The sequence below is a fragment of the Microvirgula sp. AG722 genome (assembly GCF_003269145.1).
GTDB classification, from domain to species: domain Bacteria; phylum Pseudomonadota; class Gammaproteobacteria; order Burkholderiales; family Aquaspirillaceae; genus Microvirgula; species Microvirgula aerodenitrificans.
In genome coordinates this window covers 1-55877 of record NZ_QLTJ01000015.1, presented here as the reverse complement: position 1 = coordinate 55877, position 55877 = coordinate 1, and the positions used below count along the sequence as shown (strand labels likewise).

At 66.2% G+C, this 55877-nt stretch carries 55 protein-coding genes, 2 other RNA genes and 1 riboswitch (1 of these 58 running past the window's edge); of the genes, 26 read left to right on the top strand and 31 right to left on the bottom strand.

Annotation, left to right across the window (positions count from 1 at the left end; translation table 11 throughout):
• From pssA to DFO50_RS15560, 4 genes are all read left to right on the top strand, one after another.
• On the top strand, positions 1-236 hold the 3' portion of the coding sequence (pssA, locus tag DFO50_RS15575; protein ID WP_169735647.1) for a CDP-diacylglycerol--serine O-phosphatidyltransferase. The gene continues 553 nt to the left of window position 1, outside the view; only the last 236 of its 789 coding nucleotides appear in the window; its start codon lies beyond the left edge, outside the window; the stop codon is at positions 234-236.
• Between the two features lie 174 nt (positions 237-410).
• Positions 411-1202: a dioxygenase gene (locus DFO50_RS15570; protein WP_112692839.1), complete on the top strand. Its 792-nt coding sequence runs from the start codon at positions 411-413 to the stop codon at positions 1200-1202.
• A 153-nt stretch (positions 1203-1355) separates the two neighbouring features.
• On the top strand, positions 1356-3146 hold the full coding sequence (locus DFO50_RS15565; RefSeq protein WP_028499458.1) for a 2-isopropylmalate synthase: 1791 nt from the start codon (positions 1356-1358) through the stop codon (positions 3144-3146).
• 607 nt (positions 3147-3753) lie between these two features.
• Positions 3754-4809, top strand: a complete 1056-nt coding sequence (locus DFO50_RS15560) for a sodium:calcium antiporter (RefSeq protein ID WP_233495287.1) — start codon at positions 3754-3756, stop codon at positions 4807-4809.
• Here the strand turns inward: DFO50_RS15560 and DFO50_RS15555 are convergent.
• Positions 4806-5327, bottom strand: coding sequence for a hemerythrin domain-containing protein (locus tag DFO50_RS15555; protein WP_107889062.1), 522 nt, complete (start codon positions 5325-5327; stop codon positions 4806-4808). The two genes, DFO50_RS15560 and DFO50_RS15555, sit on opposite strands and share 4 nt — an antisense overlap.
• 79 nt (positions 5328-5406) lie before the next feature.
• Between DFO50_RS15555 and ampD the strand changes: the two genes are divergently transcribed.
• A complete protein-coding gene (ampD, locus tag DFO50_RS15550; protein ID WP_107889061.1) occupies positions 5407-5964 on the top strand; it encodes a 1,6-anhydro-N-acetylmuramyl-L-alanine amidase AmpD in 558 nt (185 codons plus the stop codon).
• Here the strand turns inward: ampD and DFO50_RS15545 are convergent, their stop codons facing one another.
• Positions 5965-7833, bottom strand: coding sequence for a potassium transporter Kup (locus DFO50_RS15545; protein ID WP_107889060.1), 1869 nt, complete (start codon positions 7831-7833; stop codon positions 5965-5967).
• Positions 7834-8030: 197 nt separating this feature from the next.
• Between DFO50_RS15545 and DFO50_RS15540 the strand changes: the two genes are divergently transcribed.
• Complete coding sequence (locus DFO50_RS15540) at positions 8031-9737, top strand: proline--tRNA ligase (protein ID WP_028499462.1); 1707 nt, start codon at positions 8031-8033, stop codon at positions 9735-9737.
• A gap of 69 nt (positions 9738-9806) precedes the next feature.
• On the opposite strand, the gene DFO50_RS15535 is transcribed toward DFO50_RS15540, so the two are convergent.
• From DFO50_RS15535 to DFO50_RS15505, 7 genes are all read right to left on the bottom strand, one after another.
• Positions 9807-10745: a patatin family protein gene (locus DFO50_RS15535; protein WP_028499463.1), complete on the bottom strand. Its 939-nt coding sequence runs from the start codon at positions 10743-10745 to the stop codon at positions 9807-9809.
• A 115-nt stretch (positions 10746-10860) separates the two neighbouring features.
• Positions 10861-11868 carry a DNA polymerase III subunit delta gene (gene holA / locus DFO50_RS15530; protein ID WP_028499464.1) on the bottom strand — a complete coding sequence of 336 codons (1008 nt, stop codon included), beginning with the start codon at positions 11866-11868 and terminating at the stop codon, positions 10861-10863.
• Positions 11868-12398: an LPS assembly lipoprotein LptE gene (lptE, locus tag DFO50_RS15525; RefSeq protein WP_158537486.1), complete on the bottom strand. Its 531-nt coding sequence runs from the start codon at positions 12396-12398 to the stop codon at positions 11868-11870. Before lptE ends, holA begins: the two co-directional genes overlap by 1 nt.
• Before the next feature lie 67 nt (positions 12399-12465).
• Positions 12466-15078 (bottom strand): leucine--tRNA ligase, encoded by a 2613-nt coding sequence (gene leuS, locus DFO50_RS15520; RefSeq protein WP_028499465.1) that lies wholly within the window; start codon positions 15076-15078, stop codon positions 12466-12468.
• Between the two features lie 253 nt (positions 15079-15331).
• A complete protein-coding gene (ruvC, locus tag DFO50_RS15515; protein ID WP_028499466.1) occupies positions 15332-15868 on the bottom strand; it encodes a crossover junction endodeoxyribonuclease RuvC in 537 nt (178 codons plus the stop codon).
• A 14-nt stretch (positions 15869-15882) separates the two neighbouring features.
• Positions 15883-16566, bottom strand: a complete 684-nt coding sequence (gene murU / locus DFO50_RS15510; protein WP_028499467.1) for an N-acetylmuramate alpha-1-phosphate uridylyltransferase MurU — start codon at positions 16564-16566, stop codon at positions 15883-15885.
• 17 nt (positions 16567-16583) lie between these two features.
• Positions 16584-17573 carry an aminoglycoside phosphotransferase family protein gene (locus DFO50_RS15505; protein ID WP_028499468.1) on the bottom strand — a complete coding sequence of 330 codons (990 nt, stop codon included), beginning with the start codon at positions 17571-17573 and terminating at the stop codon, positions 16584-16586.
• Between the two features lie 167 nt (positions 17574-17740).
• Between DFO50_RS15505 and DFO50_RS15500 the strand changes: the two genes are divergently transcribed.
• From DFO50_RS15500 to DFO50_RS15485, 4 genes are all read left to right on the top strand, one after another.
• Positions 17741-19954: an LPS-assembly protein LptD gene (locus DFO50_RS15500; RefSeq protein ID WP_158537485.1), complete on the top strand. Its 2214-nt coding sequence runs from the start codon at positions 17741-17743 to the stop codon at positions 19952-19954.
• A complete protein-coding gene (locus tag DFO50_RS15495; protein WP_028499470.1) occupies positions 19951-21252 on the top strand; it encodes a peptidylprolyl isomerase in 1302 nt (433 codons plus the stop codon). Before DFO50_RS15500 ends, DFO50_RS15495 begins: the two co-directional genes overlap by 4 nt.
• A gap of 15 nt (positions 21253-21267) precedes the next feature.
• Positions 21268-21606, top strand: coding sequence for an MliC family protein (locus DFO50_RS15490; protein ID WP_028499471.1), 339 nt, complete (start codon positions 21268-21270; stop codon positions 21604-21606).
• A gap of 113 nt (positions 21607-21719) precedes the next feature.
• Positions 21720-22463 (top strand): pseudouridine synthase, encoded by a 744-nt coding sequence (locus DFO50_RS15485; RefSeq protein ID WP_036386099.1) that lies wholly within the window; start codon positions 21720-21722, stop codon positions 22461-22463.
• 9 nt (positions 22464-22472) lie between these two features.
• On the opposite strand, the gene DFO50_RS19240 is transcribed toward DFO50_RS15485, so the two are convergent.
• The 4 genes from DFO50_RS19240 to DFO50_RS15470 all read right to left on the bottom strand — a co-directional run bounded on the left by DFO50_RS19240 (position 22473) and on the right by DFO50_RS15470 (position 26730).
• Positions 22473-22628, bottom strand: coding sequence for a hypothetical protein (locus DFO50_RS19240; protein WP_158537484.1), 156 nt, complete (start codon positions 22626-22628; stop codon positions 22473-22475).
• Complete coding sequence (locus tag DFO50_RS15480) at positions 22625-24037, bottom strand: DUF2252 domain-containing protein (RefSeq protein WP_112692837.1); 1413 nt, start codon at positions 24035-24037, stop codon at positions 22625-22627. Before DFO50_RS15480 ends, DFO50_RS19240 begins: the two co-directional genes overlap by 4 nt.
• A 79-nt stretch (positions 24038-24116) precedes the next feature.
• Positions 24117-25379, bottom strand: a complete 1263-nt coding sequence (locus tag DFO50_RS15475) for a glutamate-5-semialdehyde dehydrogenase (protein ID WP_028499473.1) — start codon at positions 25377-25379, stop codon at positions 24117-24119.
• A 64-nt stretch (positions 25380-25443) separates the two neighbouring features.
• Positions 25444-26730, bottom strand: coding sequence for a DUF3422 family protein (locus tag DFO50_RS15470; RefSeq protein WP_028499474.1), 1287 nt, complete (start codon positions 26728-26730; stop codon positions 25444-25446).
• Positions 26731-26898: 168 nt separating this feature from the next.
• Here DFO50_RS15470 and DFO50_RS15465 point away from each other — a divergent pair, with 168 nt between their 5' ends.
• Both DFO50_RS15465 and rnpB read left to right on the top strand, forming a co-directional pair.
• Positions 26899-27891 carry a sulfate ABC transporter substrate-binding protein gene (locus DFO50_RS15465; protein ID WP_112692836.1) on the top strand — a complete coding sequence of 331 codons (993 nt, stop codon included), beginning with the start codon at positions 26899-26901 and terminating at the stop codon, positions 27889-27891.
• Between the two features lie 90 nt (positions 27892-27981).
• Positions 27982-28382, top strand: an RNA gene (gene rnpB, locus DFO50_RS15460) — RNase P RNA component class A.
• Positions 28383-28450: 68 nt separating this feature from the next.
• On the opposite strand, the gene DFO50_RS15455 is transcribed toward rnpB, so the two are convergent.
• The 3 genes from DFO50_RS15455 to DFO50_RS15445 are packed head-to-tail and all read right to left on the bottom strand — an operon-like array spanning position 28451 to position 29912.
• On the bottom strand, positions 28451-28951 hold the full coding sequence (locus DFO50_RS15455; RefSeq protein WP_028499476.1) for a GNAT family N-acetyltransferase: 501 nt from the start codon (positions 28949-28951) through the stop codon (positions 28451-28453).
• Positions 28914-29324 (bottom strand): DUF1778 domain-containing protein, encoded by a 411-nt coding sequence (locus tag DFO50_RS15450; protein WP_199489858.1) that lies wholly within the window; start codon positions 29322-29324, stop codon positions 28914-28916. Before DFO50_RS15450 ends, DFO50_RS15455 begins: the two co-directional genes overlap by 38 nt.
• Before the next feature lie 54 nt (positions 29325-29378).
• A complete protein-coding gene (locus DFO50_RS15445; RefSeq protein WP_028499478.1) occupies positions 29379-29912 on the bottom strand; it encodes a hypothetical protein in 534 nt (177 codons plus the stop codon).
• 220 nt (positions 29913-30132) lie between these two features.
• On the opposite strand from DFO50_RS15445, the gene dusB reads away from it, so the two are divergent.
• The 5 genes from dusB (at position 30133) to purD (ending at position 35312) form a co-directional block, all read left to right on the top strand.
• Positions 30133-31128, top strand: a complete 996-nt coding sequence (gene dusB, locus DFO50_RS15440) for a tRNA dihydrouridine synthase DusB (RefSeq protein ID WP_107889056.1) — start codon at positions 30133-30135, stop codon at positions 31126-31128.
• 51 nt (positions 31129-31179) lie between these two features.
• Positions 31180-31419 carry a helix-turn-helix domain-containing protein gene (locus DFO50_RS15435; RefSeq protein ID WP_028499480.1) on the top strand — a complete coding sequence of 80 codons (240 nt, stop codon included), beginning with the start codon at positions 31180-31182 and terminating at the stop codon, positions 31417-31419.
• A gap of 95 nt (positions 31420-31514) precedes the next feature.
• Entirely contained in the window at positions 31515-33092 is a 1578-nt protein-coding gene (gene purH, locus DFO50_RS15430; protein WP_112692835.1) for a bifunctional phosphoribosylaminoimidazolecarboxamide formyltransferase/IMP cyclohydrolase, read from the top strand.
• A gap of 4 nt (positions 33093-33096) precedes the next feature.
• Positions 33097-33963, top strand: coding sequence for a hypothetical protein (locus tag DFO50_RS15425; protein WP_107889054.1), 867 nt, complete (start codon positions 33097-33099; stop codon positions 33961-33963).
• 68 nt (positions 33964-34031) lie between these two features.
• Positions 34032-35312 carry a phosphoribosylamine--glycine ligase gene (purD, locus tag DFO50_RS15420; protein WP_028499483.1) on the top strand — a complete coding sequence of 427 codons (1281 nt, stop codon included), beginning with the start codon at positions 34032-34034 and terminating at the stop codon, positions 35310-35312.
• Between the two features lie 52 nt (positions 35313-35364).
• Here the strand turns inward: purD and DFO50_RS15415 are convergent, their stop codons facing one another.
• From DFO50_RS15415 to pyrE, 4 genes are all read right to left on the bottom strand, one after another.
• The gene (locus DFO50_RS15415; protein ID WP_233495286.1) at positions 35365-35826 is read right to left on the bottom strand and encodes a TPM domain-containing protein; all 462 of its coding nucleotides are present in this window, start codon (positions 35824-35826) and stop codon (positions 35365-35367) included.
• Positions 35827-35861: 35 nt separating this feature from the next.
• A complete protein-coding gene (locus tag DFO50_RS15410; RefSeq protein WP_028499485.1) occupies positions 35862-36713 on the bottom strand; it encodes a YgcG family protein in 852 nt (283 codons plus the stop codon).
• Positions 36710-37342, bottom strand: coding sequence for a LemA family protein (locus tag DFO50_RS15405; RefSeq protein WP_112692834.1), 633 nt, complete (start codon positions 37340-37342; stop codon positions 36710-36712). The genes DFO50_RS15410 and DFO50_RS15405 overlap by 4 nt, the downstream gene beginning before the upstream one ends.
• Positions 37343-37462: 120 nt before the next feature.
• Positions 37463-38110 (bottom strand): orotate phosphoribosyltransferase, encoded by a 648-nt coding sequence (gene pyrE, locus DFO50_RS15400; protein WP_028499487.1) that lies wholly within the window; start codon positions 38108-38110, stop codon positions 37463-37465.
• A gap of 124 nt (positions 38111-38234) precedes the next feature.
• On the opposite strand from pyrE, the gene DFO50_RS15395 reads away from it, so the two are divergent.
• Positions 38235-39005 (top strand): exodeoxyribonuclease III, encoded by a 771-nt coding sequence (locus tag DFO50_RS15395; protein WP_028499488.1) that lies wholly within the window; start codon positions 38235-38237, stop codon positions 39003-39005.
• Here DFO50_RS15395 and DFO50_RS15390 read toward each other — a convergent pair.
• The gene (locus DFO50_RS15390; RefSeq protein WP_028499489.1) at positions 39002-39874 is read right to left on the bottom strand and encodes a helix-turn-helix domain-containing protein; all 873 of its coding nucleotides are present in this window, start codon (positions 39872-39874) and stop codon (positions 39002-39004) included. The two genes, DFO50_RS15395 and DFO50_RS15390, sit on opposite strands and share 4 nt — an antisense overlap.
• Positions 39875-39999: 125 nt before the next feature.
• On the opposite strand from DFO50_RS15390, the gene DFO50_RS15385 reads away from it, so the two are divergent.
• Positions 40000-40911 carry a DMT family transporter gene (locus tag DFO50_RS15385; protein ID WP_028499490.1) on the top strand — a complete coding sequence of 304 codons (912 nt, stop codon included), beginning with the start codon at positions 40000-40002 and terminating at the stop codon, positions 40909-40911.
• On the opposite strand, the gene DFO50_RS15380 is transcribed toward DFO50_RS15385, so the two are convergent.
• The 9 genes from DFO50_RS15380 to DFO50_RS15340 form a co-directional block, all read right to left on the bottom strand.
• Positions 40908-41711 carry a sulfite exporter TauE/SafE family protein gene (locus DFO50_RS15380; RefSeq protein ID WP_199489857.1) on the bottom strand — a complete coding sequence of 268 codons (804 nt, stop codon included), beginning with the start codon at positions 41709-41711 and terminating at the stop codon, positions 40908-40910. The two genes, DFO50_RS15385 and DFO50_RS15380, sit on opposite strands and share 4 nt — an antisense overlap.
• Entirely contained in the window at positions 41711-42163 is a 453-nt protein-coding gene (locus DFO50_RS15375) for an EVE domain-containing protein (protein WP_028499492.1), read from the bottom strand. The genes DFO50_RS15380 and DFO50_RS15375 overlap by 1 nt, the downstream gene beginning before the upstream one ends.
• Before the next feature lie 63 nt (positions 42164-42226).
• The gene (locus tag DFO50_RS15370; RefSeq protein ID WP_028499493.1) at positions 42227-42805 is read right to left on the bottom strand and encodes a 5-formyltetrahydrofolate cyclo-ligase; all 579 of its coding nucleotides are present in this window, start codon (positions 42803-42805) and stop codon (positions 42227-42229) included.
• 16 nt (positions 42806-42821) lie between these two features.
• Positions 42822-43000, bottom strand: a non-coding RNA gene (gene ssrS, locus DFO50_RS15365) — 6S RNA.
• Positions 43001-43014: 14 nt separating this feature from the next.
• Positions 43015-43323 carry a cell division protein ZapA gene (locus tag DFO50_RS15360; RefSeq protein WP_028499494.1) on the bottom strand — a complete coding sequence of 103 codons (309 nt, stop codon included), beginning with the start codon at positions 43321-43323 and terminating at the stop codon, positions 43015-43017.
• Positions 43320-43625, bottom strand: coding sequence for a carbohydrate porin (locus DFO50_RS15355; protein ID WP_036386101.1), 306 nt, complete (start codon positions 43623-43625; stop codon positions 43320-43322). The genes DFO50_RS15360 and DFO50_RS15355 overlap by 4 nt, the downstream gene beginning before the upstream one ends.
• 49 nt (positions 43626-43674) lie before the next feature.
• Positions 43675-44553 (bottom strand): cobalamin-binding protein, encoded by an 879-nt coding sequence (locus DFO50_RS15350; RefSeq protein ID WP_233495285.1) that lies wholly within the window; start codon positions 44551-44553, stop codon positions 43675-43677.
• Positions 44550-45074, bottom strand: coding sequence for a bifunctional adenosylcobinamide kinase/adenosylcobinamide-phosphate guanylyltransferase (gene cobU / locus DFO50_RS15345; protein WP_112692833.1), 525 nt, complete (start codon positions 45072-45074; stop codon positions 44550-44552). The genes DFO50_RS15350 and cobU overlap by 4 nt, the downstream gene beginning before the upstream one ends.
• Before the next feature lie 34 nt (positions 45075-45108).
• A complete protein-coding gene (locus DFO50_RS15340; protein ID WP_158537483.1) occupies positions 45109-46968 on the bottom strand; it encodes a TonB-dependent receptor domain-containing protein in 1860 nt (619 codons plus the stop codon).
• Between the two features lie 130 nt (positions 46969-47098).
• A riboswitch (cobalamin riboswitch) is annotated at positions 47099-47289 on the bottom strand.
• A 154-nt stretch (positions 47290-47443) separates the two neighbouring features.
• On the opposite strand from DFO50_RS15340, the gene cobT reads away from it, so the two are divergent.
• The 5 genes from cobT to DFO50_RS15315 all read left to right on the top strand — a co-directional run bounded on the left by cobT (position 47444) and on the right by DFO50_RS15315 (position 51935).
• A complete protein-coding gene (gene cobT, locus DFO50_RS15335) occupies positions 47444-48472 on the top strand; it encodes a nicotinate-nucleotide--dimethylbenzimidazole phosphoribosyltransferase (RefSeq protein WP_028499497.1) in 1029 nt (342 codons plus the stop codon).
• A complete protein-coding gene (locus DFO50_RS15330; RefSeq protein ID WP_036386102.1) occupies positions 48469-49059 on the top strand; it encodes a histidine phosphatase family protein in 591 nt (196 codons plus the stop codon). The genes cobT and DFO50_RS15330 overlap by 4 nt, the downstream gene beginning before the upstream one ends.
• Before the next feature lie 122 nt (positions 49060-49181).
• The gene (gene cbiB, locus DFO50_RS15325) at positions 49182-50141 is read left to right on the top strand and encodes an adenosylcobinamide-phosphate synthase CbiB (RefSeq protein WP_107889051.1); all 960 of its coding nucleotides are present in this window, start codon (positions 49182-49184) and stop codon (positions 50139-50141) included.
• On the top strand, positions 50138-51184 hold the full coding sequence (cobD, locus tag DFO50_RS15320) for a threonine-phosphate decarboxylase CobD (protein ID WP_112692832.1): 1047 nt from the start codon (positions 50138-50140) through the stop codon (positions 51182-51184). The genes cbiB and cobD overlap by 4 nt, the downstream gene beginning before the upstream one ends.
• 7 nt (positions 51185-51191) lie before the next feature.
• Complete coding sequence (locus tag DFO50_RS15315; RefSeq protein ID WP_028499499.1) at positions 51192-51935, top strand: adenosylcobinamide-GDP ribazoletransferase; 744 nt, start codon at positions 51192-51194, stop codon at positions 51933-51935.
• Between the two features lie 16 nt (positions 51936-51951).
• Here the strand turns inward: DFO50_RS15315 and speB are convergent, their stop codons facing one another.
• Entirely contained in the window at positions 51952-52914 is a 963-nt protein-coding gene (gene speB, locus DFO50_RS15310; protein ID WP_028499500.1) for an agmatinase, read from the bottom strand.
• 430 nt (positions 52915-53344) lie between these two features.
• Between speB and DFO50_RS15305 the strand changes: the two genes are divergently transcribed.
• Together DFO50_RS15305 and DFO50_RS15300 are read left to right on the top strand one after the other, a co-directional pair.
• Positions 53345-54553: a cation:proton antiporter gene (locus DFO50_RS15305; protein ID WP_028499501.1), complete on the top strand. Its 1209-nt coding sequence runs from the start codon at positions 53345-53347 to the stop codon at positions 54551-54553.
• A complete protein-coding gene (locus DFO50_RS15300; RefSeq protein ID WP_028499502.1) occupies positions 54550-55659 on the top strand; it encodes a YbdK family carboxylate-amine ligase in 1110 nt (369 codons plus the stop codon). Before DFO50_RS15305 ends, DFO50_RS15300 begins: the two co-directional genes overlap by 4 nt.
• The last annotated feature ends 218 nt before the right edge of the window (positions 55660-55877 follow it).

Here is a 55877-nt window from a genome sequence, read left to right as displayed (position 1 = left end):
ATCCGCGCGCCAAGGTGCCGTTCGTCGCCATGCTGGTGGTGCTGGTGGTCATCCTGCTGACGGCCTCGACGCCGGCGCTGGTGCTGTTCGGCTTCTTTGTCGTCTATGCGCTGTCCGGCTATGTGCTGGCACTGCTGCGCATGGGACGCCGCAAGCCCGCGGTCGAACCGGTACCGCGTGCCGAGCTCGACATCAGCCCGGCAGACAAGGCAGACGACAGCCCGCGCCAGGACTGACGTTCGCGATCGGCAAGGCCAGCAAAAAGGGAACCCGCGGGTTCCTTTTTTGCTGGCCTGTTGCCACGCGATTGTTCCGGTTTTCGCTACAAACCGTACCGAACCAGCCGGTTTATCTCCCGGGCTGGCAGTGCGACACTGGGCCATCGACACATCCGCCGCGAAGGAGCCCTCATGTCCACCCTGCCCACCCTGTTCGTCTCCCATGGTTCGCCAATGCTGGCACTGGATACCGGCGAGATCGGTCATGCCTGGCGCACGCTGGCTGCCAGCCTGCCGCGCCCGCGTGCCATTCTCGCCGTGTCGGCACACTGGAACACGCCGGCGCCGGTACTGTCGACCGCCGCGCAGCCGGCCACCATCCACGATTTCTACGGCTTCCCCGCCCCGCTGTACCAGCTGCAATACCCGGCCCCCGGCGCGCCGGCGCTGGCGCGGGAAATTGTCGATCTGCTGGCCGGCGCCGGCATCGAGGCCACGACAGATCCCGACTACGGTCTCGATCACGGCGCCTGGACGCCGCTGCGCGAACTGTATCCCCAGGCCGATATTCCGGTGCTGCAGCTGTCGGTCCAGCCACGCCGCGATCCGGCCTGGCATTACCGGGTCGGCCAGGCCCTGTCGGCGCTGCCGGCCGACGGCGTGCTGGTACTGGCTTCCGGCAGCCTGACCCACAATCTGCGCGATGCGATGTCCGGTCTGCCGGCCCAGCCCTATGTCGAGGCGTTCGCCGACTGGATGTACCGGACGCTGACGGCCGGCGAGGTGGACAGCGCGCTCGACTATCGCCACCAGGCACCGGGCGCCACGCGTGCCCACCCGACCGACGAGCACCTGCTGCCGCTGTTCGTCGCGCTGGGTGCCGCCGGGGCCGGGGCCCGGGCCACACGTTTCTATCACGGCGAGGACAGTGCGCTGTCGATGGACAGTTATCGCTTCGATCCGGTGCCGTCCGCCACAGCCTGATGCGCCTTTTTTCAACAACAATATCGGACAATATGTCCGATATTGTTGTTTGGACATGGGAAAAATGAAGTTTTTTACGCTTGATTACGATTTTTGTTTGACCGGTTGTCCGATATTGGGTAAGTTTCCTACAGCACTTCAGGAAAGACACCCATGTCATTGGACATTGCAAAACTGATCGACGACTTTGGCGGCCCCGCCACCCTGGCCGATGCGCTGACGCGCGCCTGGCCCGAGGAGCCGATCAGCCGCGCAGCGGTGTACAAATGGCGCGCACGCGGCGGCCTGCCGCAGGCGCAGCTGAACAAGCTGGCACAACTTGCGGCACAGCAAGGCCGGCGTTTCGATCTGAACACCTATCTGCTCACTGCGAGCGCGCCTGACCCCCGGAGAAATAGTGAAATGAGCGACCGCCTCTATATTTTCGACACCACCTTGCGCGACGGCGAACAAAGCCCGGGCGCGGCGATGACCAAGGAAGAGAAAATCCGCATCGCCCGCCAGCTGGAACGTCTGGGGGTGGACATCATCGAGGCCGGTTTCGCTGCCGCCAGCCCGGGTGACGCGGAAGCCATCCACGCCATTGCCGGCATCATCAAGGACAGCACGGTCTGTTCGCTGGCCCGCGCCAACGAACGCGACGTGCGGGCCGCCGGTGAAGCCATCCAGCCGGCCGCGAAGGGCCGCATCCACATCTTCATCGCCACCAGCCCGATCCATATGGAGAAGAAGCTGCGCATGACGCCGGACGAGGTGGTGGCCGCCGCGGTCAGTGCCATCGCCGTCGGCCGCGAATACACCGATGACATCGAGTTCTCGGCCGAGGATGCAGTCCGCTCCGACATCGACTTCCTGATCCGCATCTTCGAGGCGGTGATCAAGGCCGGCGCCCGCACCATCAATGTCCCGGACACGGTCGGCTACAGCATTCCGTCAGTCTGGCAGGAACACATGCGCACGCTGATCGCCCGCGTACCCGGCGCCGACCAGGTGATCTGGTCGACCCACTGCCACAACGACCTCGGCATGGCGGTCGCCAATTCGCTGGCCGCGATCCAGGGCGGCGCACGCCAGGTCGAGTGCACGATCAATGGCCTTGGCGAGCGCGCCGGCAATGCGTCGCTGGAAGAAATCGTCATGGCGATCAAGACCCGCAAGGACGTGTTCGGGCTGGAAACCCGCATTGATGCCACCCAGATCGTGCCGACGTCCAAGCTGGTGTCGACCATCACCGGCTATCCGGTACAACCGAACAAGGCCATCGTCGGCGCCAATGCGTTCTCGCATGAATCCGGCATCCACCAGGACGGTGTGCTCAAGCACCGCGAAACCTACGAAATCATGTCGGCCGAAAGTGTCGGCTGGTCGACCAACCGCCTGACCCTCGGCAAGTTGTCCGGTCGCAACGCGTTCCGCACCAAGCTGACCGAGCTCGGCATCGAGATCGCCAGCGAGGTGGCACTGAATGCAGCCTTCGCCCGCTTCAAGGAGCTGGCCGACCGCAAGCGCGAAATTTTCGACGAAGACTTGCTGGCGCTGGCCAATGAAGAGCTGAGCGCCCATGAGCCGGAAGCGTTCAGGTTCGTGTCGCTGAAGCTGGCGACCGAAACCGGCGAGTCGCCGCGTGCCGAGATCGTGTTCAACCAGCAGGGGCAGGAATGCCGTGCCGAATCCAGCGGGTCCGGCCTGGTCGACGCCACGTTCAAGGCGATCGAAAGCGTCGCCAGCAGCGGCAGCGAGCTCGAACTGTACTCGGTCAATGCCATTACCCAGGGTACCGACAGCCAGGGCGAAGTCACCGTGCGTCTCGCCCGCGACGGCCGCGTCGTCAATGGTCAGGGTGCCGACACGGACATCATCGTCGCCAGTGCCAAGGCCTATCTGTCGGCGCTGAACAAGCTTTCCCAATCCGAACGGCTGCACGCTCAGCACAGCAGCGTCTGAACCGCTCCAGATCCCGTCGGCAGATGTCATCCATCTGTTAACCGACCCGTCATCGCCAACGCGGCGCGATCCGCCGCCGAGGTCAGGAAATACCGTCCGGCCGTGTGATCCACGCCGTCGACGCCGGGCCGCCCTTACCAAGGGCGGCCTCGACTGCTTGCAGGGGTGGGCGCCAGCGGCAGCAGTGGCGCCGGTACACGCCCGGCTGACAGCAACTGTCGTGAGCACGGCAGTCGCCTGATTCAATCCTGCCCCTTCCGTCCCCGCCGCCGCGGGGAAACCTCGCTTCGCTCGTCCGTTCTTCGCTCTCTTGCAGGGTGGGCACCAGCGGCAGCAGTGGCGCCGGTACACGCCCGGCTGACAGCAACTGTCGTGAGCACGGCAGTCGCCTGATTCAATCCTGCCCCTTCCGTCCCCGCTGAACGCCCCCCCCAAAAGTTGGATACCCGACCTACGCTTGGGGGAGGTTCATGGCGAAGTACGATTTGAGTTTCAAGCTCAGCGTGGTTGAGCAGCATCTGTCCGGTCACACCGGGTCGCGGACCGTCGCTAATCAATACGGATGAGATGCCTGCAGCCGCAGCGCAGCCGCCGCCACAGGCATACAATGACGGCCCGCCATTTTGACCCGGCCATCGTCATGCCGCTGCTGTTCGCCGAACTGTTCTTCTTCCTGCTGGTCATTCTTGTCGCCGCCGAAATCTTCACCAATGCGCTGGAGCATCTGGGCGAGAAGCTGCATATTTCCGAGGGTGTCACCGGTTCGCTGTTCGCGGCAGTCGGCACCGCGCTGCCGGAAACGCTGGTGCCGATTCTGGCCATTATCGGCGGCACCGCCGACCAGGCGGTCAACCACGAGATCGGTGTCGGCGCCATTCTGGGCGCGCCGCTGATGCTCGGCACCCTGACCTGTTGCATGATGGCCATCGCCGCGCTGCGCCAGCGCGGACTGCACGGTCATATCCGGCCGGAACCGACCGGTCTCAAGCGCGACCTGAGCTTCTTCCTGGCCGGCTACGCCATTGCGACGCTGGCCATGTTCGTCCCGCACCAGTATGACAGCCTGCACCTGCGCGGCATGCTGTCGTTCGTGCTGGTGCTGCTGTACTTCGTCTATATGCTGGTAACGCTGAAGGCATCCAGCGCGCTGGTCGAGGCCGGGCACGGCACCGAAGCGGAAAACACCATGTATCTGGCGCGGCTGCGGCTGCCGGTCAATCTGTTCACCATCGTCCTTCAGCTCGGTCTCGGGCTGACGCTGCTGGTCTGGGGCGCCGAGGGCTTTATCGACGGCGTGGCCGGCGCCTCGTCCTTCCTGCACATCTCGCCGCTGCTGCTGTCGCTGCTGATCATTCCGATCGCCACCGAACTGCCGGAGAAGATCAATTCCATCCTGTGGATCCGCCGTGACAAGGACACCCTGGCCTTCGGCAACATCACCGGCGCCATGGTGTTCCAGGGCACCCTGCTGCCGGCCATCGGCATTGCGCTGACACCGTGGGTGCCGCGTCCGGAAGTATTCCTCGGTCTGGTGATCACGCTGGTCGCCGCCTGCTGGCTGCGGCATCTGGCCCGTCATCCGGGCGGTATCCGCATCCGCCACCTGATGCTGAACGGCGTGCTGTACGCGTCGTATCTGGTGCTGGCGATCACGCTCAGTTAGGCGCGACGCCGCGCCTGCATCGGCTCGCCAATGGCCGCCAGTTCAGCGGCGGACAGCAGCACGGCGGCTTGCGCGAAAACCCCGCCTTCCTCACGTGCCGCATGCTCGCGGTAGCGCCCGGCAAAGGCGTGGGCGAGCGCGGCATCCAGCGTGGCGCTCTGGCGCGCCGCCACGGCTTCCAGTTGCGGCTTCAGCTGCGCCCACAGCCCGGCAAATGCGCGGTGCTCGGCCTTCAGTGCGGCGATTTCATCGGCCAGCGACGGGTCGCGGGCCAGCAGCAGCGGAAACAGGTCGCGTTCCTCGTCATCGTGATGCAGCGGGCCGGCAATATCGAAATAGCGCAAGATGCCCTGCGCCGCGCTGACGGCGCCGTCATTGCAGCCGTGCTGTTCCAGCCAGGCCGGCAGGGCATCCAGCCAGCCGGCAAAGCGGCGCACCTTGTCGTGACAGGCATGCAGCATGTCCAGCGGCGCGGCGAAGCTCGGCGCGGGTGCGGCAAACGGTTCTTCTGGCTGCATCGGGCGGACTCCAGGCGGATTCGGGGGCGGGCGGCATCTGCTACAGTGATCGCCATTGTAGACGCAGGCCCACGCTCCGATGATTATCGACGCTCAAGGAATTTGCAGCCCGGCACGGCAGTGCCGTTCGCCAAACCACGATGCCCGCAGCATGGACATCGAGCTGGTGGTGATCCACCACATCAGCCTGCCGCCGGACTGTTATGACGGCGACGCCGTGCTGCGGCTGTTCACCAATACGCTGGAAGCAGATGCCGACCCGTACTACGCGGAAGTGGCGCGGCTGCGGGTGTCGAGCCACTTTTTCATTCGTCGCGACGGCACGCTGTGGCAGTGCGTGCCGACCGTGGCGCGGGCCTGGCATGCCGGCGTGTCGAACTGGCGCGGACGCGAGCGCTGCAATGACTTCTCGCTCGGCATCGAGCTGGAAGGCAATCTGACCGATCCGTTCACCGATGCCCAGTACCTGACGCTGATCCCGCTGCTGAAGGCGCTGAAGGCACGCCACCCGGGCGTGCGCGAGCTGGCCGGCCACGAGCATGTCGCCCCCGGCCGCAAGCGCGATCCCGGCCCGACCTTCGACTGGGAGCGCACCACGCGCGGCAGCGGGCTGCCGCTGTGGCGCAGCGAGGGCTGACTACAGTTCGACCATGGTCCCCATTTCCACTACCCGGTTGGCCGGGATGTGGAAGAAGTCGGTCGCCCGGGTCGCATTCTTCGACATCAGCACGAACAGTCGCTCGCGCCAGCGTGCCATGCCCGGCCGCGACGACGAGATCAGCGATTCGCGCGACAGGAAGAACGAGGTATCCATTTCTTCCAGCACCAGGTCCTGCTCGGCGCACAGCGCCAGCACGTCGGGCACGCTCGGGCTTTCCTTGAAGCCGTAGCGCGCGATCACCTGCCAGAATGCCGGCGACAGCCGCCGGACCACGACCCGGGTGTCGTCCTGCATGAATGGTTCGTCGACGTTCTTGATCGTCATCAGCACCACCCGCTCGTGCAGCACCTTGTTGTGCTTCAGGTTGTGCAGCAGCGCATGCGGAATCCCCTGGGTCGACCCGGTCATGAACACCGCCGTGCCGGTCACCCGTGCCGGCGGATAGGATTCCAGGTTGCGGATAAAGTCGTCGAGCGGCAGTTCGTCGGCGAACAGGCGCTGGTACAGCAGCTCGCGCCCGCGCTTCCAGGTGGTCAGCAGGGTGAAGATCACCAGGCCCAGCAGCAGCGGCAGCCAGCCGCCGTCCACCACCTTCAGCACGTTGGCGCTGAAGAAGGCGAGATCAATGCTCAGGAAGAAGGCGGTCACGGCCAGCGCGGCCGGCAGCGGCCAGCGCCAGCGATAGCGCGACACGATGAAAGCCAGAATCGTGGTCAGCACCATGGTACCGGTCACGGCGATGCCATAGGCGGCGGCCAGTGCCGACGAGCTGCGGAACACCAGCACCACGATCAGCACCGAAGCCAGCAGTGCCCAGTTGACCACCGGAATGTAGATCTGGCCGATTTCGTTTTCCGACGTGTGCCGGATGTCGACCCGCGGGCAGTAGCCGAGCTGCACCGCCTGACGGGTCAGCGAATAGGCGCCGGAGATCACCGCCTGCGCCGCGATCACCGTGGCCAGTGTCGCCAGTACCACCAGCGGCAGCACCAGCCAGTCCGGCGCCAGGTTGAAGAACGGATTGGTGACGGCGGACGGTTCCTTGATGATGCGCGCCCCCTGGCCGAAGTAGTTCAGCGTCAGCGACGGCAGCACCAGGCCGAACCAGGCCCAGCGGATCGGCCGGCGGCCGAAGTGGCCCATGTCGGCATACAGTGCCTCGCCACCGGTCAGCGCCAGCACCACGGCACCCAGCGCCAGATAGGCGGCAAAGCGGTGTGTCTCGACGAACAGGAAGGCGTGATACGGATTCAGGGCTGCCAGGACTTCCGGCACCTGCATGATGTTGTAAAGCCCCAGCGCAGCCAGGGAGGCAAACCACAGCACCATGACCGGGCCGAACCAGGTGCCCATTTTCGCCGTGCCGTAACGCTGGACGAAGAACAGGGCCACCAGCACGCAGATCGCCAGCGGCAGCACATACGGCGTGAGCTCCGGCGTCACCACTTCCAGCCCTTCCGCAGCGGACAGCACCGACACGGCGGGAGTAATCACGGCATCGCCGTAGAACAGCGACGCACCGGCGACACCGACGATCATCAGGCCGAGGCTCCAGCTGCGCTTGGCGCGCAGCGCCAGCGCCATCAGCGCCATGACCCCGCCTTCGCCGTTATTGTCGGCCCGCAACACGTAGGCAACATATTTCAGTGACACCACCAGCATGATCGCCCAGAAAATCAGCGACAGGATGCCCAGCACGTTGTCTGCCGTCGGCGCGAGCCCGTGCGCTGGAGAAAAGCATTCCTTCAGCGTGTACAGCGGGCTGGTGCCGATGTCGCCGAAGACCACGCCGAGGGCGGCGATGACAACGGGAGGCAACGGTTTGGACGTAGTGGCAGTCTGCATGAAAGCGAAACCGCCGGGACTAGCCGGCGGTGCAACGGAAACGGTCGAATTGTAGTCTGTGCAACGCGCCGGGAGTAATACATCTTCATGATCCGTTTGATCCCAGTGGCGGAAACGCCGCACCTCCCTGTTCGCCCGTGCCCGCCGCACGCTACAATCAGGACAATTTTGCCAGTATTCCAACGGATATCGTCACCATGCGCGCCAGCCAATTTTTCCTGTCCACGCTCAAGGAAGCACCGAGCGAAGCCGAACTTCCCAGTCACAAACTGATGCTGCGCGCCGGTCTGATCAAGCGCCTGGCCAGCGGTCTGTACACCTGGATGCCGATCGGCTTTCGCGTGCTGAAGAAGGTCGAACGCATCGTGCGTGAGGAAATGGAACGCGCCGGCAGCGTCGAGCTGATCATGCCGGCCATCCAGCCGGCCGAACTGTGGCAGGAATCCGGCCGCTGGGAGTTCTATGGCAAGGAGCTGCTGCGCCTGAAGGACCGTCACGACCGCGACTTCTGCGTCGGCCCGACCCACGAGGAAGTCATCACTGACGTCGTGCGCAAGGAAGTGAAAAGCTACAAGCAGCTGCCGCTGAACTTTTTCCAGGTGCAGACCAAGTTCCGCGATGAGGTCCGCCCGCGCTTCGGCGTGATGCGCGCGCGTGAATTCGTCATGAAGGATGCGTACTCGTTCCACACCGACTTCGACAGTCTGAAGGCCACCTATCAGACCATGTACGACGCCTATTGCCGCATCTTCGACCGTCTGGGCCTCGAGTACCGCCCGGTCGCGGCCGATACCGGCTCGATCGGCGGCACCGGCTCGCACGAGTTCCAGGTGCTGGCCGACTCCGGCGAGGACGTGATCGCCTACTGCCCGACCTCCGGCTATGCCGCCAACGTCGAGCTGGCCGAGGCCGTCGCCCCGGCCACGCCGCGTCCGGCAGCGAGCGCACCGATGTGCAAGGTGCACACGCCGAAGGTCAAGACCATCGCCGACCTGGTGTCCTTCCTGAATGTCGACATCAAGGCCACCGTCAAGGCGGTGGTAGTCAACGGCAGCGACGGCCCGGTGCTGCTGCTGGTTCGTGGCGACCACACCCTGAACGAGCTGAAGGCGGAAAAGATCGACGGTATCGACTCGCCGCTGACCTTCGCCGCGCCGGCCGACATCGAGGCTGCCTTCGGTGCCCGCCCCGGCTCGCTGGGTCCGGTCGGGTTCAAGGGCCGTGTCATTGCCGACCGCACCGTCGCCGCCATGGCCGACATGATTACCGGCGCCAATGAGGACGACCAGCACTACACCGGCGTCAACTGGGGCCGCGATGTCGCCGAACCGGAAGTCGCCGATCTGCGCAATGTGCTGCCCGGCGACCCGAGTCCGGACGGCCAGGGCGAACTGGCGCTGTGCCGCGGCATTGAGGTCGGCCACGTATTCCAGTTGCGCACCAAGTATTCGGAAGCACTGTCGGCCACCTTCCTCGACCGCGACGGCAAGTCACAGGTCATGGAAATGGGCTGCTACGGCATTGGCGTCAGCCGCATTGTCGCCGCAGCGATCGAGCAGAACTTCGACGAGCGCGGCATTGTCTTTACCGATGCAATGGCCCCGTTCACCGTCGGCATCGTGCCGATGGGCTATCACCGCTCAGAGACGGTCAAGGCAGCCGCCGACGCGCTGTACGCCGAACTGAAGGCAGCCGGCATCGATGTGCTGCTGGACGATCGTGACGAGCGCCCGGGCGTGCTGCTGGCCGACGGCGAGCTGATCGGCCTGCCGCACCGCGTGGTCATCGGCGACCGGGGGCTGAAGGAAGGCAACGTCGAATACCAGCAACGCCGCGACAGTGCCGCGACCAGTGTGCCGCTGGCCGACGTGGCCGCGCTGATCCGGAACAAACTCGCAAGCTGATCTGCTCCGCCACGACAAAGCCGCCCGGCTGCTGCCCGGCGGCTTTTTTTGCCGGACGCCAGACCGGTTTCAGCGCGGGTCCACCTGCTGCAGGTACGGGGCAACCTTGTTCAGGAAATGCCGGGCGCACAGTGTGCCGCGCCGGTAATCGCTGTCCAGTTCCCCCGCCGAGCTGCCGACGATGCGGCTGCGCAGCGGCCGGCGCGGCGCGATTTCGACGATGCGCAGGTTGCCGGGCGGGTTTTCGATGAATTTCTGCGTATCGACATAGCTCTGCTCGTGCGACTCGAACAGGGCGACCCAGTCGCGGAAGCGGCTTTTCGCCAGTGCGCCCTGCATGCGCAGGCGCCAGGGCGGCGGTTCCATGACGCCGGCCGGCGTGGTGCGGATGACCACGATCAGGTCGGCGCCACGCTGCCAGGCCTCGCGCACCGGGATGGCGTCGCGCACGCCGCCATCGAGATAGGTCACGCCGTTCAGTACCGCGCCGCGCCGGTAGAACAGTGGAACGGCACTCGATGCCTTGATCGCACCGAGCCAGTCATCCTGCTGCACGCGAAAGTACACCGGGCGGAAATCATCGCTGCGGCAGGCGCACAGCAGCAGCTCACGCCCTTCCAGCCGGCGGCGCGCCTGTTCAAGATCAAGCGGACAGGACTGGGCAGTGGTGTCCAGCAGCCAGTCCAGGTCGATCAGGTGCCCGCCACGGATAAAGCGCATCGGGTTGAAGAATTCGCGGCTGGTGGTCAGCCGGGTAATGACGTCGCGTGCATAGCCATGCTGGCCGCACGCATAGGCCGAGACGTTCTGGGCGCCGGCCGAGGTGCCGATCATCAGCTGGAACGGGAAAAAATCCTGCTTCAGGAAGGTGTCGAGAATGCCGGCAGTGAAAATGCCGCGCTGGCCGCCGCCTTCGCAGACCAGCGCGATCTTGCGATACGGCAGCGCATCCAGCGGCCCGCCCTGGCCGTGCATGCCGAGGGTGTTGATGCCGAGTTTGTATCCCATACTGCGTCCCGGGGCCGTCGCAAGGGCGCCAGTCCTTATCAAGTAAACGCTTTCAGTCTACCGCCCACCGGACGGGCCCGCGACGCGGAACGGACGAGCGTTCGCCCGCAGCAGATCAGGGCGTGCGGCTCAGGGCCAGCAGCAGGTGTTCCAGCTTGTCCCACGGGTCGCCGTCACCGGCGCCCTTGATCGCACGGTCGATGTCGGCACACTGGCCGAGCGCGGTCTGCAGCCTGGCCTGCGACAGCCGGCGCAGCGCCGGTTCGACCAGTCGCTGGCGCTCGCCCCAGATCCGGTTTTCCTTCATCAGCGCCGCCAGCGGCTTGCCGTCCTTGAGACCGACACGGAGACGGATCAGGCCGCGCAGTTCCTCGGCCACCGACCACAGTGCCAGCACCGGCGCCTCGCCTTCGGCCTTCAGACCGGCCAGCATGCGCGTGACCCGGGCCACATCGCCGGCCAGCCAGGACTCGGACAGCTTGAACACATCGAAGCGGGCGACATTGGCCACCGCGGCCCGCAGTGCGTCCAGATCCAGTTCGCCAGGCGGGTGCAGCAGCGCCAGCTTGTCGATCTCCTGCCGCGCCGCCAGCAGATTGCCTTCGACCCGGTCAGCCATGAACGCCAGTGCGTCCGGCGTCAGCCTCTGCTGCTGCCGTTCCAGCCGGCGGGCGATCCAGGCCGGCAGCTCGCGCCGTTCGACCGGCTGCGCGGCCAGCACGATGCCGGCGGCGTCCAGCGCCGAAAACCACTTGCCGCTCATCTGCGCGCGTTCGAGCTTCGGCAGTTGCACCAGCGTCACCGTGTCTTCGGGCAGCCGGGCGGCAAAGGCTGCCAGCACCGCCCCGCCCTCGGTACCGGGCTTGCCGGACGGGATGCGGATTTCCAGCAACTTGCGGTCGGCGAACAGCGACACGCTGCTGGCCGCCGCGGTCAGCGACGACCAGTCGAAGCCGCTTTCCACGGTCAGGACTTCACGCTCCTGGTACCCGTCCTGGCGCGCGCGGGCACGGATCGCGTCCGCCGCTTCCAGCGCCAGCAGGGTTTCATCACCATGCACGACATACAGCGGTGCGAGCCCGCCGGCCAGCAGCCGGTCGAGCTCGTCGATACGCTTCTGCATCAGCGTTTGGCCGGCGGTGTTGCCACCGGCGCCAGCGGGTCGACCGGCTTCAGAGCAGCGATGCGGTACAGCAGCAGCGTGGCGGCATCGTCACGCAGCGACTTCCAGACCGTCTGTTCTTCCTCGGCCTTGCCCAGCACCGAGTTGTCGCTGTACGGGAAGGTCCGGTGCACGCGCACGGTGACCGGTTCGCCATACATGACCTTGTTGCGTTCGAGCGTGACCGTGACCGAGTAGATCAGCCGGTATTCGGCAACCTGACCGGCACGGGTCAGCGCGGAGGTTTCCTTCTCCTGGTGTTCGCCGGCCACGCGCAGCACGGCCTCGGCGGCCTTGATGTCGTTCACCCGTACCACGTCGGGGCGGAAGGCCAGCTGACGCACGATGGACGGGTAAATCTGGCTGCCCGGCGCCACATAGACCGACTTGAACGGCATTTTCATCATTGCCGTGTCTTCCGGACTGCCGCGCAGGTGGAAGCCGCAGGCAGTCAGGGCCAGCGCGACAAGCGCGACGAATACGGTACGCATGGAAAACATCGGGGCTCCCGGTGAATGGGCGCCCCCGTCACTGGCGGCGGGGGCGCGGGGGTCAATCTCAGACGACGATGTTCACCAGCCGGCCCGGCACGACGATGACTTTCTTCGCCGGACGACCTTCCATGAACTTCACCACATTGTCGTTCGCCAGCGCGGCGGCCTCGATCGCGTCGCGACCGGCATCCTTCGATACCGTGACATTGCCGCGCAGCTTGCCGTTGACCTGTACCACCAGCTCGATTTCGTCCTGCACCAGCGCGGCGGCATCGACCAGCGGCCACGCCTGGTCGAGCAGGGCGCTGTCCGGACGCAGGGCGCTCCACAGCGCTTCGGCGATATGCGGCACGATCGGCGACAGCAGCAGCACGGCGGTTTCCAGCACTTCCTGGCCGACCGCGCGGCCGGTGGCATCGCCACGACCGGTCTTGTCATAGGTGTTCAGCAATTCCATCACCGCCGCGATGGCAGTATTGAACTGCTGGCGCACGCCAAAGTCGTCGCTGACCTTCTGGATGGTGCTGTGCAGCTTGAAGCGCAGCGCCTTCTGTCCGGCATCCAGCTCGCCGCCGGCATAGGCCGTCACCACGCCATCGGCCACGAATTCGTGCACGGTCTTCCACAGCCGCTTGAGGAAGCGGAATGCGCCCTCGACGCCAGCGTCCGACCACTCCAGCGACTGGCTCGGCGGGGCGGCGAACATCATGAACAGGCGGGCGGTATCGGCGCCATGCGATTCGATCAGCGCTTGCGGATCGACGCCGTTGTTCTTCGACTTCGACATCTTCTCGATGCCGCCGACCACGACCGGCAGGCCGTCGATGCGATGGGTGGCGGCAACGATCTTGCCCTTGCCGTCACGTTCGATGACGACGTCGGCCGGGGCAATCCATTCCTTGCCGCCATTGTCGAGGTCGCGATAGAAGGTTTCGCACACCACCATGCCCTGGGTCAGCAGGCGCTGGAACGGCTCGTCGTTGTTCAGCAGGCCTTCATCACGCATCAGCTTGTTGAAGAAGCGGGCGTACAGCAGGTGCAGGATGGCGTGTTCGATGCCGCCGATGTACTGGTCGACATTCATCCAGTAGCCGGCACGCGCATCGACCATGCCGTTGGCGCAGTCCGGCGACGCATAGCGGGCGAAGTACCAGCTCGACTCGACGAAGGTGTCCATGGTGTCGGTTTCGCGCCGGGCCGGCTTGCCGCAGGTCGGGCAGGTGGTCTGGTAGAACGACGGCAGTCTGGCCAGCGGATTGCCGGAACCGTCCGGCACCACGTCTTCCGGCAGCACCACCGGCAACTGGTCGGCCGGGACCGGCACGTCGCCGCAGCTGTCGCAATGGATGATCGGGATCGGGCAGCCCCAGTAGCGCTGGCGCGAGATGCCCCAGTCGCGCAGGCGATACTGGGTGCGCTTTGCACCATGCTGCTGCGCGGCCAGGTCGTCGACGATGGCGGTGAAGGCCGCCTGCGGCGTAAGGCCGTCGTACTTGCCGGAGTTCACCGTCAGCACGCTGTCGTCCTTGGCGCCATACCATTCCTGCCACTGGCCGGCATCGTAATCATTGTCGCCGTCGCGGCGGGCGATCACCTGCCTGATCGGCAGCGCATACAGATTGGCGAAGGCGAAGTCGCGTTCGTCATGCGCCGGCACGGCCATCACCGCCCCCTCGCCGTACCCCATCAGCACGTAGTTGGCGACCCAGACCGGCAGCTTTTCACCGGTCAGCGGATGGACGACGAACAGGCCGGTCGCCATGCCCTTCTTTTCCTGGGTGGCGAGGTCGGCCTCGGACACGCCACCGCGCTTGCACTCGGCGATGAAGGCAGCCAGTGCCGGGTTGCCGGCGGCGGCCTGGGTGGCCAGCGCGTGCTCGGCAGCGACGGCGACATAGGTCGCGCCCATCAGCGTGTCCGGACGGGTGGTGTACACCTTCAGCTCGCCGGCATGACCGATCGAATCCACGTCATACGGGAACACGATGTCGGCACCGAAGCTCTTGCCGATCCAGTTCTTCTGCATGGTGACCACTTGCGGCGGCCAGTCCAGCTTGTCCAGATCGGCCAGCAGCTCGTCGGCGTAGGCAGTGATCTTGAAGTAGTACATCGGGATTTCGCGCTTTTCGACCAGCGCGCCCGAACGCCAGCCGCGCCCGTCGATCACCTGCTCGTTGGCCAGCACGGTCTGGTCGACCGGGTCCCAGTTCACCACCCCGTTCTTGCGGTAGATGATGCCCTTGTTGAACAGCTGGGTGAACAACCACTGTTCCCAGCGATAGTAGTCGGGCTTGCAGGTCGCGACTTCCCGTTCCCAGTCGATGGCGAAGCCGAGCCGCTTCAGCTGGGCGCGCATGTAGTCGATGTTCGAATAGGTCCACGCCGCCGGTGCGACCTGGTTCTTCAGCGCGGCGTTTTCCGCCGGCATGCCGAACGCGTCCCAGCCCATCGGCTGCAGGACATTGAAACCGCGCATGCGCATGTAGCGCGACAGCACGTCGCCGATGGTGTAGTTGCGGACGTGGCCCATGTGCAGCTTGCCCGACGGATACGGGAACATCGACAGGCAGTAGAACTTCGGCTTGGCGGTGTCTTCGACGGCGCGGAACGCGGCGGTGGTGTCCCAGTGTTGTTGCGCGGCGGTTTCGATCTCGCGCGGGCTGTAGTGTTCTTGCATGTCGGGCAATCGCAAATCTGTCGGTAAGTAGGAAATCGGGGGGCTTGAAAACGTATCGCGCGCCCCTGGTGAAGGTCGCGCGACTGAAAACAGCGTCCGTATTGCAGCAGAGTATATCCGCCGTCAGGAGGTCGATAAACCTCGGCGCAGAGAACGGGCGGCGGCGGACTGAGGCTGTGCCACACGACCATACCACCTGCGGCGCACGACCGACACCGTGTCGGGTGCAGGGATCGGACCCGGGGCGGACGATTCAGGCCAGCCGGCCGCCGCGTATCCGCAGCCCGTCGCGGGCAAAGCCGGCAATGGCAGCATGACTGTGATTGGCATGGCACAGCGCCACCGCCAGCGCATCGGCCGCATCGGCCTGCGGCGTGCCGGACAGTTTCAGCAGCCGCACCACCATGTGCTGGACCTGGGTCTTGTCGGCCTTGCCGTGACCGACTACCGACTGCTTGACCTGCAGCGCGGTGTATTCGGAAATCGGCAGACCGGCCAGCACCAGCGCGGACAGGATGGCGCCACGCGCCTGGCCCAGCATCAGCGTCGCCTTCGGATTCACGTTGACGAATACCTGCTCGACCGCCGCCTCGGCCGGCAGATAGGCCGCGGCCACTTCGGACAGTCCGTCGAGCAGGGTGCGGATGCGATCGGTCAGCGGCGCCCCCGGCTGGGTGCGGATGCAGCCGGAGGCCACATAGACCCGCTGCTGGCCGATGATGTCGATCACGCCGAAGCCGGTCACCCGCGAGCCGGGATCGATGCCCAGCAGGCGACGGGGAACTGCCAGACCCGGCGTGGTGCTCACGACCATGCCGCCGCGATCTGCCGTGCCGCGTCCAGTCGCTCGACCGTGCCGACATCCAGCCACAGCCCGTCGTGCAGCACGCCGCTGACCTGGCGCCGCGCCATGGCCTCGCGCAGCAGCGGCGCCAGCTTCGCCGGCTGACCGGCGGCCAGCCCGACGAACAGCGCCGGGTGATAGACGCCAATGCCGCTGAAGGTATGCCGCGGCGCGTCGACGACCCGCCCGTCGGCATCGAGGTCGAAGTCCCCGTGCGGGTGATGCGCCGGATTGGCGACCAGCACCAGGTGCGCAAGCCGGGTCACGCCGTCCAGCATCGCGCCGGCGCGGGCCAGGGCGGCAAAGTCGATATCGGTCAGCACATCACCATTGACGACCATGAACGGCCGCTCGCCCAGCCACGGCAGCGCGGTCGCGATGCCGCCGGCGGTTTCCAGCGCCGTGCCCTCTCGCGAATAGTGCAGCCGCGCGCCGTAACCGGCGCCATCGCCCAGCACCTGTTCAATGCGTTCCCCCAGCCAGGCGGTATTGATGACGATATCGTTCAGCCCGGCCCGGACCAGATGGCGCAGGTGCCAGCCGATCAGCGGTTCCGCCCCGACCTGCAGCAACGGCTTGGGCGTGGTATCGGTCAGCGGCCGCATGCGCTCGCCGCGACCGGCTGCCAGCACCATGGCTTTCATGTCCGTCATCGTCATGCTCAGAAGGTGAAACCGGTCGCGGTCACTTCGCCGGACAGGTCGCGGATCAGCTCACCCAGCGGGCGCAGTTCCACATAGCGGTTGCACACCCGCTTCAGATAGGTGAGCACGCGCGGGATATCGTTCAGATAGCCGTCCTTGCCGTCACGGTGACTGAGCCGGGCGAAAATGCCGGCGACTTTCAGGTGGCGCTGCACGCCCATCCACTCGTAGTCGCGATACAGCTGGTCGATCGACGGGTCGACCGGCAGGCCGGCCTTGCGCGCCTTTTCCCAGTAGCGGATGACCAGGTCGAGACAGAACTCTTCATCCCACTCGACATAGGCATCTTTCAGCAGCGACACCAGGTCATAGGTGATCGGCCCGTACACCGCATCCTGAAAATCGATGACGCCGGGATTGTCACCCGCGGACAGCATCAGATTGCGGCTGTGGTAGTCGCGGTGGACGAACACCTTCGGCTGGGCCAGGACATTGGCGACAATCCGTTCGACCGCTTCGTCCCAGACCTTGCGCTGGGCCAGCGTGAATGGTTTTTTCAGATGGGTACCGGCGAACCAGTCCGGAAACAGCGACATTTCCCGCGTCAGCAGCGCGGCATCGTAATCCGGCAGCACACCGGGGCGGCTGGCGAGCTGGATGCGCACCAGCGCGTCGATGGCATCCAGATACAGTGCGCGGGCGTTGTCGGCATCGAGCACGTCCAGATAGGTGGTCGAGCCGAGGTCTTCCAGCAGCAGGAAGCCCTGATCGAGGTCACTGGCATGGATTTTCGGCACATGCACATCGGCAAACAGTCCGGCGACGTGGATGAACGGCCGGCAGTCCTCGTGCTCGGGCGGCGCATCCATCACCACGACGCTGCGGTCGGGCAGCACCGCGCGGAAGTAGCGGCGGAAGCTCGCATCGCTCGAGGCGGGCGTCAGTTCGAGGTTCGGTACGGCGCACTGGTCACTGACCCAGTTCTGCAGGGTGGAAAGTCGTGTCATCGGGTGTCCGGAATTGCGGCAAATGGCAAACTGTGCGATTTTACGCAAGATTTTCCACTGTCAGCCGGCATAATTCGTCGCAGTCCGACGCCAGGTTGCAGATAATGCTCCCATCGCCGGTTTTTCCACCGCAATCCAGTCCGCCCCCGCCCATGCGCATTTTTCGCGTGACCCCGCTTGTTGCCGCCTTGCTATCCGCATTCGCCGCAGCCGCCGAGCCCGCTCCAGCCACACCGACGACGCCCGCGCAAGCGACCGCCGCCGAACCGGAAACCACCGTCACCGCCGACCAGATCGACGGGATCGTCAATGATCGCCTGCATGCCGAAGGCAATGTCGTCGTCGTTCGCGGCGACCAGACCATCGAGTCAGACTGGCTCGATTACTACCAGGCCAGGGGCCGCGCACTGGCCGGCGACCGGGTCAAGCTGAGCCGCCCGACCGACACCGTCATCGGCCGCGACCTCGACTACGCGATGGACGAAAGCCGCGGCGTGCTGTTCGATGCCGACCTGACCCGCACCGACAGCAAGCTGCGCGGCAAGGGCGAGCGCGTCGACATGACCGGCAAGGACACCTACAACATTTTCCGTGGCCGCTTCACCACCTGTGACCCCGGCCGCGACGACTGGTACATCAACGCCCGCGATATCGACCTCGACTACACCACCAATGTCGGTACCGCCCGCAACGGTTACTTCGAGTTCCAGGGCGTGCCCATCCTGTGGACGCCGTATCTCGACTTCCCGCTCAGCAATGAGCGCAAGTCCGGCCTGCTGATGCCGACCTTCCGCTACGATTCCGGCAACGGCCTCGATTTCACGCTGCCGTACTACTGGAATATCGCACCGAACATGGATGCGACGCTGACGCCGCGCCTGATCGCCAATCGCGGCCTGCAGCTGGGCGGTGAATTCCGCTACCTGCAGCCGGGCTACAGCGGCAGCATTGCGGCTGAAGTGCTCGACGACCGGAAGGAAGGTCAGACGCGCGACTATCTGTCCATCCGCCACAACCAGCAGCTGACACCGGAACTGAATCTGGCGATCAACTACAACCACGCCAGCGACAGCAACTACTTCCGCGACCTCGGCAGCGGCCGTTTTGCCGTGGCCGACAACATCAACCTGCTGCAGGACGTGTCGCTGTACTGGAATCCGGGCTGGGGCAGCTGGACCCTGCGTGCACAGAAATACCAGACGCTGCAGGACCCGGCCGCCCCGGTCGATCCGCCGTACCAGCGCATGCCGCAACTGCTGTTCACCACCGGCACGGACGCGAATATCGGCCTCGGTACCCCGCTGAACCTGAAATTCGATTCGGAATTCGTCAGCTTTGCCCACCCGACCAAGCAGGAAGGCGAGCGCTTCATCGCCTACCCGTCGGTATCGCTGCCGCTGACCAGCAGCTGGGGTTACGTCACACCGAAGTTCGGTGTGCACTACACCGACTACAGCCTGAACAGCCGCTCCGGCACCGACCAGGAACAGGGCAACGAATCGCGCACGCTGCCGATCGTCAGCCTGGATTCGGGCATGTATTTCGAACGGCCATTGAATCTGTTCGGCCGCGACATGGTGCAGACCCTCGAGCCGCGGCTGTACTACGTGAACATCCCGTATCGCGACCAGTCGAAACTGCCGGTGTTCGACACCACGGAAAACACGTTCGACTTCGCGCAGATCTTTACCGAAAACCGCTTTACCGGCGGCGACCGCATCAACGATGCCAACCAGGTCACCTTCGGTGCGACCACGCGCTTTCTCGATCCCGAAAATGGCATCGAGCGCCTGCGCTTCGGCCTGGCCGGCCGCTACTCGTTCATCGACCAGCGCGTGACGCTGCCCGGTGGCACCGCGCCGCAGAAGGGGCTGTCGGACGTACTCGGCACCATCGGCGGCGACCTGAACCGCCGCACGTCGGTCGAAGCCAACTACCAGTGGAACAACACGCTGAAGGAAGCCGAGCGCTACAGCACCGGCATCCGCTACTCGCCCGATCCGGACCGGGTCGCGTCGCTGCGCTACCGCTACGACCGCCAGGTCCAGGTCGGCTCCCAGGTGTATGAAAACCAGCGCCAGATCGACCTCGGCGTCATGTGGCCGATCGCCCCGCGCTGGTATGGCGTGGCACGGGAAAACTACTCGCTGACCGACAGCACGCCGCTGGAACACCTGGCCGGCGTCGAATACCGTGCCGGCTGCTGGGCAGCGCGCTTCGTGGTCCAGCACTATGTATCCAGCCTGAACGACACCAAGACCAGCTATTTCTTCCAGCTGGAGTTGGCGGAATTCGGCCGTCTGGGCAACAATCCCCTCGATGCACTCAAGCTGGCCATCCCTGGCTATACCGAGTCAAACAAGAACGCTATCCTCCAATGAACCTTCGACCGCTCCTCCGCCCCTCCGCCCTGATCCTGGCCGCCAGTCTGCTGGCGCAGCCTGCGCTCGCCGCCGCCGAAGTCCGCACCGCCGACCGTATCGTCGCGGTCGTGAACAAGGGCGTCATCACCCAGCGGCAGTTGTCCGCCCGGGTGGCCGAGGCGGTGCAGCAGCTGAAGAAACAGAATGTGCCGCTGCCTGCCGACGCCGTGCTGGAACAGCAAGTGCTGGACCGCATGGTCAACGAGGAAGTGCTGCTGCAGTACGCGACCAACAATGGCATCCGCATCGACGACAACGAGCTCGACCGGGTGATCGACCGTCTGGCGCAGCAGAACAAGCTGACCACGGCGCAGTTCCGCGACAAGCTCAAGCAGAGCGGGACCAGCGAGCAGGCCTTCCGCGAGACCCTGCGCAAGCAGGTCATGATCGACCGCCTGCGCGAACGCGAAGTCGACAGCAAGGTGTTCGTGTCCGACAGCGAAGTCGATGCCGTACTGAAGAGCGCCGTCAATGCCAGCCGCACCGAATACCGGCTGGCCCATATCCTCGTCTCGCTGCCGGACCAGGCCAATCCGCAGGACATCGCCAAGAAACAGGCGCGTGCCAATGAGGCGATCGCCCTGCTGCAGGCCGGCAAGCCGTTCGCCCAGGTTGCCGCCTCGTTCTCCGATGCCGGCGATGCCCTCAGCGGCGGCGAACTCGGCTGGCGCAGCGCAGCCCGCCTGCCGGCACCGTTCGTCGCGGCCATCGACCCGTTGCAGGTCGGCCAGCACACGCCGATCCTGCGTTCTGCCAACGGCCTGCACATCCTGAAGCTCGAGGAAAAGCGCACCCGCGGCCAGGCGCAGATGGTCGAGCAGACCAGCGTCGCCCATATCCTGGTGCGTACCAACGAGGCGGTCAGCGAACAGGATGCCAAGAACCGCATCCTGCAGATCCGCGACCGCATCCAGAAGGGCATGCCGTTCGCCGAAGCCGCCAAGCTCTACTCCGAGGATGGCAGTGCCGCGCGCGGTGGCGAACTGGGCTGGGTCAACCCCGGCGACATGGTGCCTGATTTCGAGCGCGCCTATCAGGCGCTGAAGCCGGGTCAGTTGTCCGAACCGGTCCGCACCCAGTTCGGCTGGCACCTGATCCAGATCGCCGGTTCGCGCCAGCAGGACGTCGGCAATGAGCGCGAGCGCAACGAAGTCCGCCAGGAACTGCGCGCCCGCAAGGCCGAACAGGCCTACGCCGACTGGATGCGTCAGCTGCGCGACTCGGCCTATGTCCAGGAACGCCTGCAGGAACACTGATCGGCGCGCACGAACATGACCCTTCGCCCCGGCCTGCTGTACCCGGCGCTGCTTGCCGCGCTGCTCGCCGCGCCGGCGGCGAAGGCGGCCGGCGTCGACCGCTACCGCTGCGACAACGGCGTCCGCTTCACCGTGCGCGACATGCCGCTGGACCTGTCCGGCCTGACCCGTGTCGATCTGCGCTACCGTGATCGCCACTACCTGCTGACGCCGGTGGCATCCGAACAGGGCAACCGTTTCGAGAATGCCCAGCTGGTCTGGCAATGGCAGACGGACCCTCCGGGCAGCGCCCTGTTCTGGCGCGGCGCGGATGGTGAACACCGCTTTGCCGAGAATTGCCGCCAGATCGGCTGATATACTGCCTCCCATACCCACGTCCGGCCGCGCGCCGGACGTTCGCATTCATTGCTTGCCATGCTGATTCCCACCCTTGCTGCGGGAACCAGTCCATTACCCGGGATCCCATCATGGAAGACACCGACAAGATCCGCCTGTCCAAGCGCATGTCCGAACTGGGCCTGTGCTCGCGTCGCGAGGCGGACGACTACATTGCCCGCGGTCTGGTTCGCGTTGACGGCGTCGTCGTCAGCGAACTGGGCAGCAAGGTATTTCCGAACCAGCGCATCGACCTCGACCGCGTGGCCAGCGAGGCACAGGCGGCGCGGGTGACCGTGCTGATCAACAAGCCGATCGGCTATGTGTCCGGCCAGGCGGAAAAAGGTTACCAGCCCGCCGCCGCGCTGATCCTGCCGGCCAATCTGTGGGAAGGTGACGCCAGTCGCCAGACCTTCCGGCGCGAGCACCTGCAGGGTCTGGCACCGGCCGGCCGGCTCGACATCGACTCGACCGGCCTGCTGGTGCTGACCCAGGACGGCCGCATCGCCCGGCAGTTGATCGGCGAGGACTCGCCGGTGGACAAGGAATACCTGGTCCGGGTCGAAGGCCGCCTGAATGCCGACGGCCTGCGCCTGCTGAACCACGGCCTGTCACTCGATGGCGAGGCACTGAAGCCGGCACGGGTGTGGTGGCAGAATCGCGACCAGCTGCGCTTCGTGCTGAACGAGGGCAAGAAGCGCCAGATCCGTCGCATGTGCGAACTGGTCGGCCTGCGGGTGGTCGGCCTCAAGCGCGTGCGCATCGGCAAGGTGCTGCTCGGTGACCTGCCGCTCGGCCAGTGGCGCTACCTCGCCCCCGGCGAACGCTTCTGGTAGCAGCCGGCGTCAGCGCGGGCGCAATACCCAGGCCAGCACCAGCAGACCGCCGGCCAGAACCGGCCGGCGCGCCCGCAGGGCCCGGCGGCTGACCGCAAGCAGGCCCAGCCGCAGCACGGTCCGCCCACTGCCATGCAGCAGGCGGTAGCGCGGCGCCGGCTTCACAGCGCCCCCGTTTTCAGCGGGTCGCCGGTGTCGATCGAAATCCGCCCTTGCTGGACCGCCTGCCGGTACGCATCGTAATCGGCCTCCACCTGGTCGGCATAGCCGTGCGCGTACCGCACCAGCGCATCGACCAGCACCGCGCTCTGACCAAAGTAGCCGGCAATTTCCGCAGCCCGACCGCTGGACTTCGCATGCGCGCGCGCCAGCGTGCGGGCACAGACCCGGCCGTACGCTTCCAGCGTGCCGGAATCCATCTCGGCCAGCGACACCGAAGTTTTCATGTCACGCAGCTGCCGCACATAGAAGTGCCGCCCGGCCGGGCCCGTGGTCCAGCCGAGGAACACATCGCTGGCCGCCTGCATCAGCCGCTGGCCGGACACCACCCGCTCCCCCTCATGGCTGAAGGCGGAGCGGCCGGTATGACCTTCCAGCACCGACGGTCTGGCCTCCTTGATCTGCAGGAACAGCGGCTCGTCGCCATCGTCCTGCAGCAGCATCACCAGGCAGCGGGTACCGACACTGCCGACCCCGACCACCTTGAATGCCATGTCTTCCATGCGGAACCGTGACAACAGCGCACGACGATCGTCGATCAGCGTGGCCAGGTAGTCCGCCATCATCGGCTCGACCATCGCCTGCCAGTTGCCGGAGGCCAGCCAGCTGTCGTCATTCGGCAGCAGCGAACCGTCGTCATGGGTATGGAACAGTGTCGGCGGCATTTCCTTGAACCGCAGCATGCCATTTTCGACGGTGGTGATCTTCGGCAGCAGTTTTTCATTGGTACGGCCGACCGCCTGCTGCGCCAGCTTGTTGAGTCGCTTCTTCAGCGCCGGGTCGTCCTCGACCCGCTGCTGCAGCATGTCCATCGACACCCGGTCGTACCAGACCGCCATCGCCCCCATGCCGGTCGCACGGTGAACAAAGGCCTGGTAGTTGGTGGTGGCCGCCCGGACAGCCGCCTCGATGGTAGCCGCGGAAAAGCCCTGTTCGCGCCCGGCCAGCACCAGGCTGACCAGCAGGCGCTTCAGATCCCATTCCCATGGTGCGGGATGGGTTTCATCGAAATCGTTGATGTCGAACAGCAGGTTGCGTTCCGGCGAGGCGAAAAAGCCGAAATTCATCAGATGGGCATCGCCACAGGCCTGGACGATGATGCCGCTGTCCGGCCCGGCGGCGAGATCGGCGGCCTGGATCAGCGACACGCCCCGGAAGAAGGCAAACGGCGACGCCAGCATGCGCTGGTAACGCAGCGGCACCAGCGCCGGCACCCGCCCCTGGCTGGATGTCTCGATCATGGCGACCGGATCACGCGCCGCGGCCAGCGACAGTTCGCCATGGCTGCGGCGCGGGGTGAAGCGGCGTTGCGTCTTGCCATCGACATAGCGCTGCTGGGAACGGGAAAGCGTCATGGCGAAACTCCGCGGGCAGGACGAACGTATTCAGGATAGTGGCTGGCCGGACACCCGGCCAGCCCGGTCATGCCGTCTCTCAGACGCGGATCTGGCCGTCGCCGAGCACGATCCACTTCTCGCTGGTCAGCCCCAGCAGCCCGACCGGACCACGCGCATGGATCTTGTCGGTGGAAATGCCGATTTCGGCACCCAGCCCGTACTCGAAACCATCGGCAAAACGGCTGCTGGCATTGACCATCACCGAGCTGGAGTCCACCTCGCGCAGGAAACGGCGCGCCGACGTGTAATTCTCGGTCACGATCACATCGGTGTGATGGCTGCCGTAGTGGTTGATATGCGCGATCGCGCTGTCCAGCCCGTCAACCACCTTCAGCGCCAGGATCGGCGCCGCATATTCGGTAAACCAGTCGTCTTCGGTCGCCGCCGCCACCCTGTCCGCACCGACCAGTGCGCGCACCGTGTCGTCACCGCGCAACTCGACGCCCTTGTCGAGGTAGATCGCGCAGATCTGCGGCAGGAACTCCGCCGCGACCACCGCATTCACCAGCAGCGTTTCCATGGTGTTGCAAGTGCCGTAGCGCTGGGTCTTGGCGTTGTCGCAGATCGACAGCGCCTTGACCAGATCGGCGTCGACGTCGACATAGGTATGACAGTTGCCGTCCAGATGCTTGATGACCGGCACCCGCGCCTCGGCGCTGATGCGGGCGATCAGCCCCTTGCCGCCGCGCGGCACGATCACGTCGACGTATTCGGGCATGGTGATCAGCTGGCCGACAGCAGCACGGTCGGTCGTCTCCACCACCTGCACGGCGGTGGCCGGCAGCCCGGCCTGCTCCAGCCCGGCGCTGACGCAATCGGCAATGGCGCGATTCGAGCGGATCGCTTCGCTGCCGCCGCGCAGAATCACCGCATTGCCGGCCTTCAGGCACAGACCGGCGGCATCGGCGGTCACGTTCGGGCGGGCTTCATAGATGATGCCGATCACGCCGAGCGGCACCCGCATCTTGCCGAGCTGGATGCCGGACGGCCGGTAGGCGAAGCCGCCCATCTCGCCGACCGGATCCGGCAGCGTGGCAATCTGGCGCAGCCCTTCTGACATGGTCGCAATGGTCTTTTCGTTCAGCGTCAGCCGGTCGATCATCGCCGGTGCCAGGCCATCGGCCAGCGCGGCGGCCACATCCTCGGCATTGGCTTCGAGCAGCGCGTCGGTGGCCGCATCGATCGCATCGGCAATCGCGTGCAGCGCGGTATTCTTGGTCAGCGTGTCGGCGCGCGCCATCTCGCGGCTGGCGGCGCGGGCGGCACGGCCCAGTTCGTGCATATAGGTCTGGATGTCCATCTCGCGTTTCCTCGGAATATGCCGTCGATGTTACAACAGTCAGCGAAGCCGGCGCGCCCCGCCATCAATCGTCGTGCAGCAGTCGCCGCTTCGCGAACTGGACGCCGAACCACACGCAGGCGGCGATCGGCACGATGGCCAGGCCGGTGGCCAGTTCGGGATTCACATGCCAGCCGGCAGCCTTGACCGCCTTGGCCGCATACGCAAACAGGCCGACGGCATAGTAGGTCAGCACGCCGACCGACAGCCCTTCGACCGTTTCCTGCAGTCGCAGTTGCAGCTCGGCACGCCGGTCCATCGACTGCAGCAGTTGCTGGTTCTGCTGTTGCAGGCCGACCTCGATGCGGGTCCGCATCAGCGCCGTTGCACGCTGCAGCCGCGTCGACAGCCGTTCCTGGCGCCGGGTGGCGGTTTCGCAGGTCGCCATGGCCGGCGCCAGCCGGCGCTCCATGAATTCGCGAAACGGCTGCAGACCGGCAATGCGCGACTCGCGCAGCTCGCCGATGCGCCGCCCGACCAGTTCGTAATAGGCGCTGGCAGCGGAAAAACGGTATTGGCTGGCACTGACGGCATCCTCCAGTTGCGCCGACAGCCCGGCCAGATCGGCCAGCAGCGCCGGCTCTTCGTCGGTCGCGCGCAGCCGCCGCGTCGCATCGCGCAAGGCGACACCGAGCAGGTCCAGTTCGCGGATCTGCTGCTTGGCCAGCGGCAGTGCCAGCAGCGCCAGCATGCGGTAGGTCTCGATCTCGAACAGACGACCGAGCATGCGCCCGGCCTGGCGGGCGCTCATGTCGCGGTTCAGCATCACGTAGCGCACGAAGCCGACTCCGGCATAGGCGTCGTCATGCAGCCGCAGGTCGGTCAGCGCCATCGCATTGCCGTCGGCCAGGTCGGCGCCGATCAGGTCATGGGCGGAAAACCACCGGGCCGCCATCTGGTCCAGCTGCCCGGCGGCGCCGGCATCGATGATCAGCGCATGGACGCCGGCCAGCATCTGCCCGGGCACGGTTTCCAGCCAGTCGTCCGGGATATGGGTCAGCGCGTTCTGCACGAACGGATCGCCGCCGGTCCCGTCCAGACCGAAGATGTAATTGACGAATTCGGTATGCCGCGACCAGCTGACGGTCAGCTCGCCGGCCCGGCCGACATAGTGCGTGGCGCCAGCCGGCGGCGCATCCATGCCGAGGCGGGCCGCCAGTGCGGACACGGCGGCCAGTTGCTCGCCGCTGTCGCGCTCGAAGAAAAACGTCAGTGACGTCAACCGGGCCGGCGCGGCCACCGGCAGCGAAGGTCGGGCATGGGCTTCGTCATTCAGTTCGGTCCGAAGCGGGTGCAGTGAGAGCGAGATCATGCGGCGATTCTCAGAGGGTATGTTGACGTTGTAAAGCAGCGTTCCTGCCGGGGCTGACCGCCTCAATAGACCAAAAAGAAATTACGTAAGGATTTTCCATTATTTTTTGGAATATTCGTTTCGTCTTAGCATGGCTCCACGCTACCCCACACCCACGGAGTCCCCCTGATGAAACGCACCCTGCTCTTCGCCGCGCTGCTGGCCACCGCCGGCCATGCCCTCGCTGCCGACTACAAACTGCTGAACGTGTCGTATGACCCGACGCGCGAGCTGTACAAGGACGTGAATGCGTCCTTCGTCAAGGAATGGCAGGGCAAGCATCCGGGCAATACCCTGACCATCCAGCAATCGCATGGTGGCTCGGGCAAGCAGGCCCGCTCGGTCATCGACGGCATTCCGGCCGATGTGGTGACGCTGGCGCTGGCCTGGGACATCGACGAAATCGCCGAACGCACCAGGGCGCTGCCGGCCAGCTGGCAGAGCCGCCTGCCGCACAATGCCAGCCCGTACACCTCGACCATCGTGTTCCTGGTCCGCAAGGGCAATCCGAAGAACATCAGGGACTGGGGCGACCTGGTCAAGCCGGGCGTACAGGTCATCACCCCGAACCCGAAAACCTCCGGTGGCGCACGCTGGAACTACCTCGCGGCCTGGGGCTGGGCGCTGAAGCAGCCTGGCGGCAACGCCCAGACCGCCACCGCCTACCTGAAGGAACTGTTCAGGCACGTGCCGGTGCTGGATACCGGCGCACGCGGCGCGACCATGACCTTTGTCGAACGCGGGATGGGCGATGTGCTGCTGGCCTGGGAAAACGAAGCGCTGATGTCGAAGAAGGAGCTGGGTCCGGACAAGTTCGACATCGTCGCCCCGAGTGTGTCCATTCTGGCCGAACCGCCGGTGGCGGTGGTCGACAGGAACGTCGACAAGAAGGGCACCCGTGCCATCGCCACGGATTACCTGAACTACCTGTACACGCCGGCAGCGCAGACCCTCATTGCCGAGAACTACTATCGCCCGATCGACAAGAATGTCGCCGCCAAATACGCGTCGCAGTTCCCGAACGTAAAGCTGTTCACCATCCAGTCGCTCGGTGGCTGGGCGAAGGTCGCTCACACCCACTTTGCCGACGGCGGCGTGTTCGACAGGATTTCGGTCAAGTAAGCAGACTGGCCATGCAGGCGGACGCCCGTCGCTTTCGGTCCGGCTGAAGTAAGAACAACGTCCGGCCCGGCATCGGTTAGAATGCGCATCGAAGTCAGCCGGACAGTCGCCGCCCGTTCGCGGGGGGAGGAAAGTCCGGGCTCCACAGAGCAGGATGCCGGCTAACGGCCGGGCGTCGCGAGGCGACGGAAAGTGGAACAGAGAGCAGAACCGCCGATGGCCGGGCAACCGGCACAGGCAAGGGTGAAAAGGTGGATTCCTTCGGGAACGGATCGGGCAACCGGTCCCGGTAAGAGCGCACCGCGGACGTGGCGACACGGACGGCAGGCTAAACCCCATCCGGAGCAAGACCAAGCAGGGAGCGCCAACGCGGCTCGCGTTGTTCCCGGGTAGGTTGCTGGAGCGTGCGGGTAACCGTACGCCTAGAGGAATGACTGTCTGGGACGGGCAACCGTCCGACACAGAACCCGGCTTACAGGCTGACTTCGCCAGATGCAGACAAAACCCCCGCACGCCACGTGCGGGGGTTTTGTTTTCAGACAGCGTTCCTCTTTATCCGCTACGACCCAAGCTGACGAACGAGGGTTAGCGGCATGACCAGCGTGAGGGGATGATGACTGAGCGGCGTGAATCCATAGCGGCTGTAGAACCGCGCTGCGTCGTCGTCCTTGGCATCGACCACAACGGCATTGATTCCTATCGACGCAGATAGTGACTCGACCCGCTTCAGCGCATCCAGCAGCAGCGTCTCTCCATATCCCTTCCCTTGCGAGGCCCCATCCACCGCCAACCGGCCCATGCGGGCAACCGGTATCACTCGGGGACGTTTTCTGGCCAGCCCGGGCGGAAAGTTCCCGGTAGGAATCTCGCTGGTCGCAAGCGAATAAAACCCAAGGATCTTGTCCGGTTCAGCGAGACTGGCAAGGACGAACGTCCTCGACAGGTCCTTCAATTGGTGCTGCCCGGCAACCTCCGCCAGCCAGCGGTCCAGTTCAGCGTGGCCACAACGAAACGCACCACGCTCATGCGTCGAATTCAAAGGTTGAATCCGTGCCTGCATGAGGAACCTTTCTGGCGGAATAGCGTTCATGAGCGCCACGCAAGGCAGCATTGGGCTCGGATGGATGGTCCAGCAACTGACAGAAGCGCCTGGCCTCCTCATCGGACAATAAGAGAGATCGCTCCCTGGCCAGCACCTTTTCCGCGGCATCCAGCGCCGCCTGGACAACAAACTGGTTAAGCGTCGCGCCGGTCAGATCGGCAGCCTGCTGCAGGTGCTCCTGCACGCTCTGTGGAACACGCGCCGATATCCTCCCCCGGGCCGCAGCGGGGACATCCCGCTCTTTTGCTAGCGTCATTTCACTTCTCCCGGATACGTTGGCATCCGTGCAATCCATGTCAGAGAAACCGGCGTACGCCAGTATCAGTGCCATTATGGCACCACAAAAACAATAATGGCGCCAAAATGGCGCCATTATTGCTGATTGCTACGGCTTCGGTTTGGCTGCCGGTGTCGGCGCCGGGCAGGCGCAGGCGGCCGGCTTTTTCTTCTTCACTGTCTTCTTCACGGTTTTTTTCCGCGCCGGCGCCTTGGTCGGCTTCAGCGCCGGCCGCACCAGCGGTTCGGCCACCGGCGCGGAGTAGATCGGCGGATACATATCGGTCACCACCGGCGCCGGCGGCACGGCCACCGTGCACAGCAGATTGCCGCGCACATAGCGCTGCCCGCGCCACAGGGTATTGGTAATGCCGCTGGTCTGGTTCGACAGCTGGTAGCTGGTGCAGCCACGCGCCTGCGCCTCCCGCGCCGCATAGTGCGACAGCGCCTCGTACAGCTGCGGCTGGCCCAGTCCCATATACGGCGCCCAGACGGTCAGCTCGGCGTCCTGGCCGCTGCTGAGCGGCCGCGCCGCATACTGGTACAGATTGCCGTCATCGAAGCCATGGTTGGGGGAGTTGACGCCGACAGCGGCGCAACCGCCGAGCAGCGCAGGAATCAGGAACAGGCCGAGTCTTTTCATGGGGGGGATTATGTCATGACGACCGTGTGGGCCCCGGGTCGACGACGGGTGCAAAGTGAATATTCTGCCATTGCCGGGCCCGCGCCGGCACGCGGCACGTGCCTCATGCGGGATATCGATTGAAAGCGCACAAAATTTAGGCAAAAAGCTTTTTACCCGCTGTGGAAAAGCGATTAAAATGGCGCCCCTCGCTGCCCAATTGCCTATTTTTTAAGCACACATGAACATCGGTCCGCATCGTCTCCCCAACAAGCTTGTCGTCGCGCCGATGGCAGGGGTCACCGATCGTCCGTTCCGCATGCTGTGCCGGCGTTTCGGCGCCGGGCTGGCGGTCAGCGAGATGATTGCCGCGAATACCGCACTGGCCACCACCCGCAAGACGCTGAAGCGGGCCGACCACAGTGGCGAACCGGCACCGATCTCGGTACAGATCGCCGGCGCCGATCCGGCGCAGATGGCCGAGGCGGCCCGGCGCAATGTCGATTACGGCGCTGCCATCATCGACATCAATATGGGCTGCCCGGCCAAGAAGGTCTGCAATGTCGCCGCCGGCAGCGCGCTGCTGCGCGACGAGGCGCTGGTCGGCCGCATTCTGGAAGCCGTGGTCGGCGCGGTCGACGTGCCGGTCACGCTGAAGACCCGCACCGGCTGGAGCCGCGACCATCGCAATGCGCTGACCGTGGCCCGCATCGCCGAGGCCGCCGGCATCCAGGCACTGGCGCTGCACGGCCGCACGCGCGAGGACCTGTATCGCGGCGACGCCGAATACGACACCATCGCGGCGGTCAAGGCGGCGGTCTCGATCCCGGTCATCGCCAACGGCGACATCGATTCGCCGGAGAAAGCCCGCGCCGTGCTGGCGCACACCGGCGCCGACGCGATCATGATCGGCCGCGCCGCCCAGGGCCGGCCGTGGATCTTCCGCGAGATCCAGCACTATCTGGACACCGGCACCCGTCTGCCGCCGCCGGAGATCCGCGAAGTGCGCGGCGTGCTGCTGGAACACCTTGATGACCTGTATGGCTTCTATGGTGAATACCAGGGCTGCCGCGTCGCCCGCAAGCACATCGCCTGGTATACCAACGGCCTGCGCGATGCCAATGCGTTCCGGCAGGCGATGTACCAGCTGGAATCCACCGCCGGTCAGCACCGGGCGGTGGCCGACTATTTCGACCGCCTGGCCGAGCACGGTTCACGGCTCGACTATGCACAGTAACCCGCCTTCCGGACGGACGGCGACTTGTTCAACCTCGACGGCACGACAACAATGACACCACGCCACGACCATCTTTCCGAATCCATCCGGCTCGCCATGGAGCAGTATTTCCAGGATCTGGACGGAGAACAGCCGTGCGCCATCTACGACATGGTGCTGGCGCGGGTGGAAAAGCCGTTGCTCGAGGTCGTGCTCGATTACGCCGGCGGCAACCAGACCCGTGCCGCCGACCTGCTGGGCCTGAACCGGAATACGCTCAGGAAAAAGATGAAGATGTACCAGATGCTGTAAGCCCGGCGGGTCATGACGCCGGGAGGCGCCATGATCCGACCGCGACCGTGAACAGGCTCCTTTCCCTTTCGACTCTCACATCCATCAAGGCTGTCATGACCAAAATCGAACGCGCGCTGATCAGCGTTTCCGACAAGACCGGCATTCTCGACTTCGCCCGCGGCCTCGCCGCCCATGGCGTGGAAATCCTCTCCACCGGCGGCACTGCCAAGTTGCTGGCCGACAACAATGTGCCGGTCATCGAGGTCGCCGACTACACCGGCTTCCCGGAAATGCTCGATGGCCGGGTCAAGACCCTGCATCCGAAAATCCATGGCGGCATTCTCGGTCGCCGCGATCTGCCGGAACATGTCGCCAAGATGGTCGAACACGGCATCGGCAACATCGACCTGGTGTGCGTGAACCTGTATCCGTTCGAGTCCACCGTTGCCGATCCCGACTGCACCATCGAGGATGCCATCGAGAACATCGACATCGGCGGCCCGACCATGGTCCGCTCGGCAGCCAAGAACTGGGCCCACGTCGCCATCGTCACCGACAGTGCCGACTACGCACCGCTGCTCGAAGAACTGGGTTCGACCACCGGCGCCCTGTCGCGCGCCACGCGCTTCTCGCTGGCCAAGAAGGCCTTCACCCACACCGCCGCCTATGACGGCGCGATCAGCAACTGGCTGACTTCGCTGTCCGATGGCGAACTCAGCGGCAAGCCGAGCCGGGTCATCTTCCCGAACCGCCTCAATGTCCAGCTGGTCAAGGCCCAGGACATGCGCTACGGCGAAAATCCGCACCAGGCCGCCGCGTTCTACCGCGACCTCGACCCGGCACCGGGCGCCCTCGCCCACTACAGGCAGCTGCAGGGCAAGGAACTCAGCTACAACAACATCGCCGATGCCGATGCGGCATGGGAAGCGGTCAAGACCTTCGAGGATGCCGCCTGCGTGATCGTCAAGCACGCGAACCCGTGCGGTGTCGCCGTCGCAGCCGATCCGCTGACCGCCTACCGGCTGGCGTTCGCGACCGATACCACCAGTGCCTTCGGCGGCATCATCGCCTTCAACCGCGAAGTGGACGGCCCGACCGTCGAGGCCGTGACCGGCCAGTTCCTCGAAGTGCTGATCGCGCCGTCGTTCACCGACGAAGCGCGCCAGTTGATCGCGGCGAAGAAAAACGTCCGCGTGCTGGAAGTGCCGATTGCCGCCGGCTCGAACCGCTTCGAACTGAAGCGTGTCGGCGGCGGCGTGCTGGTGCAGACGCCGGACATCAAGAACGTCACCGCCGCCGAGCTGAAGGTGGTCACCAAAGCCCAGCCGACCGCGCAACAGCTTGGCGACCTGCTGTTCGCCTGGCGTGTGGCCAAGTTCGTCAAGTCGAACGCCATCGTGTTCGTTGCCAACGGCCAGACCGCCGGCATCGGCGCCGGCCAGATGAGCCGCGTCGACTCGACCCGCATCGCCGCCCGCAAGGCGCAGGATGCCGGTCTGGCACTGAAGAACGCCGTGGCTGCGTCGGATGCGTTCTTCCCGTTCCGCGACGGGGTCGACGTGATCGCCGAGCAGGGCATCGCCGCCATCATCCAGCCGGGTGGCTCGATGCGTGACGAGGAAGTGATCGCCGCAGCTGACGAGCACGGCATCGCCATGGTATTTACCGGCTTCCGCCACTTCCGCCACTAAGCCCGTGACCAGGAAAAAAACACCCCTGCTGCTGTTTCTGGCCATTCTGGCGCTGGCGGGCATCGTGCTGGCCGTCCTGGTCCGCATGCTGACCACCACGCCGGCTGCCGCCGTGTCCGCTGCCCCCGCCGCCACGGCGGTGGCGGTGGCACCGGCACCCGACGGCCGGACGCTGGAACGCGGTCTCGAGCACTATCGCAGCGCGCAGAAGATGAGCGCCGGTCCGAAACCCGGTCGCTGGCTGGTCGATGCCGAGACCCAGAACGGCCCGACCCGCCTCGACGGCCACTTCCTCGCCCCGCAGTTCTTCACCGCCGCCGACGGTGTGCATTACGCGCTGACCGCCTTCGTGGCCGACACCGTGGATGCACAGGGCGACGGCATGGACAGCTTCGCGGCTTCCGGCCAGGTGCGAACGCTGCTGTTCGCCGACCAGGCCGGCGACTTCGTGCTGAAGGACAGCCGTACCCTGACCGCCGGTACCCAGGGCATGGCGCCCGGGGTCCGGCTGGTCCGGCTCGGCGAGCAGGCCTGGGGCTGGCAGATCAGCAATGGCTGGACGCACATGGGCTACAGCCGCGAGAACGTCGAATTCTTCGCTGCGCGCGACGGCCATATCGTCCCGATGGGCGAGCTGGTCACCAGCGCCAGCGATGCCGGCACCTGCCCCGATGCGTCGAACTGCCCGGTCAGCACCGAGCTGACCGCCAGCTGGCGCCTGGTTCCCGAGGCGGGCAAGCCGTTCTATTCACTGGAAGTCGACTGGAGCGGGCGGCTGCGCGGGCAGGCCATCCAGCGCAAAATGACACTGCAACCGGATGCGGCCACCCTGCGCTATCCGGTGCCCAAAGCATTCAACATCTCGTTCTAGGCCTGGCCGACGAACGGACCACCGGGGTCGTCGCTGACGGCCCGTGTCGCAGACATTGAGGAAACAGCATGAAAGTCATGGTCATCGGCGGGGGCGGTCGCGAGCATGCGCTCGCCTGGCGCATCGCCAAATCGCCCCGCGTCTCCAAGGTCTTCGTTGCCCCCGGCAACGCCGGTACGGCGCTCGACCCGCACCTGACCAATATCGCCGTCACCGACATTCCCGCGCTGGTGGCATTCGCCCGCGACGAGGACGTTGCGCTGACCGTGGTCGGACCGGAAGCGCCGCTGGCGGCCGGCGTGGTCGATGCGTTCCGCGCGGCCGGGCTGAAGATCTTCGGCCCGACCCAGTATGCGGCCCAGCTTGAATCGTCCAAGGACTTCGCCAAGGCATTCATGAAGCGCCATGGCATTCCGACCGCCGCTTATGAAACCTTCAGCGATGCCGCCGCCGCGCACGCGTATATCGACCGCAAGGGCGCACCGATCGTCATCAAGGCCGATGGCCTGGCCGCCGGCAAGGGTGTGATCGTGGCAATGACGCCGGAAGAAGCGCATGCCGCCATCGACGACATGCTGCTCGGCAACAAGATGGGCGACGCCGGTCACCGTGTGGTGATCGAGGACTTCCTCGTCGGCGAGGAAGCCAGCTTCATCGTCATGGTCGACGGCGACCATGTGCTGCCGATGGCCACCAGCCAGGACCACAAGCGCCTGCTGGACCACGACCAGGGCCCGAACACCGGCGGCATGGGTGCCTACAGCCCGGCACCGGTGGTCACCCCCGGCGTCCATGCCCGGGTGATGCGCGAAATCATCCTGCCGACGCTCGAAGGCATGAAGAAGGACGGCCACGTCTACACCGGCTTCCTGTATGCCGGGCTGATGATCGATGCCCAGGGCTCGCCGTCGGTGATCGAGTTCAACTGCCGCTTCGGCGACCCGGAGACCCAGCCGATCATGCTGCGACTGAAGTCCGACTTCACCGTACTGCTGGAAGCCGGCGTCAATGGCCGCCTGGACAAGGTAGAGGCCGAATGGGATCGCCGCGTGGCACTGGGTGTCGTGCTCGCCGCCGGCAACTACCCGGAAACGCCGAAGGCCGGCGACGTGATCAACGGCCTGCCGGCAGAAAGCGCCGACTGCGTCGTGTTCCATGCCGGCACCCGCTTCAACGAGCAGCAGCAGGTCGTTACCGCCGGCGGCCGCGTGCTGTGCGTGACGGCGCTCGGCGACAGCGTGCGCATGGCCCAGCACCGCGCCTATGAAGTGGCCGACCAGATCTACTTCGACGGCCGGCAGATGCGCCGTGACATCGGCGCCCGGGCACTGGCGCGTCGTCCCGCCTGAGCGGAGGGGTGAGCAGCGACGCCACAGCGGCCGTCGCTGCTCACCCATGCCGCTACAGCAGCACCGGCCGGTCCGGCAGCTCGTTCGGCCCGCCACCGGCCGGGAAATGGGTCGCAATGACCCCGGTCACCGCCGCAATGCCGTCCAGCGCACCGCCACGGAAGTCGCGGCGGCCAAAGGCCGTTTCCATCTGCTCGCAAATCCCGGCCCAGCCGGCCGCCCCCACCCTGGCATCGATGCCGCGATCGGCAACGATTTCGACCGCCCGGTCCGCCAGCAGCACATAAACCAGCACGCCGTTATTGTGCTCGGTATCCCAGACCCGCAGCAGCGAAAACACCTCGATGGCGCGGCTCTGCGCCGTGCGCCCGCCCAGGATCGCCCCCGGCGACAGCGCATCCTCGACCGCAAAGCGCACCTGCCCGCCATGGCGGCTTTCACCGCTGGCGATGGCGGCCTCGATCGCCGCCAGCGTCGCCGGCGGAAATGCCTGCCGCTGGCGCCAGCGTGTCATGCCCAGATGCCTGTACAGGCGTTTGCATACTGTCATTACCATTTTCCCGAAGCCCCACCACCACCAAAGCCCCCACCGCCGCCACCGAATCCGCCGCCGCGTCCGCCACCACCACCGAAGCCCCCGCCGCCAAAGCCGCCACCGGTCCCCACGATGCCGAGCAGGGTCAGCACGAAGGACAGCGCACCGGCACCGAGCGTCAGCAGCAAGGGGGTGGCAAACAGCCATTCGAACACCGCCGCCGTCCCCGCCCCCAGCAGCAGTGCGGCCGGCAGCCGGCCCAGCATGCTGCGCAGCAGCCCGCCCAGCACGAACACCGGCACCACGGCAAACACCAGCAGGTCCAGCCCGCCACCGCCGTTCTCGCCACGCGGCGCCTGCGGCGCCGGCAGGGGCTCGCCATCGATGACCGCCATCATGCTGTCTAGGCCGGCATCGATGCCGGCATAGAAATCGCCGTCACGGAAATGCGGCACGATGATTTCGCTGATGATCCGCTTGGCGGTCGCGTCATTCAGCGCGCCCTCCAGCCCGTAGCCGACCTCGATGCGCAGGCTGCGGTCATTCCTGGCCACGATCAGCAGTGCCCCGTCGTCGACCTTCTTGCGCCCGAGCTTCCATTGCTCGACCACCCGCATGCCGTATTGCTCGATGCTGTCGTCGCCAGTGGTCGGCACGATCAGCAGCGCCAGCTGGCTGCCCTTCTTCGCCTCGAAGGCCTGCAGCTTCTGCTCCAGCGCGGCGCGCTGCCCGGCGTCCAGCGTATCGGTCAGATCGGTCACCCGCGCGGTCAGCGCCGGCACCGCCACCGGCCCGGCGGCGGCGAACAGGCTGCAGACCAGGGCCACTGCCGTCAGCAGGGTCCTGGTCGTGGCGGCAAGGGTCATTTCGTCGTGCCCGGTGCCGCAGCGGCAGGCGCCGCCGGCGTGGTGCCGAAATCGACCGTCGGCGCCGTCGAGATGGCGCGTTCGTTTTCCACCGTGAAGTTCGGCTTGACCTTGTAGCCGAATGCCATGGCGGTCAGGTTGGACGGGAAGCTGCGCACGGTCAGGTTATAGTCCTGCACCGACTGGATATAGCGGTTGCGGGCCACGGTAATGCGGTTCTCGGTGCCTTCCAGTTGCGCCTGCAGATCGCGGAAGCCGGTATTGGCCTTCAGGTCCGGATAGTTCTCCGACACCACCAGCAGGCGCGACAGCGCGCTGCTCAGACCGGCCTGCGCCGACTGGAAGCGGGCAAACGCCTCCGGGTCGTTGACCAGTTCCGGCGAGGCCTGGATGCTGCCCACCCGCGCCCGTGCCTCGGTGACCTGGGTCAGCACTTTTTCCTCGTGCGTCGCATAGCCCTTGACCGTATTGACCAGATTCGGCACCAGATCGGCACGACGCTGGTACTGGTTCACCACTTCGGCCCAGCTGGCCTTGATCTGCTCGTCATTGGCCTGCAGCGTGTTGTAGCCGCAACCGGACAGGCTCAGCACCCATGCGGCGATCAACAGTTTCCATAGCGTGCGCATTTATCGACTCCCGGAATTGGCAATATCCGGAAGTATTGTAGAAAAAGGGGGCAGGCAGGGTAACGGAATGCAAAAAACCACGGAAATATGCCCGTGGCTTTTGCACTGCCGGGGTCCGGTTCAGCTCGCCGCCACCCCGTACTGCTGACGATAGGCCTGCACCCGCTGCAGGTTCTGTTCGAGTTCCGGCGCGCCGGCCAGGTAGCCGAGCAGATCGTCGAGGGTTGCGATGGCGACCACCGGGATACCGAACTGTTCGGCTACTTCCTGGGTGGCCGACAGCGTGCCCTGACCGCGTTCCATCCGGTCCAGCGCAATGGCGACACCGGCCGGTTCCGCGCCGGCGGCACGGATCAGCTCGACCGATTCGCGCACCGAAGTACCGGCGGAAATCACGTCATCGATCACCAGCACCCGGCCACGCAGCGGGGCGCCGACCAGCACGCCGCCTTCGCCATGGTCCTTGGCTTCCTTGCGGTTGTAGGCGAACGGCACGTCGCGACCACGTTCGGCCAGTGCCATGGTCACGCCACCGGCCAGCACGATGCCCTTGTAGGCCGGGCCGAACATCATGTCGAAGCCGATGCCGCTGGCGTCGATCGACTGGGCATAGAAGCGCGACAGTGCCAGCAGGCTCGCGCCGTGGTTGAACAGGCCCGCATTGAAGAAGTACGGGCTCGGCCGGCCGGCCTTGGTAACGAACTCGCCGAAGCGCAAAACCTGCTCATCGACGGCGAAACGAATAAAATCCTGACGAAAATCGCTCATGGCCCCACTCCTGATCCGGTGGCGGCCGTCCAGCGCGGCCGCGCAAACGGCGCGAAGCATACCCGTGCCGGCGCCTCGCGTCACGCCGCATCCCGCCCCGCAACCCCCTTCCCGGAGATCCACTTTGCCACGCATCATCAGCGCCAACCTCAACGGTATCCGCTCGGCGGACAAGAAAGGGTTTTTCAACTGGCTGGCCGGCAGCGGCGGCGACATCGTCTGCGTACAGGAGCTGAAGGCCCAGGACGCCGACCTGTCGCCCCTTCACCGCCAGCCGCCCGGCTACCCGTTCAGTGCCTTCCATTGCGCGGAGAAGAAGGGCTACAGCGGCGTCGGCATCTATGCCCGCCAGCAGCCGGACCGGGTGATCGAAGGACTTGGCCTGCCCGAGTTCGATGCCGAAGGCCGCTATCTGCGCGCCGATTTCGGCCCGCTGAGCGTGATTTCGCTGTACCTGCCGTCCGGCTCGTCCAGCGAAGAGCGCCAGCAGGTGAAATTCGCCTTCATGGCCGCCTTCCTGCCGCAACTGGAAGCGCTGATCGCCGAAGGCCGTGACCTGGTGCTGTGCGGTGACTGGAATATTGCCCACAAGGAAATCGACCTGAAAAACTGGAAGGGCAACCTGAAGAACTCCGGCTTCCTGCCCGAGGAACGCGCGTGGCTGAGCGACGTGTTCGACCGCGTCGGCTTCGTCGACGTCTGGCGCCGGCTGTATGCGGACATCCCCGGCTACACCTGGTGGTCGAACCGCGGCCAGGCCTATGCCAAGGACGTCGGCTGGCGCATCGACTACCAGATCGCCACACCGGCACTGGCCGCGCGTGCCACCTCGGCCAGCGTCTACAAGGACGAGAAGTTCTCCGATCACGCGCCGCTGATCGTCGACTACAGCTAACGCCGCAACGCCGCGCGATATTGCGACGGCGTTGCGCCAAGCGCGTCGCGAAAGCGCCGCGTCAGGTGGCTGCCGCTGGCAAAGCCGCAGGCCGCCGCCACCGCGGTCAGCGGCAGGTCGCCGTCGCGCAGCAAGCGGCGCGCGCGGTCGAGCCGGCGCGCAATCAGCCAGGCGTGCGGTGGCAGGCCGAAGCTGGCGCGAAACGCACGGGCAAAGTGGAATTCGGACAGCGCGCACAGCCCGGCCAGTTCGGCCAGCGTGATCTCGCCATCCAGCCCGGCATCGATATAGTCGACCAGCCGCCGGCGCAGCGCCGGCGCCAGCCCGCCCCGGACCGCGCCCGGCCGCCAGCCGCTGTGCTGGCGCACCAGGTGCAGCAGTGTCTGCTGTACCAGTTCGTTCGCCGCCAGCCGCATGGCATCCTCCGTCCAGTCGATGGCGTGGATGCGGCGACACCAGCCTGCCAGCACGGCATCGTCCAGATAGGTCAGGTCGGCCAGCTGCACCGCGCGGGGTTCGCGATCCATGCTGGTCACGATCAGTTCGGCCAGCCGGGTCGGCGAGAAATACAGGTGGACGAAGTGCAGGTCGCCGTCGATGACCCATTCCGACGCATGGTCGCCCGGCAGCAGGCACAGTCGCCCCGGTGCGCCATAGTGGCCGGGCTGGCTGCGCCGCCAGGTGCCCTGCCCGCCGGACAGGTACAGCGACAGCGTATGACTGCCCGGTTCGCTGTAGCAGGTCTGGTCGTCGTGGTTGCGCCATTCGGCCACGCCGATGCCGTCGCTGAGCATGGCGGCGCGTTCGAGCGTGGCATGCGAGCGCTCGGACAGGATGGTGAAGATCTGATGGTCCAGCGACGAGTCCATGTGCGGCAGTGTACTGCCGACCGACCGCGCATGCTGCCGCGCTGCAACAAAAGCGCAAGAACGTGCAAGCAGCAACGGCCATCACTGGTGATGATGGAAACATTCCCGTCTCCGGATGTTTCATCATGAATGCCCTGCTTTACCTGTCCGTCGTGCTGATCTGGGGCACGACCTGGATCGCCATCAAGATGCAGCTCGGCGAGGTGCCGGTCAGCCTGTCGATCGGCTGGCGCTTTGCCCTGGCCGCCGCCGTGCTGTTCGCCATTCTCGCCGTGCGTCGCCAGCTGAAACCGCTGCCGCGCCAGGCCTGGGGACTGGTATTCGCCCAGGGCCTGTGCCTGTTCTGCGTCAATTTCCTGTGCTTCTACCATGCAGGGGACTACATCACCACCGGACTGGAAGCGGTGGTGTTCTCGACGGCTGCGCTGTGGAATGCGGTCAATGCACGCCTGTTCCTCGGCCGCCGCATCGCCCCGAACGTGATTCTCGGCGGCGCCGTCGGCCTGCTCGGCCTGCTGGCGCTGTTCTCGCCGGAGTTCTCCCACACCTCGGGCATGCGCACGGCCATCGGCCTCGGCCTGAGTCTGGTCGGCACCCTGTGCTTCTCGGCCGGCAACCTGCTGTCGGCGCGGCTGCAGTCACTCGGCCTGAAGCCGCTGTACACCAACGCCTGGGGCATGCTGAGCGGTGCGCTGGTGCTGCTGGTCGGCAGTGCGGCGGCGGGCGTGCCATTCGTGTTCGACCCCAGCCCCGGCTATGTCGGCGCGCTGCTGTATCTGGCGATTCCCGGCTCGGTGATCGGCTTCACCGCCTACCTGATGCTGGTCGGCCGGCTTGGCCCGGAGCGCGCCGCCTACTGCACGGTATTGTTCCCGCTGGTGGCGCTGAACATTTCGGTGTTCGCCGAAGGCTATGTATGGACACCGCTGGCGCTGGCCGGCGTCGCCCTGGTCATGCTCGGCAACTGGCTGGTGTTCCGCCCGGCGTCGGCCGGGTCCGGCTGGCCGCTGTGGCGGCGGGCGAAGTCCGGCTGCTAGCGCAGCAGCCCCCACAGCATGTCGGTCGCCATGACCACCATCAGGGCGGCGAACACCTTCTTCAGCCGGCTGACCGGCAAGCGGTGCGCCAGCGCCGCGCCCAGCGGTGCCAGCGCGCTGGTGATCACGCACAGCGTGATCAGGCCCGGCAGATAGATGAAGCCGGCCGACCACGGCGGCAGGCCGGGTGCCTGCCAGCCGCTGATCAGGTAGCCGATCGCGCCGGACACCGCGATCGGCCAGCCGAGCGCGGCACTGGTCGCAATCGCCCGCGGTACGGCGATCTGGCACCAGACCATGAACGGCACGCTCATCGAGCCGCCACCGATGCCGACAAAGCTGGAAACCAGCCCGATCAGGCCACCGGCGACACCCATGCCGGCGGTTTGCGGCAGAGTACGCGTGCCCTTCGGCTTCTTGTCGAGCAGCATCTGCGCCGCAACCGCGTACGCATAGACGACAAAGAACCATTTGAGTTCGCGGCTGGGCAGATAGCCGGCGACCTGGGTGCCGGCCAGCGTGCCGATCACCATCCACGGTGCCATCCGGCGCACGATGCTCCAGTCGACGGCACCGCGCAGATGATGGGCGCGCACGCTGGACATGCTGGTGAACACCATCACCGCCAGCGAGGTGCCGAGTGCCAGGTGCTGGACATGGGTATGGAAACCGCTGGCCTCCAGCGTCCACACCATGGCCGGCACGATGATCAGCCCGCCCCCCACCCCCAGCAGACCGGCCAGAAAACCGGCAATGACACCGACGCCGGCCAGCGCGGCCAGAATGGACAGATCGGGCACTAGCGCCACCTTTCGTGAATCAGTTTCCAGTGTGCCGGATCGACCGGCATGGCCGACAGCCGGCTGCCCGGCGCCAGCACCTGCAGGGTCGCCAGCTCGGGCACGGCACGCAGTTCGGCCATGGTGATGACCCGCGGATAGCGGGTGACGAACGACACGTCGACCGAATACCAGCGCGGCTGGTCCGGCGTGGCTTTCGGGTCGAAGTAGCGGCTGTCGGGATCGAACTGGGTCGGGTCCGGATAGGCGGCCGACGCAATGTCCATCTCCCCGGCCAGGCCGATCTCGCGGCAGCTCGAATGCCACAGGAACGCCCGGTCGCCGGGCCGCATGCGATCGCGGATAAAGTTGCGCACCTGGTAGTTGCGCACCCCGGTCCACTCGCCACGCCCGTCGCGGGCAAGGTCGTCGATCCCCCAGCAGGCGGGCTCGGACTTCATCAGCCAGAACATGTCATTTCACTATGCGGAAGGAATCGATTGTGCCTGCGGCGAACGGCAGGAACAAGCAGGCGATCAGCGGGCGGGCCGCCAGACGCGCTGTTCGGTCAGGACCCGGTCCAGCGGCAGGTCGTGCGCCTCGCGCGGGATGGCGTCGGCGCGCTGGCAGGCAAACGCGCAGCCGAACAGCCACGGACGGGCGTGGCGGCGCATCAGCGGAGACAGGGTGCAATCGTAGTAGCCGCCCCCCTGGCCGAGCCGGTAACCGGCGGCATCGAAACCGACCAGCGGCATGAATACCGCCTGCAGGCGCGAGGCCGGCACCACCGGCCCGAGCGGTTCGACGATGCCGAGCCGGCTGACGCGCCAGCGGGTGGACGACGTGAGTTCGACGAAGCCAAGCACCCGGCCGCGCGCCGGCACCACCGGCCAGAACACCCGGCAGCGGCGCGCGAGCGCGCGCGCAATCAGCGGCGCGAGCGAAAGCTCGCTGCCACTGGCGTGATAGACGGCGATTCGACGACCCGGCGCCAGATAGGACTGGGCCCGGATGGCGACCCGGTTCGCGGCGGAAAGCCGGTAACGGGGCGTCAGCATCAGCCGTTTGCCGCGCAGTTCGCGGCGCAGGGCGCGCTTGGCTTCCGTCAGGGTCATGGGGAGGGAGAAGAGGGTAGCCCCCGCAGGTGCCGATTAGACTTGTCATCCCGAACCTGAGGTTCAGGTGGCCACCGGCAGCGCATTTCGGGCGCACCGGCTAGCGGCACGACTCGCCCACGCGCAATCAGCTGGCAGCCTTTTAACATCTATTGGTTCAGAGAATTTAAGCCTTCCCGAACACCGCAGGGGACTAAAGCTGTAAGAGATCAGAACAAGTCGGCCTGGGCCTGTATGGCGCGCTGTGCCGTCTCGTCGATGGATTCTATTTTACGTTGAATCGCTTCCATGTCCAGCGGATTTTCGACCCGTTTCAGCATCAGGTCATGGGTCAGATTCAGCGCGGCGAGGATGGCGATGCGCTCGCCGTCGACCACCCGGCTGTTGTCACGGATGGTGCGCATTTTCTCGTCGAGGATGCGGGCGGCGGCCATCAGGCTGTCGCGTTCTTCGGACGGGCAGGAAAAGGTGAAGCGGCGGCCAAGCAGATCGAGGCCGACGGTGACGGTATCACTCATTTATCGATCTCCGGCAGTCGGGTCAGGAGGGCTTCGATGCGCGAGCGCGTGGTATCGAGCCGGGCAGTCAGGTCGGTATTGCGCGCTTCGGCATCCTGCGCGCGCTGTTCGGTCACCGCCAGCCGTGCGGACAGGTCGACCAGCCGCTGTTCGGCGGCGGCCACGCGTTCGTTCGCGGTGCGATTGGCCTGCTCGAGCGTCTCCCGCTCTGCGCGCAGGGCGCGATTCTCATTGCCGAGGCGGGTGGCCAGTGCGGCCAGCTCGCTCACGCTGGCCTGGAGTTTTTCGAGTTCGGTATCCATATCCGGGGCACTGTAGCGTGGCCGTCCGACAGGGTCAAATCCCGACCGGTCACGACCGGCTGCGGGCACTGTCCAGCACGCGGCAGACCGCGCTGGCGCCGTCGGCAAGGCGCGGACCCGGCCGGCTGACCAGGTCTTCCGGCAGGCCGTACAACTGCCCGTTCGCCACCGCCGGAATCGTCGTCCAGCGCTTCCACGCCGCGAGCCGGTCGACGTCGCCCGGCACCAGCATCACCGCCGGTCGCGCCGCCATCACCGCTTCGACCCCGACCTGCGGTACCCGCGGCGCCAGCGCGGCAAACACATTGCGGCCGCCGCACAGCGCGACCAGTGCCGAGATGAACTGGCGGCCGTTGACCGTCATCAGCGGCGACACGTTGATCTGGATGAAGACCGGCAGCGGCGTCAGTCCGGCATGGCGTTCGCGCAGCGCGGCGATTCGGGTCCGGAACGCCGCGGCCTGACGACGGCCGCCGTCACTGAAGCCGCTGAGGATGCCGAGCTTTTCCATGCTGGCCGGCACGGTATCCAGCGAGTCCGGTTCGGTCAGATAGACCGGGATGCCGAGCGCCCGGATTCGCGCCAGCTCGCGCGGGGCATTGCCGCTGGCCCAGCCGACCACCAGATCCGGCTTCAGCGCCATGACCTTCTCCACGCTGACGCCGCTGTAGCCACCGACGCGCGGCAGGCGGCGGGCGGCATCCGGCCAGTCGCTGTAGTTGGTCGCCCCGACCAGCCGCCCGCCAGCACCGATCGCGTACAGCATTTCCGTCGCATGCGGTGCCAGTGAAATGATGCGCCGCGCCGGCTGCGGCAGTGAAACGCGGGCACCGGTATCGTCGCTGACGCTGACGCCGGCCGGTGTTGCCATGGCCGGCAGCGGACACAGGCAGAGCAGCAGGGCCACATGCAGGGCGCGGCCCATCATCGCGGCTCTCCGCCCTTCAGCGCCAGCGGCAGGCCGGCGGCAACCAGGGTGACCCGGTCGGCAATGGCGGCAACCGACTGGTTCAGCCAGCCCAGCTCATCGACGAACCAGCGCGTTTCTGCGCCCATCGGCACCACGCCGAGGCCGATTTCATTGCTGACCACCACCACGTCGCCCGCCGCCGAGGCCAGCGCGTCGAGCAGCGTGGCCCGCGCCTGCGGATAGCGTTCCGCCTCCCCCGGCGCCAGAAAGTGCGCCAGCCACAGCGTCAGGCAGTCGATCAGCACCAGCCCGTCCGGACGCGCGGCATCCTGCAGCGCGTCACTCAGGGCCACACCGCACTCGACCGCCCGCCACGACGCCGGCCGGCGTGCCTGGTGCATCGCCACCCGGTGGGCAAACTCGGCATCACCGACACTGGCGGTCGCCAGGTAATGCACCGGGCCGACGTGGGCCAGCGCCAGTTTCTCGGCATGGCGGCTTTTGCCCGAACGGGCGCCGCCGGTGATCAGATGCAGCATGGAACCTCCTGCCGGGGATGCCGGACGCACGGTCTTACTTCGGTTGCCAGTTCACGCCGACCAGCCACTCGCGGCCCGGCTGGTTGAAACTCCGGATCAGCGTGTAGTCGCGGTCGAACACATTGTTGACCCGCGCGTACAGCGTGGTGGTCGGGGTCAGCCGGTAGTCGGCATACAGGTCGACCAGACCATAGCCGGCCAGCGGCTGCTTGTTGGCCGGATCGCTGTAGCGCGAGCCGGCGGCGGTCAGGGCACTGCCCAGCGTGACCGGGCCGATGTCGCGGCTGACGTCGACGCTGCCGAACACCCTGGCGCGCTGCGACAGCTGGTTGCCATTGCTGCGATCCTCACCGTCCTGCCAGTTGACGTTGGCGGCGATGCGGGTACCCAGCAGGGTGGTGCTGCCTGCCAGCGCCAGACCGCGGATGCGGGCCTTGTCGACGTTCTCCGCCGTGCACGGACCGCTGCCGCTGCACACATAGCCATTGATCATGTCGTCGATGCGGTTCTCGAACGCCGTCAGCCGCAGCATGCCGTATGCCCCGTTGTACTCGGCACCGACCTCCCCGTTGCGGGCCGACTCCGGCTTCAGGTTCGGGTTGCCCTGGAAACCATAGGCCAGCGGCCAGTACAGATCGTTGAAGGTCGGCACGCGGAAAGCGGTCCCGTAGTTCGCGGTCAGCTTGATGCTGTCGGTCAGCCGGTAGCCATAGCCGAGCGAGCCGGTGGTCTTTTCACCGAACTGCGAGTTGTCGTCATGACGCAGCGACGCATTCAGCAGGTGGTCGCCGAAATTGCCGCTCCAGCCGGCGAACACCGCCTTGTTGTTGCGTTCGTTCCGGGTATAGGCCTGCGTGCTGTCGACCTTCTGGTTCAGGTACTCGGCACCCAGCACCACCCGGCCGGCCACGCCGAGGTCCAGGTCGTTCTGCCAGGTGTAGGTATCCTGGGTGGTCTTGTACAGACCGGAGCGATCGAGATTCACCCCGCTGTAGGTCTCGTAGCGATCGACACCGTTGGTCACGGTCAGCGTGCTGGTCCATACATCGCTGAAGCGGTCTTTCAGGTACACGCTGTTGCTCTGGACGCGCTGCTTGTTGTAGTCGTCGGCCAGCGGCGTGCCGTTGTCAAAGTCGGCCTTGCCGAAGGACTGGAACAGCTTGATGCCGATTTCATGGCCGTCGACGATCTGGTGCGACACATTGGCGCTGTAGCTGAGGTTGCGGTAGCCGTCATCGTCCGGGTTGTAGCTGAACGTGTTCTGCGCATTGGTGGCGGAGAAGCCGCCATCGGTCCCGCGACCGGCCACGTTCAGCGAGAACGAGGTATCGCCGACCACGCCGCCGATGCCGCCGCCGACGCGCCAGGTGCCGTCATTGCCGACGCCGGCGCTCAGGTACGGCTTCGGTGCGCCCTTGCCCTGTTTGGTGAAAATCTGCACCACGCCGCCGATCGCATCAGCGCCGTACAGCCCGGATACCGGGCCGCGTACGATTTCGATATGGTCGATCAGTTCCAGCGGGATCTGTTCCAGCGCGGTCTGCCCCGAAGTCGCCGACGATACGCGCACGCCGTCGATCAGCACCACCGACTGCTTGGAGCTGGTACCGCGCAGATACAGCGCGCTCGCGCGGCCATCGCCGCCGTTGCTCGCATACTCGACGCCGGACTGGCGCGCGAGCAGCTGCGGCAGGTTCAGGCCGCCGGCACGGGCGATTTCCTGCTGGCCGATCACGGTCACGTCACGGGTCTGTTCACGGCTGTCGGTGGCGGAACGGTTGGCGGTCACCACGATTTCGCCGGCGGTGGTGGCGGGTTCGTCAGCGAACGCATTCGCCACTGCCAGCGACGCCAGGCTGGCGACAAACCATTTGCTACGGATATTGCACTTCACGAAAAACACTCCCTGGAAACGGATCAGGAGTGCGAGAAAGACAGGCGCATGGCCTTTCAGAATGGACAATCGGCGCGGCCCGGCCTGATGCCGGTCGCGCTGTCGCTGTCATACCGCCTCCCCGCGATACTCCACTGCAGATTGCCTGGGCCGGTCTCCGGGCTGGGTTCCCGCGGCCTCGCCTTCCCACCCTGTCGGGCAGTGGCGCGTGAAGCCGCTTGCATGCGAACCATACCGTTGCGGGGGCAGCGCCGGCCTGTCACCGGCTTCCCGTTTCATCCGCGCCTGACGGCGGCGGACACCCTGGCAAGATGGAGCCGGATTATAGCGGCGGCATGCCGGCATGACAGCCCGCAAGATCAAATTACGCCGTAATGCCGATTGAAGCGCTGCCGGCGCAGCGGTAAGGTCTCGCGTTCGATTTTCGCCGCCCCGCAAGACGGGACGATTCCCTTCTCTCTTCCGGAACCCCCTGATGCCCCATCCCGATGCGTCCGCCTTCGATGCCGCCGTCGCCCGCCAGGCGCGACTGACCAAACCCGCCGGCAGTCTCGGCAAGCTGGAAACCCTCGCCTGCCAGTTCGCGGCCTGGCAGGGCCGCGCCATTCCCTCGCGCCTGCGCCCCGCCATCACTGTCTTTGCCGCCGACCATGGCGTCGCCCGCAGCGGCGTCTCGGCTTATCCGGTCGAAGTCACCGCCGAGATGGTGAAGAACTTCGTTCGCGGCGGGGCGGCAATCAGTGTGCTGGCGCGGGAAATCGACGCGACACTGGAAGTGGTCGATGTCGGTGTGGCGGCAGACTTCGATCCGGCCATGCCGATCGTGCATGCCAAGGTCCGCTACGGTTCGCGCAATCTGTGCGACGAACCGGCCATGCAGGAACAGGAATGCGAACAGGCGATCGAAGCCGGCCGCGCCGCCGCCCGCCGCGCCATTGCCGCCGGTGCAACGCTGCTGATCGCCGGTGAGATGGGCATCGGCAACACCACCCCGTCGGCCGCGCTGATCTGCGCACTGAGCGGCGCCCGCCCGGTCGATGTGGTCGGGCGCGGTACCGGTGTGGACGACCAGGGCATGGCCCGCAAGCGGGGAGCGGTCGAAAAGGCGCTGCTGCGCGCCCGGACTACCGACACGGCGGCCGGCTGGCTGGCCGAGGTCGGCGGGCTGGAAATCGCCGCCATTGCCGGTTACTACCTCGAAGCCGCCAGCGCCGGTGTACCGGCACTGGTTGACGGCTTCATCACCGCAGCCGCGGCCCTGGTCGCCTGCGGCATCGATATCGACACCCGCGACTGGCTGCTGGCCTCGCACCGTTCCCGGGAACTGGGTCATGAGCTGGCACTGACCGCGATGGGGCTGGAGCCGCTGTACGACTTCGGGCTGCGCCTCGGCGAGGGATCCGGCGCGGCGCTGACCGTGCCGATGCTGCAGATGGCGATCCGGCTGCATGCCGACATGGCCACCTTTGCCGAAGCCGGCGTCAGCGACCGGGACCACGAATGAAGCGCATTACCTTGTGGCGGCACGGCGAGATCGACGCCGCCGGCCTGCTGGTCGGCCGGCGCAGCAACCCGCCGCTGACCGGGGCCGGACGCGACACCATGCGCCGGGGCTGGCCGGCGCTGACGGCCATGGCACCGGTCACGGCGATCGCCTGTTCGCCGCTGCAGCGCTGTCTGGCATCGGCAGAAGACTTCGCCGCCGATGCCGGTCTGGCGCTGCACGTCGATGCCGGTTTTGCCGAAACCGATTTCGGCGTCTGGGACGGCGCCCCGCTGGACGGCCTGCCGGCCGACTGGCAGGCCGAGTACAGCAACGGCCGCTTGCTGCCGGATGGTGGCGAAACGCTGGCCGGCTTCCGCACCCGGGTCATCAGCGCATTCGATAGCTGGGTCGAGCGCCTCGGCGACGGCCACGCCGTCCTGATTACCCACGGCGGCGTGATCGCCGCCGTGCTGGCCGCGCGGCTCGAACTGTCGCTGCCCAGCGCGCGACGGCTGTTCGTCTCGCGTGGCGGTTACGTGCAGCTGTCGCTGGCCGACGGCTGCCCCGACTACCTGATTGCACTGGCCAACCCGGCAATGGGTTGAGCCGGCCACCATGGCGCCGGCGTCCGGCTGACGAATGGCGTGCCCGGTTTGGGGGCGGTGACGCGCAGCCTATACAATACCGCTCCGTTTCCTGGCGCCGCCGTGCGCATCGAATGGCCCCCATGCACGCCATCGGCATTCACGCATTCTGGCTCTGGAGCGCAGCCGTCGCCGGTGTCGCGCTCGACTACCTGCTGGGCGAGCCGCGCCGTGCCCATCCACTGGTCGGCTTCGGCCACCTCGCCGGCTGGCTCGAACGAACCTTCAACCGCCCCGACGGCCGGCCCGGTTCCCGGCTGCTGCTCGGTGCGTGCGGCTGGTGTGCGCTGGTGCTGCCACCGGCGGTCGCCGCCCAGGCCCTCGTCATGGCACTGCCACTGCCACTGGCACTGCTGGTGCATGCCCTGCTGCTGTATTTCACCCTCGGCGCGCAAAGCCTCGGCGCCCACGTCCGCCCGATCGCCGCCGCCCTGGCCGCCGGCGACCTGCCGGCCGCACGTGCGCTGACCGCCCGCATCGTATCGCGTGATCTCGACGATGCCGATGAGGCCGCCGTCGCCCGCGCCGCGGTCGAATCCACGCTGGAGAACGGCAACGATGCCATCTTCGGCGCATTGTTCTGGTTCGCCGTGGCCGGCGGCCCCGGCGCGCTGGCCTATCGGCTGGCCAATACCCTGGACGCCATGTGGGGCTACCGGACACCGCGCCTGCTGCATTTCGGTCGGGTGGCCGCCCGTGCCGACGATGTGCTGAACTGGCTGCCAGCCCGGCTGACTGCCATCAGCTATGCCCTGCTCGGCCACAGCCACGACGCATTCGCCTGCTGGAAAACCCAGGCCCGGCACTGGGACAGCCCCAACGCCGGCCCGGTGATGGCGGCCGGCGCCGGCAGTCTCGGCGTCTGTCTTGGCGGCCCGGCCCGTTACCACGGACACATCGAAGACCGCCCGCCGCTCGGCTGCGGCGAAACCGCCGGCGACCATCACATTACCGAAGCCTGGCGGCTGGTGGTACGGACCCAGCAGGCCTGGCTGGCGTTCGGCGCCATCCTGCCCGCGCTCACTCTGGCCTCCCTGCTATGACGATCTCTCCCCCACCGCATGGCGGCAGGCTGCGCGAAGCCGCGCGGCACTTCGACCGGCCACTGGCCGACTGGCTCGACCTGTCCACCGGCATCAATCCGTGCAGCTACCCGCTGCCGCCGCTGGATGTCGATGTCTGGCGCCGGCTGCCCGACGACGACGACGCGCTGCCGGCCATCGCCGCCCACTACTACGGCGCGCCGCCCGCAGCCCGCGTGCTGGCCGTCGCCGGCAGTCAGGCCGCCATCCGCACCCTGCCGCGGCTGTTGCCGCCCGGCCGGATCGGCATCGCGCCGCTGACCTACAGCGAGTACGCGCCGGCCTGGCGCCGCGCCGGACACGAGGTGGTGCCGGTCGACCTCGACGGCATCGAGGCAGCCCTGCCGACGCTCGATGTCCTGCTGGTGGTGAATCCGAACAACCCCACCACCGAGCGGGTCGCGCCCGGGACACTGCTGCGCTGGCGTGAGGCCCTGGCCGCACACGGCGGCCTGCTGCTGGTCGATGAAGCTTTCATGGACGCCTCGCCGGCGCACAGCATTGCCGCCCATACCGGCGCACCGGGCTTGCTGGTCTGCCGTTCCGTCGGCAAGTTCTTCGGCCTGGCCGGGCTGCGCGCCGGCTTCGCGCTCGGCGAGCCCGCGCTGATCGACCGGCTGGCAGCCGAACTCGGCGCCTGGGCGGTCAGCGGTCCGGCCCGTGCCGTGGTAGCGGCCGCGCTGGCCGATACCGACTGGCAACAGGCAATGCGCGACCGGCTGCAGCGCCAGCAATCGCGCCTCGTCGCCCTGCTGGAACAGCACGGACTGAAAGTCGCCTCGACGCCATTGTTCTGCTGGTGCCCGCATCCGGACGCCCCCGCCCGGTACCACGCGCTGGCGCAGCAGGGCATTCTGGTGCGCTGTTTCCCTGCCCTCGGTGGCCATGGCCCCAGCCTGCGCTTCGGCCTGCCCGATGACGCCAGCTGGGCGCGGCTGGATGCCGGGCTGGCGCATGCCTTTTCGACGCCGGGTGCCGGTGCCGCTCCCCTGACTCAAGGATGACCCGCCGATGCGTGGCCTGATTCTCGCCGTACAGTTCCTGACCCGCCTGCCGACCCCGCGCCTGGCCACTTTCGATCCGGCCTGGCTGACGGAATCCGCACGCTGGTTCGCCACGGTCGGGCTGATGGTCGGGTTGCTGCTGGCGGCAGCAGCCGGTGCCGGCGCGCTGATCGACCCGTGGCTGGCCGCACTGGCGGTGGTCGGCGTCTGGACCTGGGTCACCGGCGCGCTGCATCTGGATGGTCTGGCCGATCTGGCAGACGGACTCGGCGCGGCACACCGCTCACCGGAACGCTTCCTGGCCGTGCTGAAAGATCCGCATGTCGGCAGTTTCGGCGTGGTCGCGCTGGTCATGCAGCTGGCGACCAAGCTGGTGCTGGTGATGCTGCTGGTGCAGACGGGCACGCCGTGGCTGGCCTGGCTGCTGCTGCCGGCCTGGGCCCGGCTCGGCGCGGTGTACTGGTCGGGGACGATGCCGCAGCTGGCGGCCGGCGGGCAGGCGGAACGATTCGGCTGGTGCACGCACTGGCCCAGCTTCTGGCTGTCATTCGCGGCGCTGGCGGCCGCGTCGGCCTGGTTTGCACCGGCGCTGCTGGTGGCGCCACTGCTGTGGCTGGCCTGGCGCCGCACACTGATGGCACGGCTGGGCGGGGTGACCGGCGACTGCCTCGGTGCCGGCATCGAACTCAGCGAATCCGGGCTGCTGCTGGCCCTGTTGCTGGTGGCGAAATGGCTGCCGGACCTGGTCTAGTCCGGCAGCCGGGGTCTTACAGCTTGCCTGCCAGCTTGCGGTTGCGCAGCACGCACAGCAGGTCGACGGCGATATGCGCCGCCGAAATGGCGGTGATTTCGCTCTGGTCGAACGGCGGCGACACTTCAACCACGTCCATGCCGACCAGGTTGACGTCTTCCATGCCGCGGATGATCTGCAGCGCCTGCGCACTGCTCAGGCCGCCCGGAACCGGCGTGCCGGTGCCCGGTGCAAAGGCCGGGTCCAGGCAGTCGATGTCGAAGGTCAGATAGGTCGGATTGTCGCCGACGATGGCCTTGATCCGGCGCAGCACTTCGGCACAGCCGATTTCATGCACGGTCGGCGCGTCGAGCATCTGCATGCCCATGAAGTCGTCGTTCCAGGTGCGGATGCCGATCTGCACCGAGCGCGCCGGGTCGATCAGGCCTTCCCGGATCGCCTTGTAGAACATGGTGCCGTGATTCAGGCTGTCCGGCTCATCGTCCGGCCAGGTATCGCAATGCGCATCGAAGTGGATCAGCGACAGCGGCTTGCCGTATTTTTCCGCATGTGCGGTCAGCAGCGGGTAGGTGATGTAATGGTCGCCGCCAAAGGTCAGCATCTTCGCGCCGCTGTCGATAATGGTGCGCGCATGGTCGACGATGCTTTTCTTGATCGTCAGCGGATTGTGCGCATCGAACCAGCAGTCGCCGTAATCGATCACCGCCAGGTCATCGAACGGGTCGAAGCCCCACGGGAACGGTTTCAGTTCGGCCAGTTGCACCGACGCGGCACGCACCGCCGCCGGCCCGAGGCGGGCGCCGGGACGGAAAGTGGTCGCCAGATCCAGCGGCACGCCGCTGACGGCGACGTCGACACCGCGCAGGTCGCGCGTGTAGTTGCGGCGCATGAACGACAGCACGCCTGCGTAGGTATTTTCGATATTCGAGCCGTACAGGCCCTGACGGCGCATCGCGCCATCGCCAAGAATGTCAGTCATTCGGTAACTCCCGGTCCAGAGAGTACGCCGGCCACCGGGTCACGCAGGACCCTGATTCGCCAGCGATTCCCGTCCATCTTGCGCAGCCGACGGGTGAAGGCTGCCGCGCACCCCGCGCGGAAAACGGCGGAAGTGTGCCCGACCCCGGCCGGCGGGACAAGCGGCATGCGGACCGGGCCATGACAGGAAAATATCTGCCGCCGGAGGGTGCCCGCTCATAGAAAAAATAAATCGCCATTTGCTTTCGCTGTTGTCCGACAGCGCATAGCCTGTAGCACAGTTGTTCATTCCCGCCCGGGGAATCGTCCTGTCCGCAGCGGGCAGCCGACGCGTCCCCCTCCTTGTCGCGTGGTCCGGTTTCCAGACCGGCGCCTGACGTCCCGTGTCCCACCGCGACCAACCGCGGCGCCATGCCGCCAGGAGGCCTGCGATGAATCATCTCGCCGAACTGCTGCCGGCCCTGCCGGCCTCGTTCAACATACTGACCACCTTTGGTGCCCTGCTGGCGGCAGGCATTATCGGTGCCCGCCTGTTTGTCCGTACCCTGCGCCTGCCGATCCTGTCGGCCTGGGTCCTGACCGGCTTCATTCTCGGCCCGGCCGCACTCGGTCTGGTCAACCAGGCGCAACTGACCGATCTGCAGCCGCTGGTGGAAATCGGGCTGGCACTGATCCTGTTCCAGCTCGGGCGCCGGCTCGACGTCGGCTGGTTGCTGCGCGAGCGCTGGCTGGCCATGACCTCGCTGGCCATCGCCATGACCCTGTTCGCCGCCGTGGCGGTGGCACTCGGCGCCGTCGGCCTCAGCGTGACCACCTCGCTGCTGATCGCCGCGCTGACGCTGGCCGTCTCGCCGGCGACGCTGCTGCTGACCATACGCGAGCTGCGCGCCGAAGGCGTGGTCAGCGAGCGGGCGCTGAACCAGACCGCGCTGATCCACCTGCTCGGCTGGCTGGCGCTGGGGCTGACCCTGGCCGGCTGGCAGGCACACAGCCAGCCGCTGACCGCCTCACTGCTCAGCCTGCTCGCACGCAGCGTCGCCGCCCTGCTGCTCGGGCTGTTCAGCGCCTGGCTGGCGGTCCGGCTGGCCGACTGGCTTGGCAAGCTCGACGGCTACCAGCCAGTGATTCTGGTCGCCCTGGTCACCGTCACCATGGGCATCTGCAGCTGGCTCGGCTGGCCGGCCGCCGTATCGCTGCTGGTGTTCGGCAGCGCCACCCGCCGCATGGACCGCCAGTTCGCCCTGGCCGAACCGGATCTGCTGCCTTATGGCAGGCTGCTGTATGTCGCCCTGTTTGTCCTCGCCGGTGCCGCGCTGGAACCCCGTGCGCTGGCCGTGGCCTGGCTGCCGGCCGTGGTCGTGCTGGTGGTCCGGCTGGCGGTGCCGGTAGCGATGATGGTGCTGCTGGCCCGGCCCAATGGCGTCGACTACCGGCAGGGCGTCGCCATCGGCGCCACACTGTGGCCGGTCGCCGGCGCCCCGCTGATCGGCATCGGTATGGTCGGCCAGTTCAACCCGGTGCTGGCCAGCCAGTTGGCGGCCATCTCGCTGTCGATACTGCTGCTGTCCGAACTGCTCGGGCCGATCGTCATCCGTCAGGCGCTGCGCGTCTGCAAGGAACACGGGGAGAACACGCGATGAGACTCGAATTCACGCCATCGACGCCACTGACTTTCGGTATCGAGCTGGAACTGCAGATCCTCAACCGGCGCGACTACGCGCTGACCCGGGGTGCCGCCGACATGATGCGGCTGATCGAGCGCCAGGGCCCGGTCGGCGACATCAAGCCGGAAATCACTGAAGGCATGATCGAGATCGCCAGCGCCGTCCACACCGACGCCAATGCCATGCTCGACGAGCTGAAAACCATCCGCAAGCAACTGCTGGGTGCCGCCGACAAGCTCAACCTGGCCCTGTCCGGCGGTGGCACCCACCCGTTTTCGCGCTTTGCCGAGCAGCGCATCTATCCGAAGGAGCGCTACAAGCTGGTATCCGAGCTGTACGGCTATCTGGCCAAGCAGTTCACGGTATTCGGCCAGCACATCCATATCGGCTGCCCGGACGGCGATGCCGCCTGCCGGCTGACACACCGGCTGGCAGCGGTGATTCCGCATTTCATCGCGCTGTCGGCCTCCTCGCCGTACTGGCAGGGCAGTGACAGCGCCTTCGCCTCGTCGCGTCTGAATGCGGTCAATGCCTTTCCGCTGTCCGGCTCGATGCCGTTCGTGCTCGACTGGTCGTCGTTCAACGACTATTTCGAGCGCATGGCCGGTTACGGCATCGTGCGCTCGATGAAGGATTTCTACTGGGACGTCCGGCCCAAGCCGGAATACGGCACGGTGGAAATCCGGGTCTGCGATACGCCGCTGTCGCTGGAACGGGCGGTTGAGCTGGGTGCCTATGCGCGCACGCTGGCGGCTGCTTTCCTGGCCGACGACAGCACGCCGAGCGCCGACGTCTACCTGACCTACAGCTACAACCGCTTCCAGGCCTGCCGCTTCGGCCTGCAGGGCGAGATCATCGGCAGCGACGGCAAGGTCGCCTCGCTGAGTGCCTCGATCCTGACCATGCTGTCCCGGCTCGCGCCGCAGGCCGGGCAACTGGGCACGCAGCCGCAGCTCGATGCGCTGGCACAGCGGGTGATTCGCAGCGACAGCGATGCGGACTGGCTGCGCCGCCAGTACACCGAAACCGAGTCGTACTCGCACATGGCCCGGCTGGCGTCAGCGCAATGGGAGAACCGCTAGCCAGCATTGGCTATTTATCCTGAGAAGCAAAGAAGCCCCCGTGCATGGCACGGGGGCTTCTTTGCGTATCCGTCACGATCGCCACGCACCAATGAAAGAAGCCCTCGTACAGGGTACGAGGGCTTCAGTATAGGACCTGGCGGTGACCTACTTTCGCATGGGCAAGTGCCACACTATCATCGGCGCAAAGCAGTTTCACGGTCCTGTTCGGGATGGGA

Excerpts from the sequence above, each read along its gene's own strand:
- DFO50_RS15570 (WP_112692839.1), top strand. The coding sequence starts at position 411 with ATGTCCACCCTGCCCACCCTGTTCGTCTCCCATGGTTCGCCAATGCTG.
- DFO50_RS15565 (WP_028499458.1), top strand. The coding sequence starts at position 1,356 with ATGTCATTGGACATTGCAAAACTGATCGACGACTTTGGCGGCCCCGCC.
- DFO50_RS15560 (WP_233495287.1), top strand. The coding sequence starts at position 3,754 with ATGACGGCCCGCCATTTTGACCCGGCCATCGTCATGCCGCTGCTGTTC.
- DFO50_RS15555 (WP_107889062.1), bottom strand. The coding sequence starts at position 5,327 with ATGCAGCCAGAAGAACCGTTTGCCGCACCCGCGCCGAGCTTCGCCGCG.
- ampD (WP_107889061.1), top strand. The coding sequence starts at position 5,407 with ATGATTATCGACGCTCAAGGAATTTGCAGCCCGGCACGGCAGTGCCGT.
- DFO50_RS15545 (WP_107889060.1), bottom strand. The coding sequence starts at position 7,833 with ATGCAGACTGCCACTACGTCCAAACCGTTGCCTCCCGTTGTCATCGCC.
- DFO50_RS15540 (WP_028499462.1), top strand. The coding sequence starts at position 8,031 with ATGCGCGCCAGCCAATTTTTCCTGTCCACGCTCAAGGAAGCACCGAGC.
- DFO50_RS15535 (WP_028499463.1), bottom strand. The coding sequence starts at position 10,745 with ATGGGATACAAACTCGGCATCAACACCCTCGGCATGCACGGCCAGGGC.
- holA (WP_028499464.1), bottom strand. The coding sequence starts at position 11,868 with ATGCAGAAGCGTATCGACGAGCTCGACCGGCTGCTGGCCGGCGGGCTC.
- lptE (WP_158537486.1), bottom strand. The coding sequence starts at position 12,398 with ATGCGTACCGTATTCGTCGCGCTTGTCGCGCTGGCCCTGACTGCCTGC.
- leuS (WP_028499465.1), bottom strand. The coding sequence starts at position 15,078 with ATGCAAGAACACTACAGCCCGCGCGAGATCGAAACCGCCGCGCAACAA.
- murU (WP_028499467.1), bottom strand. The coding sequence starts at position 16,566 with ATGAAAGCCATGGTGCTGGCAGCCGGTCGCGGCGAGCGCATGCGGCCG.
- DFO50_RS15505 (WP_028499468.1), bottom strand. The coding sequence starts at position 17,573 with ATGACACGACTTTCCACCCTGCAGAACTGGGTCAGTGACCAGTGCGCC.
- DFO50_RS15495 (WP_028499470.1), top strand. The coding sequence starts at position 19,951 with ATGAACCTTCGACCGCTCCTCCGCCCCTCCGCCCTGATCCTGGCCGCC.
- DFO50_RS15490 (WP_028499471.1), top strand. The coding sequence starts at position 21,268 with ATGACCCTTCGCCCCGGCCTGCTGTACCCGGCGCTGCTTGCCGCGCTG.
- DFO50_RS15485 (WP_036386099.1), top strand. The coding sequence starts at position 21,720 with ATGGAAGACACCGACAAGATCCGCCTGTCCAAGCGCATGTCCGAACTG.
- DFO50_RS15480 (WP_112692837.1), bottom strand. The coding sequence starts at position 24,037 with ATGACGCTTTCCCGTTCCCAGCAGCGCTATGTCGATGGCAAGACGCAA.
- DFO50_RS15475 (WP_028499473.1), bottom strand. The coding sequence starts at position 25,379 with ATGGACATCCAGACCTATATGCACGAACTGGGCCGTGCCGCCCGCGCC.
- DFO50_RS15470 (WP_028499474.1), bottom strand. The coding sequence starts at position 26,730 with ATGATCTCGCTCTCACTGCACCCGCTTCGGACCGAACTGAATGACGAA.
- DFO50_RS15465 (WP_112692836.1), top strand. The coding sequence starts at position 26,899 with ATGAAACGCACCCTGCTCTTCGCCGCGCTGCTGGCCACCGCCGGCCAT.
- DFO50_RS15455 (WP_028499476.1), bottom strand. The coding sequence starts at position 28,951 with ATGCAGGCACGGATTCAACCTTTGAATTCGACGCATGAGCGTGGTGCG.
- DFO50_RS15450 (WP_199489858.1), bottom strand. The coding sequence starts at position 29,324 with ATGGCACTGATACTGGCGTACGCCGGTTTCTCTGACATGGATTGCACG.
- DFO50_RS15445 (WP_028499478.1), bottom strand. The coding sequence starts at position 29,912 with ATGAAAAGACTCGGCCTGTTCCTGATTCCTGCGCTGCTCGGCGGTTGC.
- dusB (WP_107889056.1), top strand. The coding sequence starts at position 30,133 with ATGAACATCGGTCCGCATCGTCTCCCCAACAAGCTTGTCGTCGCGCCG.
- DFO50_RS15435 (WP_028499480.1), top strand. The coding sequence starts at position 31,180 with ATGACACCACGCCACGACCATCTTTCCGAATCCATCCGGCTCGCCATG.
- purH (WP_112692835.1), top strand. The coding sequence starts at position 31,515 with ATGACCAAAATCGAACGCGCGCTGATCAGCGTTTCCGACAAGACCGGC.
- purD (WP_028499483.1), top strand. The coding sequence starts at position 34,032 with ATGAAAGTCATGGTCATCGGCGGGGGCGGTCGCGAGCATGCGCTCGCC.
- DFO50_RS15415 (WP_233495286.1), bottom strand. The coding sequence starts at position 35,826 with ATGACACGCTGGCGCCAGCGGCAGGCATTTCCGCCGGCGACGCTGGCG.
- DFO50_RS15410 (WP_028499485.1), bottom strand. The coding sequence starts at position 36,713 with ATGACCCTTGCCGCCACGACCAGGACCCTGCTGACGGCAGTGGCCCTG.
- DFO50_RS15405 (WP_112692834.1), bottom strand. The coding sequence starts at position 37,342 with ATGCGCACGCTATGGAAACTGTTGATCGCCGCATGGGTGCTGAGCCTG.
- pyrE (WP_028499487.1), bottom strand. The coding sequence starts at position 38,110 with ATGAGCGATTTTCGTCAGGATTTTATTCGTTTCGCCGTCGATGAGCAG.
- DFO50_RS15390 (WP_028499489.1), bottom strand. The coding sequence starts at position 39,874 with ATGGACTCGTCGCTGGACCATCAGATCTTCACCATCCTGTCCGAGCGC.
- DFO50_RS15385 (WP_028499490.1), top strand. The coding sequence starts at position 40,000 with ATGAATGCCCTGCTTTACCTGTCCGTCGTGCTGATCTGGGGCACGACC.
- DFO50_RS15375 (WP_028499492.1), bottom strand. The coding sequence starts at position 42,163 with ATGTTCTGGCTGATGAAGTCCGAGCCCGCCTGCTGGGGGATCGACGAC.
- DFO50_RS15370 (WP_028499493.1), bottom strand. The coding sequence starts at position 42,805 with ATGACCCTGACGGAAGCCAAGCGCGCCCTGCGCCGCGAACTGCGCGGC.
- DFO50_RS15360 (WP_028499494.1), bottom strand. The coding sequence starts at position 43,323 with ATGAGTGATACCGTCACCGTCGGCCTCGATCTGCTTGGCCGCCGCTTC.
- DFO50_RS15355 (WP_036386101.1), bottom strand. The coding sequence starts at position 43,625 with ATGGATACCGAACTCGAAAAACTCCAGGCCAGCGTGAGCGAGCTGGCC.
- DFO50_RS15350 (WP_233495285.1), bottom strand. The coding sequence starts at position 44,553 with ATGATGGGCCGCGCCCTGCATGTGGCCCTGCTGCTCTGCCTGTGTCCG.
- cobU (WP_112692833.1), bottom strand. The coding sequence starts at position 45,074 with ATGCTGCATCTGATCACCGGCGGCGCCCGTTCGGGCAAAAGCCGCCAT.
- cobT (WP_028499497.1), top strand. The coding sequence starts at position 47,444 with ATGCCCCATCCCGATGCGTCCGCCTTCGATGCCGCCGTCGCCCGCCAG.
- DFO50_RS15330 (WP_036386102.1), top strand. The coding sequence starts at position 48,469 with ATGAAGCGCATTACCTTGTGGCGGCACGGCGAGATCGACGCCGCCGGC.
- cbiB (WP_107889051.1), top strand. The coding sequence starts at position 49,182 with ATGCACGCCATCGGCATTCACGCATTCTGGCTCTGGAGCGCAGCCGTC.
- cobD (WP_112692832.1), top strand. The coding sequence starts at position 50,138 with ATGACGATCTCTCCCCCACCGCATGGCGGCAGGCTGCGCGAAGCCGCG.
- DFO50_RS15315 (WP_028499499.1), top strand. The coding sequence starts at position 51,192 with ATGCGTGGCCTGATTCTCGCCGTACAGTTCCTGACCCGCCTGCCGACC.
- speB (WP_028499500.1), bottom strand. The coding sequence starts at position 52,914 with ATGACTGACATTCTTGGCGATGGCGCGATGCGCCGTCAGGGCCTGTAC.
- DFO50_RS15305 (WP_028499501.1), top strand. The coding sequence starts at position 53,345 with ATGAATCATCTCGCCGAACTGCTGCCGGCCCTGCCGGCCTCGTTCAAC.
- DFO50_RS15300 (WP_028499502.1), top strand. The coding sequence starts at position 54,550 with ATGAGACTCGAATTCACGCCATCGACGCCACTGACTTTCGGTATCGAG.